This window comes from Iningainema tapete BLCC-T55, from assembly GCF_014698965.1.
In the GTDB taxonomy this organism is placed as follows: Bacteria; Cyanobacteriota; Cyanobacteriia; order Cyanobacteriales; family Nostocaceae; genus Iningainema; species Iningainema tapete.
The window spans coordinates 1-55,153 of sequence record NZ_JACXAE010000121.1; the positions used below are offsets into that span (position 1 = coordinate 1).

General features: G+C 41.4%; 41 protein-coding genes and 4 pseudogenes. 19 read left to right on the forward strand and 26 right to left on the reverse strand.

The features are described from left to right. Nucleotides 1–254: pseudogene (locus tag ICL16_RS40315) on the reverse strand (DUF5372 family protein); the annotation flags it as partial. A 17-nt stretch (nt 255–271) separates the two neighbouring features. On the opposite strand from ICL16_RS40315, the gene ICL16_RS40320 reads away from it, so the two are divergent. The 3 genes and pseudogenes from ICL16_RS40320 (at nt 272) to ICL16_RS40330 (ending at nt 2,646) form a co-directional block, all read left to right on the forward strand. Continuing rightward, nucleotides 272–1,498 (forward strand): reverse transcriptase domain-containing protein, encoded by a 1,227-nt coding sequence (locus tag ICL16_RS40320; RefSeq protein ID WP_190837442.1) that lies wholly within the window; start codon nt 272–274, stop codon nt 1,496–1,498. Between the two features lie 87 nt (nt 1,499–1,585). Then, nucleotides 1,586–2,248, forward strand: a pseudogene (locus ICL16_RS40325) (DUF2887 domain-containing protein); the annotation flags it as partial. 83 nt (nt 2,249–2,331) lie between these two features. After that, nucleotides 2,332–2,646 (forward strand): DUF2087 domain-containing protein, encoded by a 315-nt coding sequence (locus ICL16_RS40330; RefSeq protein WP_190837444.1) that lies wholly within the window; start codon nt 2,332–2,334, stop codon nt 2,644–2,646. 31 nt (nt 2,647–2,677) lie between these two features. On the opposite strand, the gene ICL16_RS40335 is transcribed toward ICL16_RS40330, so the two are convergent. Both ICL16_RS40335 and ICL16_RS40340 read right to left on the reverse strand, forming a co-directional pair. Continuing rightward, nucleotides 2,678–3,724 (reverse strand): glutathione S-transferase family protein, encoded by a 1,047-nt coding sequence (locus ICL16_RS40335; RefSeq protein WP_190837446.1) that lies wholly within the window; start codon nt 3,722–3,724, stop codon nt 2,678–2,680. Nucleotides 3,725–3,923: 199 nt separating this feature from the next. After that, complete coding sequence (locus ICL16_RS40340) at nt 3,924–5,879, reverse strand: caspase family protein (RefSeq protein ID WP_190837449.1); 1,956 nt, start codon at nt 5,877–5,879, stop codon at nt 3,924–3,926. Nucleotides 5,880–6,256: 377 nt separating this feature from the next. Here ICL16_RS40340 and ICL16_RS40345 point away from each other — a divergent pair, with 377 nt between their 5' ends. Next, on the forward strand, nt 6,257–7,237 hold the full coding sequence (locus ICL16_RS40345; protein WP_190837452.1) for an acetamidase/formamidase family protein: 981 nt from the start codon (nt 6,257–6,259) through the stop codon (nt 7,235–7,237). Here ICL16_RS40345 and ICL16_RS40350 read toward each other — a convergent pair. Together ICL16_RS40350 and ICL16_RS40355 are read right to left on the reverse strand one after the other, a co-directional pair. After that, nucleotides 7,174–8,169, reverse strand: coding sequence for a 2-dehydropantoate 2-reductase (locus tag ICL16_RS40350; protein ID WP_190837454.1), 996 nt, complete (start codon nt 8,167–8,169; stop codon nt 7,174–7,176). The two genes, ICL16_RS40345 and ICL16_RS40350, sit on opposite strands and share 64 nt — an antisense overlap. Nucleotides 8,170–8,172: 3 nt before the next feature. Next, nucleotides 8,173–9,675: an acyl--CoA ligase gene (locus ICL16_RS40355; RefSeq protein ID WP_190837456.1), complete on the reverse strand. Its 1,503-nt coding sequence runs from the start codon at nt 9,673–9,675 to the stop codon at nt 8,173–8,175. Nucleotides 9,676–9,843: 168 nt separating this feature from the next. Here ICL16_RS40355 and ICL16_RS40360 point away from each other — a divergent pair, with 168 nt between their 5' ends. Continuing rightward, nucleotides 9,844–10,983 (forward strand): BMP family ABC transporter substrate-binding protein, encoded by a 1,140-nt coding sequence (locus tag ICL16_RS40360; protein ID WP_190837458.1) that lies wholly within the window; start codon nt 9,844–9,846, stop codon nt 10,981–10,983. Nucleotides 10,984–11,470: 487 nt separating this feature from the next. On the opposite strand, the gene ICL16_RS40365 is transcribed toward ICL16_RS40360, so the two are convergent. After that, complete coding sequence (locus tag ICL16_RS40365; protein WP_190837460.1) at nt 11,471–12,259, reverse strand: DUF928 domain-containing protein; 789 nt, start codon at nt 12,257–12,259, stop codon at nt 11,471–11,473. Then, nucleotides 12,241–14,754, reverse strand: coding sequence for a CHASE2 domain-containing protein (locus ICL16_RS40370; RefSeq protein WP_190837462.1), 2,514 nt, complete (start codon nt 14,752–14,754; stop codon nt 12,241–12,243). Before ICL16_RS40370 ends, ICL16_RS40365 begins: the two co-directional genes overlap by 19 nt. 495 nt (nt 14,755–15,249) lie before the next feature. Here ICL16_RS40370 and ICL16_RS40375 point away from each other — a divergent pair, with 495 nt between their 5' ends. Together ICL16_RS40375 and ICL16_RS40380 are read left to right on the forward strand one after the other, a co-directional pair. Next, nucleotides 15,250–19,998 carry an nSTAND1 domain-containing NTPase gene (locus tag ICL16_RS40375; RefSeq protein ID WP_190837464.1) on the forward strand — a complete coding sequence of 1,583 codons (4,749 nt, stop codon included), beginning with the start codon at nt 15,250–15,252 and terminating at the stop codon, nt 19,996–19,998. 59 nt (nt 19,999–20,057) lie between these two features. After that, a complete protein-coding gene (locus ICL16_RS40380) occupies nt 20,058–20,351 on the forward strand; it encodes an RNA-binding protein (RefSeq protein WP_190837466.1) in 294 nt (97 codons plus the stop codon). A 58-nt stretch (nt 20,352–20,409) separates the two neighbouring features. On the opposite strand, the gene purT is transcribed toward ICL16_RS40380, so the two are convergent. Then, nucleotides 20,410–21,573: a formate-dependent phosphoribosylglycinamide formyltransferase gene (purT, locus tag ICL16_RS40385; protein WP_190837468.1), complete on the reverse strand. Its 1,164-nt coding sequence runs from the start codon at nt 21,571–21,573 to the stop codon at nt 20,410–20,412. Nucleotides 21,574–21,980: 407 nt separating this feature from the next. On the opposite strand from purT, the gene ICL16_RS40390 reads away from it, so the two are divergent. The 3 genes from ICL16_RS40390 to ICL16_RS40400 all read left to right on the forward strand — a co-directional run bounded on the left by ICL16_RS40390 (nt 21,981) and on the right by ICL16_RS40400 (nt 27,455). Continuing rightward, the gene (locus ICL16_RS40390; RefSeq protein ID WP_190837470.1) at nt 21,981–22,223 is read left to right on the forward strand and encodes a response regulator; all 243 of its coding nucleotides are present in this window, start codon (nt 21,981–21,983) and stop codon (nt 22,221–22,223) included. 129 nt (nt 22,224–22,352) lie between these two features. Next, the gene (locus ICL16_RS40395; RefSeq protein ID WP_190837472.1) at nt 22,353–26,975 is read left to right on the forward strand and encodes an nSTAND1 domain-containing NTPase; all 4,623 of its coding nucleotides are present in this window, start codon (nt 22,353–22,355) and stop codon (nt 26,973–26,975) included. 135 nt (nt 26,976–27,110) lie between these two features. Next, nucleotides 27,111–27,455 carry an RNA recognition motif domain-containing protein gene (locus tag ICL16_RS40400; RefSeq protein WP_190837475.1) on the forward strand — a complete coding sequence of 115 codons (345 nt, stop codon included), beginning with the start codon at nt 27,111–27,113 and terminating at the stop codon, nt 27,453–27,455. Here ICL16_RS40400 and ICL16_RS40405 read toward each other — a convergent pair. The 4 genes and pseudogenes from ICL16_RS40405 to ICL16_RS40420 all read right to left on the reverse strand — a co-directional run bounded on the left by ICL16_RS40405 (nt 27,442) and on the right by ICL16_RS40420 (nt 29,874). Further along, nucleotides 27,442–28,538: pseudogene (locus ICL16_RS40405) on the reverse strand (phosphoribosylglycinamide formyltransferase 2). The gene ICL16_RS40400 and the pseudogene ICL16_RS40405 sit on opposite strands and share 14 nt — an antisense overlap. A 74-nt stretch (nt 28,539–28,612) precedes the next feature. Beyond that, nucleotides 28,613–29,002 carry a type II toxin-antitoxin system VapC family toxin gene (locus ICL16_RS40410; RefSeq protein WP_190837477.1) on the reverse strand — a complete coding sequence of 130 codons (390 nt, stop codon included), beginning with the start codon at nt 29,000–29,002 and terminating at the stop codon, nt 28,613–28,615. Further along, on the reverse strand, nt 28,989–29,225 hold the full coding sequence (locus ICL16_RS40415; protein ID WP_190837480.1) for a type II toxin-antitoxin system Phd/YefM family antitoxin: 237 nt from the start codon (nt 29,223–29,225) through the stop codon (nt 28,989–28,991). Before ICL16_RS40415 ends, ICL16_RS40410 begins: the two co-directional genes overlap by 14 nt. Before the next feature lie 166 nt (nt 29,226–29,391). Next, nucleotides 29,392–29,874, reverse strand: a complete 483-nt coding sequence (locus ICL16_RS40420; protein WP_190837482.1) for a pentapeptide repeat-containing protein — start codon at nt 29,872–29,874, stop codon at nt 29,392–29,394. A 43-nt stretch (nt 29,875–29,917) separates the two neighbouring features. On the opposite strand from ICL16_RS40420, the gene ICL16_RS40425 reads away from it, so the two are divergent. After that, the gene (locus ICL16_RS40425) at nt 29,918–30,472 is read left to right on the forward strand and encodes a hypothetical protein (RefSeq protein ID WP_190837484.1); all 555 of its coding nucleotides are present in this window, start codon (nt 29,918–29,920) and stop codon (nt 30,470–30,472) included. A 173-nt stretch (nt 30,473–30,645) separates the two neighbouring features. Here the strand turns inward: ICL16_RS40425 and ICL16_RS40430 are convergent, their stop codons facing one another. The 5 genes from ICL16_RS40430 to ICL16_RS40450 all read right to left on the reverse strand — a co-directional run bounded on the left by ICL16_RS40430 (nt 30,646) and on the right by ICL16_RS40450 (nt 36,251). Next, complete coding sequence (locus ICL16_RS40430; RefSeq protein ID WP_190837486.1) at nt 30,646–30,882, reverse strand: antitoxin family protein; 237 nt, start codon at nt 30,880–30,882, stop codon at nt 30,646–30,648. 307 nt (nt 30,883–31,189) lie between these two features. Further along, nucleotides 31,190–32,716, reverse strand: coding sequence for a flavin monoamine oxidase family protein (locus ICL16_RS40435; protein WP_190837528.1), 1,527 nt, complete (start codon nt 32,714–32,716; stop codon nt 31,190–31,192). Nucleotides 32,717–32,866: 150 nt separating this feature from the next. After that, nucleotides 32,867–34,792: an ABC-F family ATP-binding cassette domain-containing protein gene (locus ICL16_RS40440; RefSeq protein ID WP_190837488.1), complete on the reverse strand. Its 1,926-nt coding sequence runs from the start codon at nt 34,790–34,792 to the stop codon at nt 32,867–32,869. 132 nt (nt 34,793–34,924) lie between these two features. Continuing rightward, a complete protein-coding gene (locus tag ICL16_RS40445; RefSeq protein ID WP_190837490.1) occupies nt 34,925–35,341 on the reverse strand; it encodes a DUF1824 family protein in 417 nt (138 codons plus the stop codon). Nucleotides 35,342–35,408: 67 nt separating this feature from the next. Next, on the reverse strand, nt 35,409–36,251 hold the full coding sequence (locus ICL16_RS40450; RefSeq protein WP_190837492.1) for an SPFH domain-containing protein: 843 nt from the start codon (nt 36,249–36,251) through the stop codon (nt 35,409–35,411). A gap of 244 nt (nt 36,252–36,495) precedes the next feature. Here ICL16_RS40450 and ICL16_RS40455 point away from each other — a divergent pair, with 244 nt between their 5' ends. Continuing rightward, complete coding sequence (locus tag ICL16_RS40455; protein ID WP_190837494.1) at nt 36,496–38,304, forward strand: ABC transporter transmembrane domain-containing protein; 1,809 nt, start codon at nt 36,496–36,498, stop codon at nt 38,302–38,304. Between the two features lie 65 nt (nt 38,305–38,369). Next, nucleotides 38,370–38,807: a beta-carboxysome assembly chaperone CcmS gene (gene ccmS / locus ICL16_RS40460; RefSeq protein WP_190837496.1), complete on the forward strand. Its 438-nt coding sequence runs from the start codon at nt 38,370–38,372 to the stop codon at nt 38,805–38,807. Here ccmS and ICL16_RS40465 read toward each other — a convergent pair. After that, on the reverse strand, nt 38,804–39,988 hold the full coding sequence (locus ICL16_RS40465) for a DUF3574 domain-containing protein (RefSeq protein ID WP_190837498.1): 1,185 nt from the start codon (nt 39,986–39,988) through the stop codon (nt 38,804–38,806). The genes ccmS and ICL16_RS40465 overlap by 4 nt on opposite strands. Nucleotides 39,989–40,269: 281 nt before the next feature. Between ICL16_RS40465 and ICL16_RS40470 the strand changes: the two genes are divergently transcribed. Further along, nucleotides 40,270–40,620, forward strand: coding sequence for a hypothetical protein (locus ICL16_RS40470; RefSeq protein ID WP_190837500.1), 351 nt, complete (start codon nt 40,270–40,272; stop codon nt 40,618–40,620). Nucleotides 40,621–40,800: 180 nt separating this feature from the next. Here the strand turns inward: ICL16_RS40470 and ICL16_RS40475 are convergent, their stop codons facing one another. After that, on the reverse strand, nt 40,801–42,180 hold the full coding sequence (locus ICL16_RS40475; protein ID WP_190837502.1) for a cytochrome P450: 1,380 nt from the start codon (nt 42,178–42,180) through the stop codon (nt 40,801–40,803). A 103-nt stretch (nt 42,181–42,283) separates the two neighbouring features. Here ICL16_RS40475 and ICL16_RS40480 point away from each other — a divergent pair, with 103 nt between their 5' ends. Then, nucleotides 42,284–42,916 (forward strand): AAA family ATPase, encoded by a 633-nt coding sequence (locus ICL16_RS40480; RefSeq protein WP_190837504.1) that lies wholly within the window; start codon nt 42,284–42,286, stop codon nt 42,914–42,916. Further along, nucleotides 42,913–43,659: a hypothetical protein gene (locus ICL16_RS40485; protein WP_190837506.1), complete on the forward strand. Its 747-nt coding sequence runs from the start codon at nt 42,913–42,915 to the stop codon at nt 43,657–43,659. Before ICL16_RS40480 ends, ICL16_RS40485 begins: the two co-directional genes overlap by 4 nt. Here the strand turns inward: ICL16_RS40485 and ICL16_RS40490 are convergent. The 4 genes from ICL16_RS40490 to ICL16_RS40505 all read right to left on the reverse strand — a co-directional run bounded on the left by ICL16_RS40490 (nt 43,648) and on the right by ICL16_RS40505 (nt 48,206). Next, the gene (locus ICL16_RS40490) at nt 43,648–44,538 is read right to left on the reverse strand and encodes an alpha/beta fold hydrolase (RefSeq protein ID WP_190837508.1); all 891 of its coding nucleotides are present in this window, start codon (nt 44,536–44,538) and stop codon (nt 43,648–43,650) included. The two genes, ICL16_RS40485 and ICL16_RS40490, sit on opposite strands and share 12 nt — an antisense overlap. Nucleotides 44,539–44,605: 67 nt before the next feature. Then, on the reverse strand, nt 44,606–45,997 hold the full coding sequence (locus ICL16_RS40495; RefSeq protein WP_190837510.1) for an ATP-grasp domain-containing protein: 1,392 nt from the start codon (nt 45,995–45,997) through the stop codon (nt 44,606–44,608). A gap of 134 nt (nt 45,998–46,131) precedes the next feature. Further along, the gene (locus tag ICL16_RS40500) at nt 46,132–46,971 is read right to left on the reverse strand and encodes an O-methyltransferase (RefSeq protein WP_190837512.1); all 840 of its coding nucleotides are present in this window, start codon (nt 46,969–46,971) and stop codon (nt 46,132–46,134) included. Beyond that, nucleotides 46,971–48,206, reverse strand: a complete 1,236-nt coding sequence (locus ICL16_RS40505; protein ID WP_190837514.1) for a sedoheptulose 7-phosphate cyclase — start codon at nt 48,204–48,206, stop codon at nt 46,971–46,973. The genes ICL16_RS40500 and ICL16_RS40505 overlap by 1 nt, the downstream gene beginning before the upstream one ends. 865 nt (nt 48,207–49,071) lie before the next feature. Here ICL16_RS40505 and ICL16_RS40510 point away from each other — a divergent pair. Continuing rightward, nucleotides 49,072–49,383 carry a carbon dioxide-concentrating mechanism protein CcmK gene (locus tag ICL16_RS40510; RefSeq protein WP_190837516.1) on the forward strand — a complete coding sequence of 104 codons (312 nt, stop codon included), beginning with the start codon at nt 49,072–49,074 and terminating at the stop codon, nt 49,381–49,383. Nucleotides 49,384–49,391: 8 nt separating this feature from the next. On the opposite strand, the gene ICL16_RS40515 is transcribed toward ICL16_RS40510, so the two are convergent. From ICL16_RS40515 to ICL16_RS40525, 3 genes are read right to left on the reverse strand one after another with little or no spacing between them, the layout of a single operon-like run. After that, complete coding sequence (locus tag ICL16_RS40515) at nt 49,392–50,375, reverse strand: glycosyltransferase family 2 protein (RefSeq protein ID WP_190837518.1); 984 nt, start codon at nt 50,373–50,375, stop codon at nt 49,392–49,394. 16 nt (nt 50,376–50,391) lie between these two features. Then, nucleotides 50,392–51,417 (reverse strand): polysaccharide deacetylase family protein, encoded by a 1,026-nt coding sequence (locus tag ICL16_RS40520; protein WP_190837520.1) that lies wholly within the window; start codon nt 51,415–51,417, stop codon nt 50,392–50,394. Further along, nucleotides 51,417–53,042 carry a glycosyltransferase gene (locus ICL16_RS40525; protein WP_190837522.1) on the reverse strand — a complete coding sequence of 542 codons (1,626 nt, stop codon included), beginning with the start codon at nt 53,040–53,042 and terminating at the stop codon, nt 51,417–51,419. Before ICL16_RS40525 ends, ICL16_RS40520 begins: the two co-directional genes overlap by 1 nt. 833 nt (nt 53,043–53,875) lie before the next feature. On the opposite strand from ICL16_RS40525, the gene ICL16_RS40530 reads away from it, so the two are divergent. Together ICL16_RS40530 and ICL16_RS40535 are read left to right on the forward strand one after the other, a co-directional pair. Beyond that, nucleotides 53,876–54,226: a carbon dioxide-concentrating mechanism protein CcmK gene (locus tag ICL16_RS40530; RefSeq protein ID WP_190837524.1), complete on the forward strand. Its 351-nt coding sequence runs from the start codon at nt 53,876–53,878 to the stop codon at nt 54,224–54,226. A gap of 493 nt (nt 54,227–54,719) precedes the next feature. Next, nucleotides 54,720–55,153 (forward strand): annotated as a pseudogene (locus tag ICL16_RS40535) (HetZ-related protein 2); the annotation flags it as partial.

Here is a 55,153-nt window from a genome sequence, read left to right on the forward strand (position 1 = left end):
ACTTTTTGCGAGCGTGCCGCCACCCATTCACTTAAGCGCAGCAATTTCTGGGGTAAAAACTTTCCGACTGTTTGGGCGGTACAAGCTGGTTGTGTCCATAAGTCAGTTTCCGATGCCGGAACAGACAAAAATCCTCCCAATGGACTTTCTACAGTTACTATCGTCTGTTGCCCAACTTTACGAATTTGCTTTATGACAACAGACTGACCGTACAACGGGTGGATGGGATTAATGATGGTGACACTATTTCCCAAAAGAGACTTGAAGTTATGTGCAGTCTTATTATATCGTCCCAACTATTGCAGACAGGGCGTGGCAAGCCATCGCCAAATACGCACTAGAACCAGCGCATGAAGCCACATTCCATGCTCAAAGTTACGGATTTAGAACGGGGCGCTCTGCTCATGATGCCCAAAAACAGATTTTTCAAAATCTTAACTCTCATTCTCACGGCATCAATAAAAGAATCCTCGAACTGGACATAGAAAAGTGTTTCGACAGGATAAATCACTCCACCATCATGTCTAACTTGATTGCCCCACTCGGGCTAAAACTGGGGATATTTAGATGCCTCAAAGCAGGAGTAAACCCGGAATTTCCAGAACAAGGTACATGTCAGGGTGGCGTGGTGAGTCCCCTACTAGCAAATATCGCTCTCAACGGCATAGAAGATATACACAAATATCACGTCAAAAGAGGACTTAAAATCACAGCTAAGACCCAATCAAAGGATATTGTCAACGCCTGTGTCCGATACGCCGATGATATGGTATTCTTCCTCAGACCAGAAGACGACGAACAAGAAATACTTGACCACATCAGCCAATTCCTAGCACAAAGAGGACTAAAGGTCAGTGAAAGAAAGACTTTGTTAACCGCTTCGACAGATGGATTTGACTTTCTCGGTTGGCGGTTCTACGTCCAACAAAACGGAAAACTTAAAAGTGTTCCCTCTGAGGAAAACTACAAAGCATTCCGTATGAAGGTAAAAAAAATCGTCAATAGCTCGAACTATGGCGCTAGGGTAAAAGCCCAAAAGCTTTCCCCAATAGTCAGAGGATGGCGAAACTACCATCGGTTCTGTAAGATGGACGGCTCTAAATGGAACCTGTACCACATACAATACAGAGCCTTTAAGGTGTTCAATAAGGAAACTAAACAAAACCTTGAATCTAGTCAGAAGTTGCTAGATATTGCGTTTCCATCGGTTCCTTACTCCGAAAATCGTCATACCAAAGTCAAAGGAAATAAATCCCCCTTTGATGGAGATTTGGTTTACTGGAGCCAACGCAACAGCAAACTCTATGACGGTGAAACATCTTCTGCACTAAAACGGCAAAACCATACATGTGCAGCTTGCGGTTTAAAGTTTCTGTCCGATGAAAGAGTCCACCTCCATCATCAGGATGAAAACCATGCTAACTGGCGCAAGGAAAATCTCATCGCAATTCACGAGAGTTGTCATGATTACCTACACATGAGCAAAGCGAAAAGCTAAGAATATCGGGAGCCGGATGTAATTAAAGTTACAAGTCCGGAACTAACAGAGAGGTGCGGGGCATAATAGCCCCCATCGACTCTACCCGAACAACTTTATGAACGGATCATTGCGGAATCTTCATTATATTTTTACCGCAATCGCGCTCGATTTAGTGACTGGCAAGTGGTGATCGTTTATCCGTCACGTAGTCTCGAACAAAGCGACATTTATCCCCATCGGGGATTTCTCAACAGCGAACAAGTGCATAGAGTGTATTTGGATGAATTGGGGAATATTCGCTCGTTACCTCTGTGGGTGGCACTAATGGTACTAACGACAGTTAAGGAAGAACAAGCTCCAGCGGAAGCTAAGTATTTGTTAACTAGAACTCAGCAAGAAGTATCTCCACCGATGAGTCAAGCCATAATTGAATTAGTGACGACGATTATGGTTTACAAATTTGAACATCTCAGCCGAAGGGAAGTAGAGTCTATGTTAGATATCACATTACAGCAAACAAGAGTTTACCGCGAAATCAAGGAAGAAGGACGCGAGGAAGGACACAAGGAAGGACGCGAGGAAGGACGTGAAGTGATGGCTAAAGCTATTTCTGGACTGCTAACTAAGCGCCTTGGAGAAATTCCAGAGCAAATGCGTCGGAAAATTTCTGGTTTATCATTATCTGTTCTGGAAGATTTGAGCGAAGCGTTGTTAGATTTTACGAGCGTGGCTGATTTACAAGCTTGGCTAGAAGCGCTGAAGAATTAGACTCAGCAGTGCGGCTACATCGATTTGAGCGCTCGCATAATATACCATCATCTAAAAAAGTGCAAGTACATTAGGTACAGAATATGGGAATCACATCTGAGCTATGGGAAGAAAAAGTACTCAAAAATTATCTTGATGGTTTACAGTTGACAAAGATTCCAGCTTCTCGCAAAAAACGCTTGGTCGTACTGAGGTGGTTGGTGAGAAAATTTGAGCTAGAAGTGACTTATACCGAACGCCAAATTAACGAAATTATTGCCCGTCATCACAGTGACTACGCGACGTTACGACGAGAGTTAATCGGTTATCAAATGATGGAGCGAGAAAATGGTATGTACTGGCGTAACCGGGCAGCACTTTGGAAGTGCGAAACTGAAATCACCAGCAGATCTTCTTAGTACGTAGTTGCGCTTTAGCGCTAAAGCGCAACTACGTATCTTTACGCATATTTCCGCGCTCATGAGGTTCTTTGAGATACATCATATCAGGACCAGAGGGAATAATCCCACCTGGATTGAGCGGAAACAAGTTACCATAGTAGTCTTGCTTCACGCTTTCTAAATCGCAGGTGTCAGCAACACCGGGCAGTTGATACAACTCTCGTAGGTAGCCTGATAAATTTTGATAGTCTTGAATTCGGCGACGATTGCATTTGAATAGCCCGTAGTAGGCAGTATCAAAGCGAAATAAAGTTGTGAACAGACGAACATCTGCTAGTGTCAGAGTATCTCCACAAAGGTATCTGCTGGAAGAAAGTGCGGCGTCAATCTCATCTAGAGTTGCAAATAGTTCTTCACTGACTTGATTGTAAGCGAATTGAGTTTGGGCAAAGCCGCAACGGTATACTCCGTTATTTACAGAGTGGTAAATTTTCTCATTCCACCAGTCAATTTTCTCTTTGAGTTCTTCAGGGTAAAGATTTACATTGGGATGCTGGGCAAACTCGTTGAATTCGTTCAACATCACGATAATTTCTGCACTCTCGTTATTAACGATGGTCTTTGTTTGATTGTCCCACAACACTGGAACTGTAGAACGTCCAGTATAACCTGGTTTTGCCAGTTGATACAGTTGGGCTAGGGAGCGACAACCTTCTTTTTCTTCGTTGAATACCCAACCTCCTTCTAAGGGAGAAGGAGATACAATAGATACCGATATTGCTTCTTCGAGTCCTTTGAGCGCTCTGACGACAAGAGTACGATGCGCCCAAGGGCAGCTAAGTCCAATTATGAGATTGTAGCGCCCTTTTACTGCTGGGTAGGGGTTGTTTTGTTCGTTGCTAATGGAGTTCCTAAATTGGCTGTTGGGACGAATGTACTCTCCTGACTTGTTGCGGGGGGCAAGTTTTGACATCATCATGTGCCAAAGAGTTGTCCAAACAAATTTTCCCAGCCAGATGATGAGCTTGGGAGGTAGTGATTTGCCCTTCTTATTCCAATTTGTTTGATTTTTGTTGACTGATGATGAGTGTAACATGATTTTTGTGGTAATCGCACTTTAAATCATTCTAACAATTCCCCGTTTTTCAAGAGTGATAATACTTGTAAAATACTTCGGCTTGCATATGCGTACCTATGATATGATCAAGACATCAATACGGAAGCAATAGTTATTAGCTATTAGTAGTCTTCACTCTTATTTTCACATTTCGTCTATGATTGCTATAGATAAAAAACTAACTCAACTTACAAAACGCCCCTAATTTCACAAAATTTTCTAATAGCGGCGAGAAAATAAAAGAAATTATCAAAATTACCAAGCCTGTAATAATCGGGTAAAAATTCCTATGTATTATGTCATGAATTAGAAAATTAATCGTACTGTTATTTTGGCAAAAAAATTGAGAATATTCTTGTTTGCGCCAACGTTTAGATAGCGTCTTAGCCGTTTTTGCTATCGCTTCTTCATACATAAAAAAGCCACGAAAGATGAATAAGAAAGCAAGCGTAAAAGAGAAATAAGCCCAAAGTGTTGCTGATTTTCCTGTAGAGGTTAACGGTAAGCTTCCGATCGCCCACTCAAATCCAAAAAGTTTCGCAAAGGATAGAAATACTCTTAAGTAGCGCGAAAGCTGCTCTGAAAACAAACTGCGAAAATCTTGAAATTGCTCATTAATAGAATCTTTATTAGAAATTAGGCTGAGATTATTCGTATATTTATTTTGAACTTGTTTGAGTAAAATTAAATCTTTTACTTCTGCATAAATTCCTACTACAAAAGTAACTCCCGTTCCAACAAAATTAATTAATGCATATGGTAAATACCATAAATAGGAGAGTTTATAAATTTTTAAGCATTGAGAATCAATACATTTATAATCATTAGCAAAGTTTAATGGTCCACGCCCAAGGATATACCAGACGACTAATATAGATAAAAAAGCACTAATTAAAAATATTAAAAATCGTGCCAAATTTCTAAAAAAACGGATGCTGTGAACTTGCGTTCTAGTAGAGAAGCCAAATATTTCTAGGGTTTCCGCTTCAAAGATATTTCCAATAACATCTGAGCCAAAAGTAATTCCCATTACGCCACGGATTGATTCAATTGGAAACCCATAAACGACGTAGCATTGATCGGGAAATGAAGTTGAATATAATTGATAATAACAACCAAAAACCGAGCCAACACTTACGATGATTAAGGTTAATATTAACACGGCTTTGCTCTTGCTCAAGTTTTGAGCATCAAAATGAACAGTTATATTTTCATTTTTTATTTGAGCATCCGCGTAGCTGTTATCTTTATTTAATATTTTTTCAGTCAGCGGGTTCACAGTTGGTAGTGCAATGACCAGCTCACCTCCTTCATCTAAGTAGAAAGATCCGAAGTCTGGAGTTTGCGATGACTTCGTTGCTTGAGCAACTTGTTGTTGCACAAATAAACCCAGTTCTCTAGCAGTTACAATACTGTTATCATCTGTGTCCGCTTCTCTAGTGCGCAAACCATTAATCAAATGACCTGTGAATAATGAATGCCCGTAAATTGGACCATTCCCATCTAGAGCAACTTGATCCCCAAGGGCAGAGGTAATGATTTTTCGGCTTCGACGTTTGTAAAGATCTTGCTCGTAACGCCATTTTCCTTCATGTCGGTAACGCTGTTTGGCATTTCCTAATGCACAACCGCTATGGCAAGCGTCAATAATCACGAGGATATGCTTTGCAGGTAGTTCAGCAATACATCCTAGCCATTCACTAAGTCGAATATAACTGCTCCAAGCTTTGTACTGTGCATCGACAGGAACAATGTAACCAATTTCTATTGTTTCAGAACACTCGTCGATTACTTTTTTCTGAGTACACCCATGACCTGCAAAGAACAACAGTAGACTGTCATCATTGTTCAAAACACTAGGCAGTTGGTCTTCAACTAAAGCATCAATCGCATCTTTCGTTGCATCCCGATCAAATAACGGTTGCACTAATGTTATAAAGTTAAATTCGTTTATCAAAACTTCTTGAATCTTGCGAGCATCATTAACTGCATTGCTTAAGCGATCAAAATGCTCATATTCATTGATTCCAATCACAACCACCACTAATCGTCCCTGTTTGACTGGACTAGGTACTGTGTCTATAGAAATCCGTTTAGGTTCTCGAGTAGATGCTTTGCTTGTTTGCTGAGTCATTGTTTCATCTTGGTAGAAGTTAGTTGTTCTTTGATTTGGTGAAATCTCACAACAACATCGCGATCGCTTCTGTCATCAAGCCTAAAAACACTCGATAAATCCTCTTGCATACACTTGACCAAAATCTTTTGATAAATTACGAATTAAGCATCGGCGCGTCTTTATTGCATAAATACTCGTAGTGGTCCTTAACTTTTAACTGTTGACTGTCAACTGTCATCAGCCACAACGAATTAATCTGCAATTTTATGGAGTACAGCTTATTTTAAGCTTCACAACCAGTGACTCATATTCCGCAACTCAAAGCGAACTATAAGTTCTTCAGCAAAAAATCAGCTTTGATAAGTGATAATACTTGTAAAATTACTACCATCGCGATGACTCACCATATTCTCAAAGCCTCTAAGCAAACGGTGCATTTAGGTGGTTTCTCCCACCTTTTAGAACCTGCTTTAATTGTTGATTCCGGTGACACAATAGATGTTGAAACTTACACTGGTTATTATCTTTACAAACAAGCGCCACCAGAGTTTACCCCGCCGGAATTTCTGGAAATTTGCGAAAATCTAGCTCCCGAAAGAAAAGTAGGTGCGGGACCACATTTATTAACAGGACCTATACATGTACGGAACGCGCAACCTGGGGATGTTTTAGAGGTAAAATTAGAAACTATCCACCCAAGCTTACCCGTAGGCTTTAACGCTATACGTGCAGGGTGGGGAGCGTTACCACATCAGTTTAATCAACCTGCTTTAAGGTTCATTCCCCTCGATTTAGAAAATAACTTCGCTGAATTTCCTACAGGTAGTGGGATTAAAATTCCTCTTAAACCATTTTTTGGCATCCTGGGAGTTGCGACGCCAGAACACGATCGCAATTCTGTTCCTCCTGGTTGTTATGGTGGTAATATTGACAACAAAGAACTGCTTGCAGGTTCGAGAGTTTTCTTGCCTGTTTTTGTCCCTGGAGCATTATTTTCGATTGGTGATGGACATTCGGCACAGGGAGATGGTGAAGTTAATGTCACGGCGATTGAAACTTCCATGAATGGTACTATTCAATTAAAATTGCACAAGGATTTGCACCTGAGATCACCAATTGCTGAGACTCCTAGCGATATTATCACAATGGGGTTTGGGCAAACTTTAGATGAAGCTTTAGAAATGGCGTTAAAAAACACGATAGATTTTTTAACCAGCTGCACAAATTTGTCGCCAGAAGATGCCTACGTATTGTGTAGTTTAGCTGTAAATTTTCGCATCACTCAAGTTGTCAATCTTCCTCAAAAAGGCGTTCATGGAGTTTTACCAAAGTCAATTTTACCCATCTCGTTTTCTAACAACTTCATACTGGCATAGATAGCATCAATGTGAGGAGTGGGAGTGTGAGTTAGTCTTCCTAATTCTGCTACAGCACCAACAATAGCATCTACTTCTGTCGGACGACAAGCTTCAATATCCTGTAGCATTGAAGTTTTGTGCGCTCCAACTTTCTGCGCACCTTCAATCCGCTGTTCTAAAGTGATGCCAAAATCTATACCTAGTTTATAGGCGATCGCACTTGCTTCTGTCATCATCTGCCTTGCTAATTCACGAGTCAGAGGGTATTGGCAAATCTGCTCTAGGGTGGCACGGGTGAGGGCGCTGATGGGATTAAATGCCAAGTTCCCCCATAACTTAACCCACATGTCAGTGCGGATTTGAGTGCGTATGGGTGCTTTTAATCCTGCCGATTTCAGAGTTTGTGCTAAAATCTGAATGCGTTCGGTTTTAGAAGCATCTATTTCACCTAAACTGAAGCGCTCGCCCTCAATGTGTCTAATTACACCTGGTTCAACTATCTCTGTTGCTGGGTAAACGACACAACCAATGACCCGCTCAGCACCAATATGAGCTTCAATTGTACCATCGGGATCTACTGACTCAATGCGAGTTCCCTCATACTCGCCGCCTGATGAGCGAAAGTACCACCAAGGAATGCCATTTTGGGCTGTCACCACCATTGTATCAGGTTGATAAAGACAGGGGAGGCTAGGAGCGATCGCCGCCACACTATTTGCTTTAAGTGCCAAAATCACTACATCCTGTGGTTCTACTTGACTTATATCATTTGTGGCAAATGCCGTCGCTATGTGAGTCGCTCCATCCGCCTCGATCAGTTTTAGCCCATTTTTTTGAATTGCTTCAAGATGAACACCACGAGCAATCAGCGTAACATCATTTCCAGACAGAGCCAACTTTGCGCCCAAATAACCACCAATAGCACCCGCGCCAACAATACAGATTTTCATCAATCACTCCCCAATTTTCAGCAATTTTGCCATAGAAAGTCTTTGCAGCTTCCCTGTCGCCCCACGAGGTAGCTCATCCAAGATGTGGATTTGGTGAGGGACTTTGAAATCTGCTAGCATGGTTGAGCAGTGAGCCAACAGTTCCTTTTCGCTGACTTGATCCTTAAGAACAACAGCAGCGTGAATATCTTCTCCCAAGGATTTATGTGGTACGGCAAAGGCAAGGGCTTCAGCAACTGCAGGATGGCGTAGGAGTACATCATCAACCTCTAGTGGAGAAATTTTTTCCCCTCCTCGGTTAACCAATTCCTTAATTCTGCCAGTGAGGCGGAGATAGCCGTCAGAATCTATTGTGCCTTGATCCCCTGTGCGGAACCAACCGTTAACAAAAGCAGTTGCATTAGCTTGGGGATTATTCTCATAGCCATCAATCACAGAGGGTCCTTTTACCACGACTTCGCCCAAGCTTTCTTGCGGTAGTAAATTGCCATCTTCGTCCATAATACCAACTTCTACACCAAAACCGTAGCCAACAGTACCTGGTTTACGTACTTTGGGCGGTAAGGGATTAGTCGCCATCAAGTGAGCAGCTTCAGTCATGCTGTAAGATTCCACTACTGGGGCATTGAAAGTCGCCTCCATCTGTGCGATAATTACTGGAGGCAGGGGAGCGCTGCTAGAGCGAATGAAGCGGAAAGGGTTTGCTTTCACAATGGCTTCATTGCGACTGGCTCGTGCTAGGATGGCTTGGTGCATGGTAGGGGCGGCTGAATACCAACTTATTTGGTATAAATCTACCAGTTTCCAGAAATTGAGAGCATTAAAACCATCGGGTGTGACGAGGGTTCCACCAGATGCCATTGTTGCCAGTAGACACCCCACTAGCCCATGTATGTGGAACAAAGGCATTAAACACAGTGTTGTGTCAACTGCTGACAGAGAGTAGGCTTGAACGATATTCTGAGCAGAAGCAATTAGGTTACGATGCCGAATCGGAACTCGCTTGGGACGACTGGTAGTACCGCTAGTATGGAGAATCATCGCCACATCATCCAAGTCGGGATCTTGATGGCTGGGGGTTTCTACTGGCAGTAATTTCCCGGTCACTAATTCAAAGTTGATTGTACCATTATCTCTTACCCTAGCATAGATTCTGAGCAGATCGGGTGAAGCTGCGGCAATTGCTGGTTCTGGTACATTAGGTAGGGTAATCAGCGCTTTGGCTTGAGTATCTTCGTAGTAGAAGGCAAATTCTTCAAGTTTGTATTTTGGATTCAGTGGGCAAGCAGTGCCACATAAGGTAGTAGCAAGAAAGGTAAGTACCATCGGTATCCCGTTAGACATGGCAATGGCGATGCGATCGCTCGGTTGCAAACCAAAACTGTTGAGTTGGGATACCAGTTCGACAACGTTTGCACGCAAGTGCTGATAGGTTAGCGTTGTTCCCTCAGGTGTAACTAAGGCTGGATGATTGTCTTCCCCTGCTAAAAGCTCAAATATGTTCATTGAAGGTCTATCTTTATTACTGATGCTAATAATCCCTAACCGAATTGTATTCAAAAGCTGTGGCAATTTAGCGGCGTTTTAGTTTATCTTAGAGAGCAAAAAGTTAATTGTCAAAGAGTATTTTTCATTACTCCTAGCTACTCATTAATTAATTTATACAAAATCAGTATGGAGCGACGTAAGTTTATAAAATATGGCACTTTAGCCGGAACTAGCTTTACATTTGCTGGTTGTAACGCGAAAAAATCTGATCCACAAAGTGTAGTATCACCCGGTGCATCACCCATAGTAGCAAATGAACCAATCAAGGTAGGATTTGTTTATGTCAGACCAGTGGGTGATTTTGGCTGGACTTATGCCCATGATTTAGGTCGTAGAGAAATGGAGGCTAACCTTCAAAATAAGGTGAAAACTACTTTTGTCGAAAATGTTAACGCAGGTGCTGATGCGGAAAGAGTAATTCGCCAGTTGGCATTGGATGGGAACAAGTTAATTTTTACAACTTCTTTTGACTACATGAACCCAACGATTAAAGTAGCAAAAGATTTTCCCAATGTGTTTTTTGAACATTGTACAGGATACAAACGTGTGCAGAATGTCGGCACTTATTTGGGACGCTTTGAAGAACCTCGCTACTTAACTGGGATGATTGCTGGTAAAATGACGAAAACAAACGTGATTGGTTTTATCGGGGCATTCCCAATTCCGGAAGTAATTCGTGGGATAGGTGCGTTTACACAAGGATTGCGGGCGACTAATCCGCAGGCAACTGTTAAGGTGATTTGGGTACAAAGTTGGTATAATCCACCTAAAGAAAGAGAAGCCGCCCAAGCTTTGGCAAATTTGGGTGCAGATGTCCTCACGCAGCATACTGATTCTGCTGCTGCTGTTCAATTGGCAGATGAAAAAGGTATTTATGCTTTTGGTTGTAATACTGATATGAGTAAGTATGGACCAAAGGCTCATTTAACGTCAGCAATTAATAAGTGGGGTAAGTTTTATACAGATAAAGTTTTGGCTGTGATTAATGGTAGTTGGAAGTCTGAGAATGTTTGGTATGGGATTGCTCGGGAAATGGTAGATATTTCTGCTTTGAATCAAGTGATTCCTGAAGATGTTCAGCAATTGGTGATGGCAAAGCGTGAGGAGTTTGTGAAGGGAACTGCTCATCCTTTTGATGGTCCTGTGCGGGATCAAAAGGGTGTGTTACGGGTTTCTCCAGGTAAGGTTTTGGATGATAAGGGACAGTTAGGGATGGATTGGTATGTTGAAGGAATTGAAGGTTCGATTCCAAAGGCAAGGACTTAGAAGTTGAACCGCAGATGTCAGAAAAAAGAGGTCTATCTTTTAAATTCTATGCGATCGCGATCAATTACCACTTTATAATCTCCATAAAAATTCTGTCCCAAAAGTCCGGGTTCTTTTTCTGATCCACCAATAAATACTGCTACATCATCAGCTTTGATTCCACCAGCTTCTATCGAATTAACATATATTTAGAAAATACAGCACTTTGCTTATAAATTGAGTACACCGTCATTCGCCCTCTCCACTCCACAAAATGAAGATAAATAGACATAGCAGTAGAGACGTTCCGGCGGAACGTCTCTACCAAAATTCTGAATAATGCACAATTAAATTCGGTCGATGTCTATAGCAATCCTATTTGATTTACAAATTCTAGGAGGCTCAGATCTCCGACTTCGTAAAAGTTGTCGGGGATCTTGTGTTTACGAATGATTTAGGATTGCTATATTTACTTGGTAATCTCAAAACAACCAAGCTTCTTGAAGCGTTATTTTTGTGAAATGTTACTTTCAGTCAGAGGCGCAGCTGCAAGTTCTACTAAACCCACAGACTTTAACAAATTAGTCCAATCTTGAACTAAAGTGCGATCGTCTGGATTACTGCGACGGAGTTCAACTAAATTAGTCACAGCATCATACCAAAGATTATGATCAGCAAAAACACTGTACTGCTTTGATTTTGCTACATTTAACTGTTGTTGTAGTTTAGGATTGAGCGCTAAACGTTGTAGCCATGCATCTACAAAGAAATACTCCGATTTATTTTGCGGTTCACCACAAAAAACTCGAAAAAACCAATGATAATTTGTGTTTTGCTTCAGAGCATATTGTGGCTGGGACGGTAAACTAACACCCATCACTCCTTGTCCCGTCAAAGTAATAGATGTACGGTAAATATCTTTACCTTCTTTATCCTGTAACACAAACTCCGCCGCACGTACATTTTTTGGTAACTCAGGAACATAAACCCAAAAAGTTGGGTACTCAGCAACTGTTGCGCCGAAAAAAGAGTCGTTGTTATATTTATCACCAGGAACTAAAGCTGTGAGTGACGTTTTTAATTCTGGACATCCTTCACGACGACTTGTCCCGCCCCGACGACGACCTCTAGGCTCACCTTCATCTGGAAATTTTTGGGCTAAATATTTTGGTGTATTTACATTGTCCTGGTGTGCTCTACGTGCTTCCACTCCTCTTGGGTAAGCAAGAATAACGAATAGCAAACAGATAACACCAGCAAATTTTATCTGCCTTTGAGCTAACTTGTTTTTGCCCATAATTTAGCGTCCATTTTCTTGCTATTAGTTACCACAGGTCGCGGTAGTACCTTGAGGACAACCGCACTAAACATTAATCCCAACGCCGATGGTACTAGTGGTATCCACCCTGCTTGAATAAATATACCAAAGCAGATACTAAAAAGCGCCAAAATCGCGATGAAAATAGATAATCCTAAATACAATGGCTGGTGTAAACGCCATGCAATAATTCCTCCCAAAATTGACCACACCCATACCCAAAGTACTTCCATCCACGTGGAATACCACCACACCAATGGACGACGATTTAGCACAGCACTAATAATTTGGCTAATCATGTGTGCTTGTACAAACACACCTGATATTTGCCTTTCGTTGTCTAATGCATTAAAGCTGTACGGGGTTTCCCAATTATCAGAACTGCTAGGAGCAGTGACACCAATGAGAACGATCCGATTCTTCAATGACTCCAATAACTCTGGTTTAATCTGAGCATTTAAAAATTCTCTCAGAGATATTTGAGTAGCAATTTTTTCCGCATTGGGTAGAGAACGGTAATTAAGTAGTATTTGATAACCCGATGCATCCACTCCTTGGTATCCACCAGAGTGAGATGTTAATTGCTCAAACACAACATCGCCAATTTGTAAGTTACCTTGTTGGTTAATTTTTGGTGTAATGCCTTGTGTTTCTAGGTAGCGTTTTGCTAGTTGATAACTAAAAGCATATTGTGCGACACAAGGAGACTGGAGTGGCGGCGTTAGATGTATAAGTTGGCGACGGGCAGCGCTATCAGCATCAGCAACAAAATCGCTAAAACCTAAGCGTTCTTCGGGAACTTCAGGCGGAGGGAGGATGCCATCTGGTGCGCCATCTCCGGGAGCCGAAACTTTACACACAGCAAATAGGCGCTCGTCTTGCCGCATACGAGTAGCTAAAGAAGGATATTTGGGATTAACAGCAAAATCATGATAAATATCTATACCAATGGCTTTTGGTTGATATTGATCGAGTTTTTGCAAAAGTTGTGCTAAAGCCTCGTCTGATAGTGAAGAGCGCATATTCATATTCTTTTGATGTTGATACTGAATATCTGCTTCATCAATTGTGACGATTAACAGACGAGGATCAAGCTTTTCATTTCTTGGGCGCAGGTGTACTAAATGATCGTAAGCTTGCAACTCCCAAGGTTGTAACATTCCTAAATAACGTAATGCCATCACAAAAGTTACTACAAGTACTGTTATGAAGAGAATTTGCCCACATTGCTTGCAGGTAATCAAGAAATTATTAATGAAATTTTGTTGTCTTCTTCTTGGAGGATGCTCTTCCCGGTTACGTTCCTTGGTGCTTCTAATTCCTACTCGACGAACTTCTAAGCGCTCTGAGTTGATACGCCCAACAGTGGTTCCTATTGCTTGCTCTTGTTGCCAAACCATTGGGACTTCGGCTGGGTTCTGGCAAATTACTGGTAACCACGTTGCGCAAGGATATTCCACTTCTAGCCCTTGCAATCTTTCTCGTCCAGAACGTACTGCCGTGTACAATGATTGCCCAGTCGAAAATTCTGTTAAAAAATACTTTAAAAATTCTTGAGCTACCACATCAGGTACAGGCTCTCGCATAACAATTACTTGAGGAATATGCAATTCCTGTAGCTGTTGGGCTAGTCCTAAACTATCACAAGAGTTGAAAATTGCTAGTTTTAACCCATTATTAATGGCGCGTTTAAGAGCATACTTTAATTGCTCCAAGGATATCTCGTCTGTTTGATTTAGTTGAAGACAAGCTTTTTCATCACTTGAACTATGACCAGCAAAAAACAGAATATCCCATCTTTTTCGCCAAAGTATATCATGGAATTTTTCTAATTTTGGCTCTACTAAAAATTCTATTTCTGCCTCGGTTGATAATTGCTCTAAAAAATTTCTATCTTTACTAATATCTATTCCTTGACTATTACCAAATACTGCTAGTATTCTAATTTTCTCTGTATAAATAACATTTAATTGTGTTTTGCGATACTCCGAGGCACTTAATGCTACTTCCGCTTTGGGATAATCCTCAAATAAATTCCATAGATGCCAAGGTAGTCGCCGCAATAAGTTATCGTTGGTTTCAATGAGTAGACGAATTTCTTCAGATGGTTTTAACTGTGTGCGTAATTGCTGGTCAATCTTCCGAAACTCTGGTATATTTAGCCATGCATTGATTCTTTGGGATAACTGCTGACACAAATCATTCAAATCAACTTCAGAAACATGGGTGACAAAAGCTTCTTCAATTTCAAAATCATCAATGTCAACTTCTTGGCGTAAAGTTAAACGCTGATAGTATGCTGAATAGAGCGAGCGCCACTTTCGGTATAGTTCCGCAATTTCTGGTGCTGGTGGTAAACTTGCTGTAAATTTCATGTGATACGGGTTGTCAGCTTTCCCGATCTGTGCTGTGACAACGGGAAAACCATCATATAGGTTTCCTTGACCTAAACTTAAAACTACTACCCTACCCATGCGCTTTCATAGAACACTTGTTTTTTATAAATGTTTCTGTATACAGGTTCAACTAATATTTTATTAATATATATGGTTTTTCCGAACACATTTTAACACCATTTATTACCAATCAATTTAAGAATCTTCTTCTATCTAAATAGGGTTGACAAATTAAGATTATTATGTATATGACATAATGTTTAGCCATGAACTTCAGTTCATGGCTTATAGCTGAAGTCCGTTAAAACGGACTCAGAAAGTTACGCAGTCAGTTGGTTGTATACAGTAGTATGATCGCTCTCGAAATTAATTTGTTGAGCGAGTGCATAAGTAGATTTCACTTTCACCTAATAAAAATAAGAAAGGAAATCAATAATCTTTCGTCTAACTTTACTTGAGGGCAAAGAAGAAAATTATGTGTACTACGACTGTGTGAGCGCTACCGCGAGGTTGTTCAAGGGCTAATGATCACAATGTTAAACTAAACTATCGGCACTTCAAGGCGTGTATCTAATGAGTAAATCTGTTGCAATCAACCTGGGATGTGGTGATTTGAACAATGGTTTTCCCAGAGTGACGGCTCAATTGTGGGTAGCAGGTTCTCCTTTGCCAGAGCAATTTATTGGTAGCTTACCTGCAGCACCGTATTTGGTAGAACTACAGAGAAATTGGCAATCAATTTATTATAACTTGTGCGATCGCCAGATGCTACGCTCTTGGGAAGATGAAGACGATGATCAACTGGAAATTGAAGAAGTTGGTTTAACCAACGTCTCGGTCTTCAGTTTTAATGATTTATCTCAACAATTACAACAAGGTATGAATCAGTGGCTCAATTGTGCAGAATTTTTTCAGATTGAGCGCCAACTGCGATCGCAACTCAAACCCACCGAAGAAATTAGAGTAATTATTGAAACCAACGAAGGATTGCTCAGACAATTACCCTGGCATCGTTGGAATTTTTGCCAAGATTATCCTAGAGCAGAAATAGCTCTTGCTCAACTAGAGTATAAAAACACCCGCACATTAGAAAAACCATCTAGCCATAAAGTTAGAATTTTAGCTATTTTGGGCAATAGCCAAGGCATTGACTTGGAAGCTGAAACTAAATTTCTCAATTCCTTACCTGATGCAGAAATAGTAGAGCTTGTCAACCCTATAAGGCAGGAATTAAACACACAACTTTGGGACGCTAGAGGCTGGGACATTCTTTTTTTTGCAGGGCATAGTCAAAGCGAAGGTACAACAGGCAGAATTTACATTAATGAGAACGAGACAAATAACAGTTTAACCATTGAACAATTAGAGGAAGCACTCAAAGCATCGGTAGAAAAAGGTTTAAGCATCGCAATTTTTAATTCCTGTGATGGGCTGGGATTGGCATCGGCTTTGGAGAAATTACACATTCCCACGATGATTGTCATGCGCGAACCAGTGCCAAATATTGTGGCACAGGAATTTTTTGTACATTTTATGCAAGCGTTTGCAGTTGAGCGACAATCATTTTATCTAGCAGTTCAACGTTCTCGCAGAAAGCTACAAGGTTTAGAAGATGATTTTCCCGGTGCTTCTTGGTTACCTGTAATTTGCCAAAACCCAGCAATAGAACCCCCCACTTGGCTGAAGTTGGGCGGGATTCCACCTTGTCCCTATCGCGGTTTATTTGCGTTTCGAGAAGAAGATGCACACCTATTCTTTGGTAGGGAACAGTTCCAAACGGAATTAGTGAAGGCGGTGAAAAGAAAGCCAATAGTTGCCGTAGTTGGTGCTAGTGGAAGTGGTAAATCTAGTGTAGTGTTTGCTGGATTAGTTCCGCAGTTACGCCAAGATCCAAATATTCAATGGCAAATAGTCTCATTTCGCCCTGGTTATAATCCCATTGACGCATTGGCAAGAGCGATCGCTCCCTTGGATGGGGGGAGTAGGGGAGTAGGGGAGCAGGGGAGTAGGGGAGTAGGGGAGCACCGCATCGCAGAACTAGAATTAGAAATAGCAATTAAGCAAGATAAAAAAGTATTATATAAAGTTATAGAAAAGCACGTACAGCAGTTTGGCACGCGCTTAGTATTAATAGTGGATCAATTTGAAGAACTTTACACACTTAGTGTCGAGTCAGAACGCCAACCATTCCTAGACGCCTTGCTAACTGCTTGTAACGCTCCCGCATTTACCCTAGTTACTACCTTAAGAGCCGACTTTTTCGGACATGCCCTTTCTTATCGCCCCTTCAGTGATGCGTTACAGGGAGCAGTACTCAACTTAGGACCAATGAGTACTGAGGAATTGCGCAATGCAATTGAAAAACCAGCAGCACAAATGCAGGTGGGGTTAGAAAAGGAGTTGACAAATACACTAATTAGTGCAGTAGAAGAACAGTCAGGCAGTTTACCGTTGTTAGAGTTTGCCTTGACTCAACTGTGGTCAAAACAGCAATATGGATTACTGACAAATCAAGCATACGCGGAAATTGGCGGAGTAGAGGAGGCATTGGCTAATCATGCAGAAGCGGTTTACACTCAACTCGATGAGGAGAATAGAGCCAGAACTCAGCGCGTGTTTATGCAGTTAGTGCGTTTAGGGGAAGAGACAGAACCTACTCGTAGGTTAGCAACTCGCGATGAGGTAAACTCAGAAAATTGGGATTTGGTGACGCGCTTAGCATCAAACCGTTTAGTAGTGACTAATCGTAACTCTTCTGGTGAAGAAACAGTGGAAATTGTTCATGAGGCGCTGATTAGAAGTTGGGGACGCCTAGAGCAATGGATACAAGTTGATGGTGAATTTCGCCGTTGGCAAGAGCAGTTGCGCACAGCAATGCGTCAATGGGAAAATAGCGATCGCGATGAAGGAGGGCTGTTGCGTGGAAAGCCTTTGGCAGATGCAGAATATTGGCAGCATCAACGCTTAGATGAACTAAGTGCTGGGGAAAGGAGTTTTATACAGCTGGGTTTGGAATTGCGCGATCGGGAACTTAAAAATCAACAGCGCAGACAAAAACTTACGATCTCAGGACTTGCCACTGGCTTGGTAATAGCTCTGAGTTTAGCAGGCGTAGCTTGGTGGCAATCGCACAAAGCGAACATTAACGAAATTGAAGCACTGACAAAATCTTCTGAAGCACTGTTTGCTTCTAATAATAGATTGGACGCGCTGTTAGATGCCATCAAAGCCGAGCAAAAACTAAAGACAGTGGGTGGAGTAGGTGCAGATATCAAGGCTAGAGTTGATTCACTGCTAAGGAAAGCAATTTACGGAGCAGTTGAACATAACCGCCTTTCGGGACATAACGGTGCTATTTGGGCAGTGGCATTTAGCCCAAACCCCCCAATCCCCCGACTTTCGGGGGGCTATGGGGGGATCATTGCGACCTCTAGTGACGATAAAACTGTGAAACTGTGGCAGCGAGACGGTAATTTGCTGGCTACTCTCAATGGTCATAGTCAGGCAGTTTACGGAGTTGCATTTAGCCCAACTCTCGGAAATTCGGGAAGCTATAAGGGGATCATAGCCACAGCAAGTGGTGATCAAACTGTGAAACTGTGGCAGCCCAATGGGCAGTTAGTACGCACTCTTAAAGGTCATAGCGACGTAGTTTATGGAGTAGCGTTTAGTCCTGATGGTAAGATTCTGGCTACTGCAAGTGGTGATCAAACAGTACGACTTTGGAAAGTTAGTGATGGCACATTGCTTACCACTCTCAATGGTCATAACTTTAGGGTAAACGCAGTAGCTTTTAGCCCTGATGGTAATACAATCGCCTCAGCAAGTGCGGACAAGACAATTAAACTGTGGAATTCGGATGGGCGGCTGCGTGGCACTCTTAATGGTCATAAAGATACAGTGAGCGCAGTAGCTTTTAGCCCTGATGGTAAGACAATTGCTTCGACAAGTTGGGACCTGACGGTGAACTTGTGGAGAGCCAGCGATGGACGGTTGCTACGTACTCTTAATGGGCATAGCGATCGCTTATATGGAGTTGCATTCAGTCCTGATAGTAAGATAATTGCCTCGACTAGTTGGGACAGAACAGTTAAACTTTGGCGGCTTGATGGAACATTGATCAACACTTTCATTGGACATGACGATTTTGTTTCGTCCGTAGCATTTAGCCCCGACGGTAAGACAATTGCCTCGGCAAGTGGTGACAAAACCGTTAAACTCTGGAAGCTTGATAATACTTTACTCACTACTCTTAATGATCATAGCGCTGGAGTTAACGCAGTTGCCTTTAGCCCACAAGGTAACATCATTGCCACGGGGACTGAGGACAATAAAATTCAACTGTGGAAACCCGATGGGCTATTGCTTAGGATCTTGAATAGTCATAGAGCGAGAGTTTGGGGGGTAGCATTCAGTCCTGACGGTCAAAAAATTGCTTCGGCAAGTAGCGACACAACAGTTAAACTGTGGAATGTGGATGGGCGGTTGCTACGCACTTTGAATGGACATAGCTATGGAGTTAACGCAGTAGCATTCAGCTCTGACGGTGAGAAGATTGCCACAGGAAGTGACGACAGAACAGTTAAAATCTGGAGAGTTAGCGATGGTGAGCCAGCGCTGTTCGCGCAGCGTCCCGCAGGGAAGACGGGTTTCCCGTCGCAGGCGACTGACGAACCCCGTTCGCGTAGCGTCTCCGTCAGGAGAAGGGGCAAATTAATCACCACTCTTAATGGTCATGGTAGTGAAATTTGGGGAGTAGCGTTCAGTCATGATGGTCAAATGATTGCCTCGGCAAGTAGCGACAAAACAGTGAAAATTTGGCAGCCGGATGGGCGGTTGCTACATACTCTCAACGGTCATAGCGATGGGGTGAAAGCAGTAGCATTCAGTCCCGATGGTGAAATGATTGCCACTGGAAGTAAAGATAAGACAGTGAAACTCTGGAAGAGCGATGGTACATTAATAACTACCCTCAATGGTCATAACGGTGCTGTTTGGGGAGTGGCATTCAGCCCCGACGGTAAAATGATTGCGACCTCTAGTAATGACAAAACAGTAAAACTCTGGAAGCGTAATGGTACATTACTTACCACTATCAATGGTCATAGCAAACCAGTTTGGGGAGTAGCCTTTAGTCCCGACGGTAAGACAATCGTCTCCGCAAGTGAAGATAAAACAGCGATTTTATGGAAGTTGGATCGTGTTTTAGATCAAAATCAACTACTAGCCTACAGTTGTAATTGGGTCAGCGATTATCTGAAAACGAATACACAGGTACAGAAGAGCGATCGCGATCTCTGTGCTGGAGTAAAAACTCAATAACGCAAGGACACTTTGACTTTACTATAAAAATAGTAACCTTAATTTTTTAGGAGGGGTGTGTGGCTATCTTAGTTAAAAATCTGCCTTCTCAAGTAACTCAGGCAAATTTAACCGAACTTTTTAACCAATACGGTAATGTCCTTAATGTTAGCATTTCTTCTACAATTGGTCATGCGACAGTAGAAATAGAGGGCGAAGCAAATGAGGAACGTGCTATTCAAGGACTAAATGGTGAGGAATGGTTAGGGCAAAAACTTGAACTTTTTCAGTCAGAACAAAATCAAGATCCAACAGGGACAAGAGATCCCAAAAGTGTACCACCCGGACCACCTTCACCTCCTCCAAAAACCTAATGGGGCGTATGACATTATTTAAAATCTCGGAAATAGATATTATCTAATCTCAAGTCTCTTAATTACCAATGATTTTAATTTGACTTGCTGCTCTGGTAGCCTTCTCCCTGGCTTCTGGAATATTACTTCCTTTTGCTAAAGCGACTCCCATTCGTCGATAAGGATGGGCATTAGGTTTACCAAACAACCTAATGTCTACATCTTTTTCTGACAATGCCTCTGCTATGCCTGTAAATGCAACCGAATCTAAATGTTCCTGAGCTAAAATTACAGCACTAGCTGAAGCACCCAACTGTTCTATATTAGGAATAGGCAAACCCAATATCGCTCTCAAATGTAATTCAAATTCATTGAGATTTTGCGAGATTAACGTCACCATTCCCGTATCATGAGGTCTAGGAGAAAGCTCCGAGAAAATCACTTCATCTTTAGTAATAAAAAACTCCACACCAAAAATTCCCGCTCCACTCAAAGCATCGGTGACTTTTTTCGCTATGATTTGTGCATCCGATATCATTTGTGCCGAAATTTCTGCTGGTTGCCAAGATTCTTGATAATCTCCTCTTTCTTGACGATGCCCAATCGGAGGACAGAAAATTGTTGGTGCATTCCACTGCTTAATAGTCAGCAAAGTAATTTCAATTTCAAAGTTAATAAACTCTTCAACAATCACCTTTTGACTATCACCTCTAGAATTGGCGATCGCATAACTCCAAGCTTTTTCAACCTCATCCTTATGAGTTACCACAGATTGTCCTTTCCCAGAAGAAGACATCACAGGTTTAACAACATTAGGAAACCCAATTTCATTACTAACACTAATCAACTCTTCTAAAGCGATCGCATAACCATATCTAGCCGTGCGTATCCCCAAATTTTTACTTACCAACTCCCTAATTCTATCCCGATTCATCGTGTAGTTAGTAGCCGCCGCCGTCGGAATAACTGTAATTCCCCTTTGCTCAAACTCCACCAATTTTTCTGTTCTAATTGCTTCAATCTCTGGTATAATAAAATCAGGCTGATGCTTATTAACAATCCCTTCCAAATCATCCGCACTGAGCATAGAAATAACCTCAGAGCAGTCAGCAACCTGCATTGCCGGAGCATGAGCATAGCGATCAACAGCAATCACGTAATTGCCCAAACGTTGAGCAGCAATCACAAACTCCTTACCCAGTTCTCCCGAACCCAATAACATTAACTTCTGTGGCAGCTTCATATAATTGTAGGGTGCGCGATTGCGCAAATTTTATCATCTTATTACAAATTACAGTGATGATGCGCCGTAACGCAGCAAATGCAAATGGCAAATAATGCCGTACTCCTGGTTAACACACCCTACTTTGATGCACCGTAACGCAGCAAATGCAAATGGCTGGGAATGGGTATTTCGGATGAGTGAGTGTGTTGCTAATTACTACTATTGATCGCGATTAGGGTTTTATTGGTTGAAATATCAGGGTTTTCCTGATTGAAATCTCACGCCAGTCAAGGTAGTATGCCCATACAGTTAAAAATACAAAAGTAACTTTTGTTACATTAAAAGTATTAAGAATTGTCAAGTATACTGAAAAGAAGGTGTCTAACCAATAAATCTATGCCTCGTCAAAAGAAGCACTCAAGGAGGTGTCGCGCTCGCGTCCCAATAATTTGGTACTGATCGATGTAGCTATGGGGACAATGAATGGTTTGGAAGCAACACGCCTTCAGAAGGCGCAGCCCAACCCAATATATGTAGCCATTTTCACACTGAACAATTATGGACTAGCACCGCTGCGCGAAAGTCAAAAGTCAAAAGTCAAAAGTATTATCTATCAAGGCTTTTGCGCCATTTTAAATGGTATTTTTATTTCCGCCGTGACGTACTAGTCTATTCTCCGCCAAAAGAACCAACACAAATTTGGCATGAATTCTGATGGGCTGGCATGGTTCAGAGTCAATACCCTAATCTTTTGCTTGTAGTCAAACCTATTGTTGCCAAATTAAGTGCATCTTTCAATGAGCAAATCAGTTGTCATTAACCTGGGAAGTGGTAATTTATACGAAGGATTTCCCATCATTACCGTTCAGTTGTGGGCAGCAGGTCATGCCCTTCCAGAGCAATTTATCGGCTGCTTACCGCCAGCACCAAATTTAGTTGAATTATATAGAAATTGGCAAACAAATTATCAGTATCTGTGCGAGCGCAAACTGCTACGTTCTCCAGAGGAAGAAGAAGACGATCAACTGGAAATCGATTCAAATGGTATAACCAACGTCTCTATTACTGATTACGAGCAATTGTGCCAAAAGTTACTAGAAAGCATGAATGCGTGGCTAAAATCTGAGGGAATTCTCGATATTAGCAGACTTTTACGCTCTGCACTAGACCAAAAAGCAGAAATTAGAGTGATTATTGAAACCAAAGATGAAGTGATGCGGCGATTACCCTGGCATCGCTGCAATTTCTTTGCAGATTATCCTAGAGCAGAAATAGCGCTATATAAACCTGATTATCAACGCGCCCCTCTCCCACAACCAAAAGACACCAGAAATGTCAGAATTTTGGCAGTTTTGGGAAATACGTTTGGCATTGATATAGAGGCAGAAACCAAGTTTCTCAAAAGTTTAGAGGATGCAGAAGTCGTTTTTCTTGTCAAGCCAAACCGTCAAGAATTCAACACACACCTTTGGGACGACTTGGGCTGGGACATTCTATTTTTTGCCGGTCATAGTCAAACTGAAGGTGAAAACGGCAGAATATATATCAATGAAAATCCAACAAACAACAGTTTAAAAATTGAACAGTTAGAGGAAGCGCTCCTTGCTGCGATTGACAAAGGTTTACACTTAGCAATTTTCAATTCCTGTGATGGGCTGGGATTGGCTACTGCATTGGAGAAATTGAATATTCCCACGGTAATTGTCATGCGCGAGCCGGTGCCAAATCTTGTGGCACAGGAATTTTTTCAGCATTTTATGCAGGCTTTCGCAGTTGAGCGACTACCTTTATATCTTTCCGTGCAGCTTTCCCGCAGGAAGTTACAAGGTTTGGAGGATGAGTTTCCTGGTGCTTCTTGGTTACCTGTGATTTGCCAGAATCCAGCAGTAGAACCACCCACTTGGCTCAAGTTAGGTGGAATTCCACCAAGTCCGTATCGCGGCTTATTTGCCTTCACAGAAGTTGATGCACATTTATTTTTTGGCAGGGAACAGTTCCAAACGGAATTGGTTCTGGCGGTGAAAAAAAAGCCCTTAGTAGCTGTGGTTGGTGCTTCGGGAAGTGGTAAGTCTAGCGTAGTGTTTGCCGGATTAGTTCCCCAGTTACGCCAAGATCCGAATATTAAATGGCATATTGTCTCATTTCGTCCCGGTTTCAATCCGATTGAAGCATTGGCAAGAGCGATCGCTCCCATACCTCTTTCCCAGCCTCCGGCTGAGAATGCCTTCCAGGATGCTCTGCATCCCAATCACAATACCCACCGCATAGCAGAGCTAGAACTAGAAATTGCACTCAAGCAAGATCAAAAAGTATTATACAGAATTATAGAAAAGCTTGTGCAGCAAAATTATGGCACTCGCTTAGTATTAATAGTCGATCAATTTGAAGAACTTTACACCCTTTGTGCAGAGTCAGAACGCCAACCGTTCCTAGATGCTTTGCTAACTGCTTGTAGCGCTCCAGCATTTACCCTAATTATTACCTTAAGAGCCGACTTTTTTGGACATGCCCTTTCTTACCGCTCCTTCAGCGATGCTTTGCAAGGAGCAGTTCTCAACTTAGGTCCCATGAGCAGTGAGGAATTGCGCAATGCAATTGAAAAGCCCGCAGCACAAATGCAGGTAGGGTTAGAAAAAGAGTTGACAAATACACTAATTAATGCAGTAGAAGAACAGTCAGGAAGTTTACCATTGTTAGAGTTTGCCTTGACTCAACTGTGGTCAAAACAGCAATCTGGATTACTCACACATCAGGCATATAAGGAAATTGGCACAGTTGAAGAAGCTTTGGCTAATCACGCAGAAGCAGTGTATGCCCAACTAGATGAGGCGAACAGAGCCAGGGCGCAGCGCGTGTTGATGCAGTTAGTGCGTTTAGGAGAAGAGACAGAACCTACCCGTAGGTTAGCAACTCGTGATGAGGTGAAAAAAGAAAACTGGGATTTGGTAACGCACTTGGCATCAACTCGTTTAGTAGTAACCAACTGCAACTCCAGGGGTGAGGAAACGGTGGAAATAGTGCATGAGGCGCTAATTAGAAGCTGGGGACGCCTAGAGCAATGGATACAAACTGACGGTGAGTTTCGCCGTTGGCAAGAGCAGTTGCGCACAGCAATGCGTACTTGGGAGAAGAGCAATCACGATGAAGGAGCGCTGTTGCGAGGAAAGCCTTTGGCAGATGCTGAATATTGGCAAACTAAACGCCAAGAGGAACTAAGTTCAGGGGAGAGAAGTTTCATTTTAGCTTCGCAGGCACAACGTGATCGCGAGATCAAGAAGCACTTGCTCCGGCGGCAACTTACCATATCAGGGTTGAGCGCAGGCTTGGTGTTAGCTCTAACACTTGCTGCTGTAGCTTGGTGGCAATCGCACAAAGCAAATATTAGGGAGATCCAAGCACTCAGTACATCTTCAGAAGCGCTCTTTGCCTCGAATAAAAGATTAGATGCGCTCATAGAAGCAATCAAAGCGAAGCAAAAAATAAAAACGTTAGGTGGGGTAGACACAGAGATCCAGACTCGGGTAGAATCCGTGCTAAGGCGGGCAATTTATGGGGCAGTTGAGTATAACCGCCTGTCTGGGCATAGCGATCAAGTTTATGCAGTTGCGTTTAGCCCAACCCCCCTTAATTCGGGGGGCTATGGGGGGATCATTGCTACAGCAAGTGGGGACAAGACGGTCAAACTCTGGAAAAGTGACGGCACATTACTTACCACCCTCAATGATCATAGCGATAAAGTTTACGCCGTTGCGTTTAGCCCAGATAGTCAAATGATTGCCACAGGGAGTGGAGATAATACCGTCAAACTTTGGAAGCGTGATGGCACATTACTAAGGACTCTCAATGGTCATAGCGATAGTGTTTATGGAGTAGCGTTCAGCCGCGATGGTAATATCATTGCCACAGGGAGTGGAGATAATACCGTCAAACTCTGGAAGCCTGATGGCACGTTGCTAGGAACTCTCAATGGTCATAGCGAAAAAGTAAGCGCAGTCGCGTTCAGCCCTGATGGTAATACAATCGCCTCGGCAAGTTGGGACAAAAAGGTCAAACTCTGGAAACTTGATGGCACATTGCTTACCACTATCAACCACAACGATAGAGTAAGCGCAGTAGCATTCAGCCCTGATGGTAATACAATCGCCTCAGCAAGTTTGGACAAAAAGGTTAAACTCTGGAAGCCTGATGGCACAGAACTTACCACCCTTAATGGTCATAGTGGCGAAGTTTACGCAGTTGCCTTTAGTCCTGACGGTCAGACAATTGCCTCAGCTGGTTGGGACAGGGCGATCAAACTTTGGCAGCGAGATGGTAGCGAACTTACCACTCTTATTAATAGTCATGACGCGACAATTTGGGGAGTTGCTTTCAGTTCCGACGGTAGGATGATTGCATCAGCAAGTAAAGACCAAACGGTAAAACTATGGAAGTGGAATCATACTTTGCTTACCACCCTCAATGGTCATAGCACAAGAGTGACTACAGTCACATTTAGCCCAGATGGTAAGACAATTGCCTCCGCAAGTTTGGACAAAAAGGTTAAACTCTGGAAGCCTGATGGTACACTGCTTACCACCATCAATGGTCATTCCGGAGTTTGGGGAGTGGCGTTCAGCCCTGACGGTCAGACGATAGCCTCCGCGAATCTGGACAAGACGGTGAAATTGTGGAAGCGCGATGGCACTTTACTGGCTACCCTCAATGGTCACAATGGTTATGTTAATGCAGTAGCTTTCAGCCACGATGGTCAAATGATTGCTTCAGCAAGTGATGACCACAAAGTAAAACTGTGGAACCGCAATGGCACTTTGCTTACTACTCTCGATGGTCATACTAGTGAAGTTTGGGGAGTTACCTTTAGTCCCGACGGTCAGATAATTGTCTCGACGAGCCGGGACAACACGGTGAAACTCTGGAAGCGCGATGGCACTTTGCTGAGGACTCTCAATAATCATAATGCCCCAGTTAGTGCAGTAGTTTTCACTCCTCAAGGTAATATCTTTGCTACGGCAAGTGAAGATAAAACGGTGAAACTTTGGCAGCGCGATGGCACTTTGTTGAGGACTCTCAATGGTCATAGTGCTTCAGTTTGGGGAGTGGCGTTCAGTCCCGACGGTAAGATGATCGCCTCAGCAAGTGGCGACAAGACGGTAAAACTGTGGAGAGCCAGCGATGGCACATTGCTGACTACCCTTAACGGTCATAATGATGCAGTTTGGGGAGTGGCGTTCAGTCCCGACGGTAAGACAATTGCTTCAGCTAGTGAAGATAGGACAGTGCTTGTATGGGATTTGGATCATGTTATAAGTATTGATCAATTACTGAGCTACGGTTGTGATTGGGTCAGCGATTATCTGAGAACAAACATACAGGTGCAAAAGAGCGATCGCAGTCTTTGTGCTGGAATTAAAGCTCAATAGCTGGAAAAGTGCATAAGTGAATTTTGCTTAAACCTATTTAGAAGATAGTTAAAAGTAATTCCTTGAGACTTACTTGCTACACTATTTTGATTTTTATCTGGATCAGATTTTACATTACTTTGTTTGGAGGAAAATATGACTATCTTCGTCACTAATCTAGCTTCTCAGGTAACTGAGGCAGATTTAATCAACCTGTTTGAGAAACATGGCAAAATCCGAAAGATAAGCATTGACGAGATCACGACAGTAGAAATGGAAGGAGAGAACGCTGAAGCTCAGGAGGATAGTGCTATTCAAGCGCTCAATGGTGTGGAATTGTTCGGTCAGATACTTCTACTCTCCCGGCCAACCGGACCAGGCCCAGAGAACCCGAAGCAGCCTGAAAAGCCAGAGAAACCGAAGCCTAAAAAGCTAGAGGAACCTTTACTCTTACCTGTATTACCGTCGGGAATAATCTTGAATTCAACTAATCCAATTTGATTTTACTTGCTGCTCTAGTAGCCTTCTCCCGTGCCTCTTGAATGTTACAACATTTCGCTAAAGCGACTCCCATTCGTCGATAAGGATGGGCATTAGGTTTACCAAACAACCTAATGTCTACATCTTTTTCTGACAATGCCTCTGCTATGCCTGTAAATGCAACCGAATCTAAATGTTCCTGAGCTAAAATTACAGCACTAGCAGAAGCACCCAACTGTTCTATATGTGGGATGGGCAAACCCAATATCGCTCTTAAATGTAATTCAAATTCATTGAGATTTTGCGAGATTAATGTCACCATTCCCGTATCATGAGGTCTAGGAGAAAGCTCAGAAAAAATTACTTCATCTTTCGTAATAAAAAACTCCACGCCAAAAATTCCCGCTCCCCCCAAACCATCAGTGACTTTTTTCGCTATTATTTGTGCCTCCGATATCATTTCTTGGGAAATTTCTGCTGGTTGCCAAGATTCTTGATAATCACCTCTTTCTTGACGATGCCCATAAACTCTTCAACAATCACCTTTTGACTATCACCTCTGGAATTAGCGCTCGCATAACTCCAAGCTTTCTCAACCTCATCCTTGTGAGTTACCACAGATTGTCCTTTCCCAGAAGAAGACATTACAGGTTTCACAACATTAGGAAACCCAATTTCATTACTAACACTAATCAACTCTTCTAAAGCGATCGCATAACCATATCTAGCAGTACGTATACCTAAATTTTTACTTGCCAACTCTCTAATTCTATCCCGATTCATCGTGTAATTAGTAGCAGCCGCCGTAGGAATAACTGTAATTCCCCTTTGCTCAAACTCCACAAGTTTTTCTGTTCTAATTGCTTCAATCTCTGGTATAATATAATTTGGCTGATGCTTGCTAACAATAGTTTCCAAATCATCCGCATTGAGCATGGAAATAACCTCACAGCAGTTAGCAACCTGCATTGCCGGAGCATTAGCATAGCGATCGACAGCAATCACATAATTACCCAAACGTTGAACAGCAATCACAAATTCCTTACCCAACTCTCCCGAACCCAATAACATTAACCTTTTTGGCAGCTTCATATAATTATTCATAACTCTCTTCATTTATTTCTTCTCTGCACCACGCCAGACGCCGACGGAAGGATTTTATTTCTTACCCCAATTTATTAAGCTGATTCCCATTTTGCATACTGATAGTTATTTAGAATATTTTCATCTTTGCTCAGTAATATGTTATTATTTAACTGAGAATTTGCCGTGATAATCCGATCAAAAGGATCGCGAGTCCAAGTAATCGTTAAAGCAATGCTAATAACATCATTAAAGTTTTTATTACATATCTTTAAACCAATTTCAGCGGACATATCGTCAATAATCAAATCCGGTTTATGTTCATCTTCAATACGTCTTATCTCATATAAATACTGTAACTCCAATCGAACCATTGGCGAAGTATAAACTTCATTGTCATTAATTAAACTTTTAGCGGTATCAGTTAGTTTAGCTGTCAAACCAGAATAGAGCCATACTACTACATGAGTATCAAGATAAATCAATATTAACCTCCTGCTCCCAACTGATATTAACTAAATCCTCGGGATTTCCTTGAATGACATTAGGTTTAAAAGTCAAATTTTTCAGTTTATCTTTTGTTTCTATAGGAACAATTTTTAACAACTTTCCATTTTTGTTAATTTCTAATGGAATACCCGTTTCTAGTACCTCATCAAGTAGCCGCTCAATATTATTACTCAATTCCGTTAGTGTAACCTTTTTCATTACGTTCCTTAAAGATTCACATTGTCTCATAAGTTTTAGATATCATAGCAAAAATATTCATTTATCCTGAAGATTGTTATGAAATAAAACAATAGACGTGTAGATGTAGTTTCAGAGAGCAGGCAAGCTTTTTAAAAATATGTAATTTTTAAGCAGCCTTCATACTCTAAAAAGAGAACTCAGCACCACGATCTAGTAAATATTGAACTTGAGTGTGTGTCAACCCAATTCCACCACCAAACTGACACTCATCCACCAAAGAATTCAACCATACAGTTTCATTAAGAGTAGCACCCCTTAAATCAGTATTTCTCAAATCAGCATAAGTAAAATTAGCAAATATCAAATCAGCATTTACTAAACTACTTCCTCTGATATTTGCCCCAGATAAATTGCCACGAATAAAGTTTACCCCATCTAAAACCAACCCTGATAAATCAGCCCCTACCAAATTGGGAAATTTTAGCTGACGAGGATTCTGAAAAAACCGTATTACACAGCTGATATTTGCATCATTTAACCGTAGCTTAGTTAAGAAATCGTAACGAGCTATGCCAAGTTCTTGAAGAATTAGTAAACGTTGTTGGGGACTTTGTGCTAAAAACTCAATGGCTTTGTTATGTTGGTTTTGCGTCGATGAGTCAAGCATAGAGTTTTATAGTAAAACACTATATTATAACACAAAAATAAGCATGAAACAGTTGATTTTACTAGATAAATTTAAAAAACGTGTGTTAGCAATAACAATAGGGTTAGGCATTCCTTTATTAGCTACCAGCTTCTTAGTTGATATTGTGAGGGCAAGAATTATCAATATTGATAATATTACTAGAGAATTAGAAGAGCAGAAAGAAGCACACATAGACAATCCTAATTTTATTTCTAAAGTTGTTGTGCAAAGAGGATTTGATTATGATAAGGGACTCGATGATAAATGTATATCATGGTCTACAAATCAGGTAGGCAGTGGTTGGAGCCAAGACTCAGAAGATCATGATTTTTTTATGGATTATTATATACCTCCAAATAAAAAAGCGATAATTTGTACAACACCAGTCTTAGCAACGGCACTCACTGCCAACTTTGATAAACCTTTTTTATATGAAGTTTCCCCAACTGATTACGGCTTCCGTGTTCGTGTCGTTATTGGTCTTTCAGAAGTAAGATATCTTTGTAATTTGCTGGGAAATGTTAATTGTGCAAATTCAATCTTGTCAAAGCAAGTAATTGTACGATATGAACCTTAGAAAATTTAATGCCCAACAAGCAAAGAGTTCTAGCTCTTTCTATACATTCACTGCTTTAACCAATTGTGCACCTGGAGTTCAGTAATTCGATTAAAATGTTTTTCATTGTTCTGAATTCTGTTTTAGAATTGCTGAGAGTATATCCGTGTCTAATAAAACTTGTGTAACAGCCATTATGCACTTTTTTCTCCGAAAAAGTCGCAGCGCTCAAGTGCAATTTTCTCTATTTCGTCTACTTGTTCAGCAGATAAATCTTGATATACCTGAGCAGCTAGTTCAAGCATCTCCTCTGGAGTTAGCAAAGAGCTTGTCTCCACAGTTAGTCTGACTTTTTCTCCATCAGATATTTCCGGGTTTTTTAAGGGGCGGAAAACTCCATTTTCATAGATAGCGTCCACAATTTGTTTCATAACTTAGGAATGTGAATTTAATAAAGTGCAAGACTATGAGTGGGGTGGGCGTCCCCGCCCGCCCAATTTCTGGGACGGGCAAGATGCCCATCCCACAAGAAATGTAATTTATTTAGTTTGTATAAGTTTTAACTGATAAAGTACCGCTGCTGCCAAAACATAAGTTCTTTTTACAATTATAAATAAAGCCCGCTGGTGGCGGGCAGAAGAAAAAGGGTTAAGCTGAATTGAAAATGGAAAGTTGATTGTTAAATTTTCTTGATGCTTGCCTCCAGGGATGTGAAAGTTAATGCAAATCTAGCTATTGTTAACGGACTCCAACTTGAACCGAAACAGCTATGGTGGTAATTGAGTTGGCTTGAGGCACAAGAGTAGGTATGGTGGATTGTGCAACTTGTTTGTGCTTAACGATATCGTAGACGGCTTCGATTGCTGACTCAATGGAACCTTGTAGCCATGCGGGAAAGCGAGAGCAGTGTTCGCCAGCGAAGAATAGGGTGTTTTGGGATCTTTGGGCGGCAAGGTAATTAGATTCGCTATCATCCCAGTGAATTGTGCATCCGCCAGCACTCCACTTGTAGTTACCCCAGGCGATGGAAGCTTTGTCAACAATCATGTTCGGTGCATTTAGTTCTGGGTGAATTTTGCTTACCGTGTTTTGAACGTAGTCAAAGCGCTCAGACTCCGACATCATTCCCATCCGTTCAGCATCATCACCGATGGTGTAGCTAGCTAACATGACACTACCATGCTCTGGATTGAACTTCACGCTGGGGTAATATGTTTGACGTACACCTTCACCGCTGAAAGAAGCACCACCTTTAATACCATCTTTTGACCAGAATGATTCACGAGTGTGAAATGCTACCTTAGTACCGGGACAGTAGACGGTGTTGTGAATCGAATCAAGTTTATCTTGATCAAAACCTTTTAATTCCAACTTGCGCAATATACTGAAGGGGATGGTGCATAATACATAGTCACTCTGACGAGTATGCAACTGTCCGTTTTCCTGAGTTGTGATTTCAACGTGGTCTTTTTGTACGGCAATGCCGACTACTTCACAGTTGCACTTGATGGAACCCTTAATTGAAGCAGCCAAACGCTGAATTAATTGATCCATCCCACCTTTAAGTTGCAACAAGTCATGGCTAGTTTCGGTCATGATGTCGCCCAGGAAAATATCCAATCCTTGAGAACACTTGGCGCGGAAACTGGGATTTTGAGTTAAGAAGCAGCTCAAGTCAATCGTTTCGCCATCTTCACTGAAGTAGGGGTCTAAATCTAAGCGCTCTAACTCATCCATTAAGTGAGAGTGCAAGTCACGTTCAAAATCAGAACGTAGATTACCAGGGGCGATCGTATTGATGATTGTTTTTAGCCAAGCGGCAAACAAGCGGGTTTTTTGGGAGTAACGTGTGTCACTAAATATACCACCTTCTGTCTGTTGTAATACACGGGGTGCATCTTTCATTTTCAGCACTTCACCGTTGATGTTCATGAGCGCGTTGCTTTCCTCAAACACTGTCATAAACTTGCACAGTTTGTGAGAAAGTCCCATTTCATGTACGTAATGCAATGTTAGTTTATGTTCGCTGGGGATACGCATTGCTCCGAGTTCAGCGTAGGGTGCATCTGGCGAATTACCAAAGCGGTGTGTTAATACTCGTCCGCCAATGCGTGGGCTACCTTCGATGATTTCAACTTCATGCCCCAAGCGCTCTAGTTCATACGCTGCTACTAAACCTGCGATTCCAGCACCGAGAATTGTGATCCGCTTACCAGATTGTAGATTTGCTAGTTGGCATTGTTCAAGTAAAATTTTGGTGTCCATTGTTTCAGCTTCCCTTTGTAGTTTATGTTGAGCAGTGGTTTCAACCGCTTCTGTCACTACTTACCGGGGGCTTAAAAATTTTTATGCACTCAATAGACATAGCAGTGAAGAATATTGTAGAGACGCGCTGTTTGAAGCGTCTGTTCGCCCCTACTGATCGATTTCGGCTAATTCCATCCAGCGTTCGGTTGCTGTATCGATCGCTTGTTTGAGAGTTTCAACTTGTTCGTAAAGTTTTTGTACTTGGGAGTAATTGCCGGGGGGAACAGTTGTCAGAGCTTTCTCTGTTTCTACTTTCTCTGCTTCTAGTTGAGCAATTTTCCCTTCGAGTTGTGCAAACTCCCGCTTTTCCCAATTTGATAATCCGCGCCGCTTTTTGTTTTGTGTATCTGGAGACTTTGCTGGCAACGTCTCTACATTTTTTGGCTTTTCCTTGGGGCTGGCAGTTTGTTGCTTGTCTTCTTCTTCGGCTTTTTTGTAGTCGAGATAAACTGAGTAATTACCAGGATATTGGCGGATATTACCCTGTGCTTCAAAGGCAAAGATTGTTTCTGTTGTGCGGTCAAGGAAGTAGCGATCGTGAGAAACTACAATTACACATCCGGAAAAATCCTCTAAATATTCTTCTAGTACCGCCAAGGTTTGCACGTCTAAATCATTTGTCGGTTCATCTAAGATCAAAACATTCGGCGCACTCATCAACACGCGCAAGAGAAACAAGCGTCGTTTTTCGCCACCAGAAAGTTTATGAATCGGGGCATACTGCTGATTACCTGGAAACAAAAACCGCTCCAACATTTGTGAAGCCGTAATTGTTGTTCCGTCAGCAATTTTGACATTTTCCCCTTCTTCTTTAATGTAGTCAATCACGCGCTGATTTTCGTTCAACGCTGTGAGTAATTCCTCTGAATGTTGGTTGAAATAACCAATGTGAATTGTCGCACCAATTTCTACACTACCAGCATCTGGTTGAACACGCTCAGTGATGATATCTAATAAGGTGGATTTACCTGCTCCATTACCACCAATAATACCAATACGGTCTTCTGGACTAAATTCGTAAGTAAAATCTTTAATTAAGGTGCGTCCGTTGTAGGACTTTGATATATGATTAAGTTCTATAACTTTTTTGCCAATGCGACGACCGGGTGTGGCAATATCAACTTTACCCTGAGCTTGTTTAAACTCAGTTTGCTGCATTTCCCCAATGCGATCAATTCTGGCTTTTTGCTTTGTACTTCTAGCTTTTGGTCCTTTTTTGAGCCATTCTAACTCGCGCCGTAGTACACCTTGGTGTTTTCGTTGAGTGCTAACAGCAGATTCTTCAGCGAGAGCTTTCTTTTCTAAGTAATAAGAATAGTTACCTGTGTAAGTGTAAATGTCGCCGCGATCAATTTCAATGATACGATTGGTAACGCGGTCTAAGAAGTAGCGATCGTGAGTAATGAGTAAGAGTGCGCCACGATAGCGATTCAAATAACTTTGCAACCACTCCACAGAAATTGCATCCAGATGGTTTGTCGGCTCATCCATCAACAACAAATCTGGTTCTAAAAGCAAAGCTGTAGCCAAAGCTATGCGCTTACGATAACCACCAGACAAAGTGCCAACTAGAGCATTATAATCTGTAATTCCTAACTTGGAAAGAATTATTTTAGCATTAGTTTCTAATTCCCACGCACCAGTTGTATCCATCTGCCCCGTGATAGAAGACAAACGCGCCATCAACTGTTTATCTTCTGGTTTATGAACTAATTGAGCAGAAAGTTCTTCATACTCACGTACCAAAGTCATTTGTTCGCCACTATCAGCAAAGACTTGCTCCAAAACAGTACGATTTTCATCTACATCTGGCTGCTGTGGTAAGTATATAACTTTTGCACCTGAATTGACTAAAATTTGACCGCTATCAGTAGGCTCTAGCCCAGCGATCATTTTTAATAATGTTGATTTACCGGAACCGTTAGTACCAATTAAACCAACTTTATCAGTAGCATCTAGGCTAAAGCTAGCATCTTTTAAAATTTCTTTGATCCCAAAATCTTTTTTAACAGATTGTAGTGTAATTAAACTCATAATAATTTAGTTATTGAGCAAATGTCAGATTCTTGTAAAGACAGCTAATAGCTAATTGCTAATGGTAAACAAGCTATTAGCTATTAGCTATTAGCTACCTACATGAGTGCGCATTTTTGTCAACGCAACAGCTTAGACAAATAAATCTAAGGGTAAATGCCCATATAATTCGTTAATTCCACTTTGAGAGTAAGATTGGCAAGAAACTAGTACACCACGATGGTGTCCGAAATAGGAATCGATATAACACACGCCGTTTTTGCCGTTTAATTTGATATAAACAGGACCATCAATGTTTGGTAAATTGTTGGGAGGTTCATAGCCAAATGCTTGCGAATAGGTTTTCATCGCTAACATTCCTTCTTCTGCTGTATCTGCACAAATACCTAATATTTGGTAATCAGAAAGGCTGCATAGGAAAAGTAAAGCTTCTCTAATTGAAACTTTTTCTGATGGTTTAATCGGCGGAGCAACGTCTACACAGTTGAACTTAGTCAAAACTTTTTTTGCTTCTTGAACAGTTATATTACTCTGATTTTTTCTCGACATAAATTTATTTATTATTCCTTTATGTTTACTGTGTTTCTAATTTGGATATACCCATTAACAATTCTGCTTAATCTTGCATCTTACCTAAATTGAAAAGAAATGGAACACTACTATTAGATTCATTACCCATGACAAGAACTTTTGGCATCTGAGCGCCACCACTCTTCCAAGCTTCAATTGCTTCTTTTTGTAGAACTAACTGTCCCCCTTGAGCTTTCAAAGTGTCAGCTAATAGTCTTTGAGCTTCCGCCTTACCTCTGGCACGATTAATATCTGCCTGTGCTTCTTGTTCAGCTTCTTGCGCCACATAAACAGCTCTTTGCGCTCTTTGTTCAGCAATTTGTTTTTCTTCCACTGCTCTAGCAAACTCTGGGGAAAAAGTTAAGTCTACCACACTGGTATCTAGTACTATTATTCCATATTTATCTAGGCGTTGACCTAATGCTGTATCAAAGTCTTCTTTCAATTCATTTCTCTTAGTTATAGCTTCCTCAACTGTTCTTCTCGCCGCTGCTATTTTAAATGATTCCTGCGTTTGAGGTGCAATGATTTTAGCAACGATATTTTCTAAAGTTCCTTGTTTTCTTCTTACTTCAACAACCTTTGTAGGATCAAGACGAAAGTTAATAGCAAACCTAGCCGATAGGGTTTGTAAATCCTTAGTAGAACTTTCTGCTGGAACCTCAAATTTCTGTACAGTTAAATCATATACATCAATTACGGAAATAAAAGGTGGTTTAAGGTGTAACCCCTCTATTAAAGCTCCATCTTTGGCTTTTCCCAAGATACTAAGTACTCCTGCTTGTCCTGGATTAATAATAATAAAGGAGTTTATACTAAGGATAACAAGTATTGTTACTAAAATACAGAAGAGTACATTTTGCCATGTCCCTAATTGCTGATTTTTCACCTTTATGTCTCCTGTTAAGAGTTGAAAAAGTTAAGTTCGCTCAACTTAAGTAATCGCGGTAACGAGTAGTAATATATTTTACATTAAGTTAATGTAATTGCTGTGTAGCTAGTGTTTATAAAGTATAAATTTTTCTGTCTCAGCTTTTGTTAGGTTTCTCAAAAAATCTTTTTTCAAACTCCGTACCTAGCCTAAAACACTTTATTGTGTGATAAAATTCGGTATCTAGCAACTGTAAAACACTGTGGCTACAGTACTAAAATCAGGTCGGGTATCTAGAGGGCGTAAGCCTTCTGTTCATCCCCTTCAGCGTCTACTAGACTACGGACATCAGTATCGTCAGCAAATAAGGCTAGCGACTGCTTGCACTATCCTCAACAAACTTTTCGACTTGGCACCACCAGGGTTAATTGGTATTGCAGTAGATGTAGTCGTAAAGCAGCAAGATTCTATCATTGCACAACTGGGAGTAAAAGATGTCTTTAGTCAATTTTTAATTCTTTCGGTTCTCACTGTCATCATTTGGATTCTCGAATCGGTGTTTGAATATGCCTATGGTAGACTATGGCGCAATTTGGCACAAAACATTCAGCACGATTTACGTCTAGATGCTTACAAACATTTGCAAGAATTGGAATTAGCGTATTTTGAAGAACGCAGTACGGGCGGTTTGATGTCTATCCTGAGTGACGACATCAACCAATTGGAACGTTTTTTAGATGTGGGAGCTAATGATATTCTCCAAGTTGCTACAACTGTAGTCATTATTGGCGGTGCTTTCTTTCTTTTGGCTCCTAGTGTGGCTTGGATGGCAATGTCGCCCATACCCTTTATACTTTGGGGTTCGTTTGCTTATCAAGATTTGCTTGCCCCACGCTATGCTGATGTCAGAGAAAAGGTAGGTTTACTCAACTCTCGTCTGGCAAATAATTTAAGCGGCATTACTACGATCAAAAGTTTTACATCAGAAGATTACGAGGTTTCACGTTTAGCACAAGAAAGTGAAGCCTATCGTCGTAGTAATGCTAAGGCAATTAAACTTTCTGCTGCATTCGTACCCCTAATTCGGATGTTGATTTTGATAGGTTTTACAGCATTACTATTGTATGGTGGTATGGCAGCAGTTAATGGCACAATGTCTGTAGGTACTTACAGTGTGTTGGTGTTTTTAATCCAGCGGCTACTTTGGCCTTTAACTAGATTAGGCGAAACCTTCGACCAGTATCAACGGGCAATGGCTTCCACTAATCGGGTAATGGATTTGTTGGATACTCCTATTACCATTCCTACGGGGGATGTTTCTTTGCCAGTAGATGAAGTAAAGGGAGAATTGGATTTAAAAAACATCACTTTTGCTTATACAGATAGGCAACCAGCAATCAGAAATTTAACTTTACATATTCCGGCAGGTAAAACAATTGCCATTGTAGGTTCCACAGGCTCTGGGAAAAGCACTTTGGTGAAACTGTTATTACGATTTTACGAAGTGCAATCAGGAACTATTGCTCTTGATGGCATTAATATCGAGAAGTTAAATTTACGAGATTTACGCCGCTGTATTGGTTTGGTAAGTCAGGATGTATTTTTGTTTCATGGTAGTGTAGCAGAGAATATCGCTTACGGCAATCCTCAGGCAGGGGATAAAGAAATTATCAGGGCAGCTAAAATTGCTGAGGCAGACGATTTTATTATGCGACTGCCCCAAGGTTATGAGACAATTGTGGGTGAACGAGGACAAAAGTTATCTGGTGGGCAAAGACAACGGATTGCGATCGCTCGCGCTGTTTTGAAAAATCCTCCCATCCTCATTCTCGACGAAGCTACATCAGCTGTAGATAATGAGACAGAAGCCGCAATTCAAAAATCCCTCGAACGTATCACAGTAAATAGAACCACAATTGCGATCGCTCACCGCCTTTCTACCATCCGCAATGCTAGTTGTATTTATGTCATGGAATACGGAAAACTAGTCGAGTCAGGAACCCATGAAGAGTTGCTCAATCAAAACGGAATTTATGCCAGTTTGTGGCGTGTACAATCTGGTTTAAAATAAAATTCACGTCCATCCGTAGAGACGTTCCGCCGGAACGTCTCTACAATCCAAAATCTAAAATTACTATGATGTTTGGTAATACCCAACCTGAAACACCAGATAACCAGTGGCGGCGTCAGTTAGATCGATTTGTGCAAGCTCATCAGCAAGAATTAGCCGCGCTGTCATGGGGTTTGTGGCAAGAAAATGGTTCGGGCATGGGTGTTATTGGTATTGATTTACAACCAAAACCACATTTTGTGTATTGTCCCCAAGAGGCGATCAACAAGTTAAATAGTAGAGTCGAAAATAGACTTCAGGAAATTATCGGGCTTGTCAAGCATTATAAACCTGAAGTTGAAGTTCTGATGATCGGGATTGGTAAGGACCAAATAAAGTTAATTCATTTTGAATCTCAACCAGCACCACCTACTTGCTTTACCCAAGTTGGTAAGGATGTGGATACGTTATTAGAACAACTGGAACAAAGCCTGAGTGAGCAGTTGGAAACTTTAAGTAGTTAAATTATGTGGATATCACTGAGGGTATTTGTTCCGCCAATACCAGAGATGGTATTAACTGGTAAAACATCAAAGAATACACCGACATTTTCATCAATAACTTGCAGAACACCTGCTCCCAAGAATTGCTGCTGGTAGGTTGTCAGCACGTCGTTGATGGCGTCCTCGTTTGCCTGGGTGTCTTCCAAAATTAGGGTGACGACATTCGATCTCTCCCTGGTAATGTTATTAATCGCGTCTCGCGTCTGCCCAATAGTATCGAAAGCGGTTAGTCCAATGAAGCGAGGAGCAATCACATCATCAATAAATCCCAGGAACTTTTCATCAGAGACTTCCCCTCCAATAATGTTGCGTCCGAAGTACAAATCTGCTTGGATGAATTCTGGGATGAGATCATTATCAATCAAATCTATCGCTGGACCAAAACTAACTTGGACACCTTCGTTGATCGTTTGCGCGGCAAATGCTCCCCCAAACAGTCCCTGGTAGGTTCTCAGCACGTTATTGATGGCGTTCTCGTTTATCTGGGTGTCTTCCAGAATTAGGGTAACGACATTGATCTGTTCCCTATTAATGTTATTGAACTCGTCTCGCCCCTGTCCTGTAGCATTGAAAGCGGTGAGTCCGCTGAACTGAGGAGTAACGACACCATCGAGAAACGCCTGGAACTGTACTTCAGAGACTTCCCCACCTCCAGGTATGTTACGTCCGAAGTACAAATCTGCCTGAATTAGTTGTGGGATGGGATCGTTGTCAATCAAATCTGTCACTGTATTAGGAGAAGTCGCTTTGAAGTTATCTTTGTTGACAACTCGTAGACTACCCGATTGCTGGAACTGTTCCTGGTAGGATGCCAGCACTTCGTTGACAGCAATTTCATTTTGCACAGTGTCTTCTAGAACCAGAGTAACGACATTGGATTGTTCCCCGATGATGTTATTTGTCTCGTCTTGGAAGCGCCCAATAGTATTGAAAGTGAATGAGCCTCGGAACCGAGGAGTAACGACATTATCGATAAACGCTTGGAACTGTTCTTCTGATACCTCTCCACCCACAGGTATGTTGCGTCCGAAGTACAAATCTTGCTGAATTACAGCAGGAGTCACAATCGGCGGGACGGTGATTGCGATCGCACTGTTGAGTTCGGGATTGACCGTGTAATTATCTGTAAGTGTCTGTGACATTATTATTCTCCTTGATTTTTACTCATTTACTTATGGGTAAAACCCCTCACGATTCTATAGGGAGTAAATTCATAAGTTTTATTAAGATTTAAAGAAGTAAAAGAGTTTTCTTCATTAATTCTTTAAAGGCGAAAGAAACATCAAGTGCAAGATAAAAAAGTAGATGTGCGCATCCAAGATCCCCGACTTCTTAAAGAAGTCGGGGATCTGATTTCTCACGCTTGTAGTTAAAATTAGAAAATACTGACCCATTGACAAGCGAACCATGACAACCATCAAGATTGTTTCAGAAGCAGGCGCTCTCGCAAACAACTTATCGGGCAATTTGCGGACTGCAACAGGCAATTGGTGCAACACCAGGTCAAGCTCTCGATATGCGAGAAAGTGAATTAGCAACACAAGGGCTTGCAGAAAATGGTGAAACAGTTATAACTATACAGCGGTTTCGTCCCGATAATTTTTTTAACGCCAACCAGCAATCAAAGCTACGGAAACTAATGGATCAGTTTCTCCACGCTAACGCTGTTGGCGACAAACTTACTCCAGCACAAAATGAGGAATTACAGCAATTAGTTGATGCTGAGTTGCAAGCTACGATAAAACGGGCAGAAGCTATTGTGAAGAGAAGCTAAAACAAAATTGAACTCTACAAGTCTCGGACGAGTAACAATGTGCATAAACTGTAATTTTTCATAGCAATTTACTACAATTTTGATAAATGTTACACAGTTAATTTTAGCAAATTGCCAGGTAGCGGCGGAGCCTCAAGGAATGCATTCCCAGCCTGAGGCTGGGAACGAGGCGAGAAGGTATCAAACTAAGGCGGGAGTGTTGGCACGCTTTGTTAAAGGTTTAGCTACCATTCGCAAACTTCCTGGTGCTGCTAATGTAAGTCCACGACGAACAGGACGCACGGGACGTTTATTGACGAGGGATACTTGATATTGGGAAAGAATTGTTGCTAACACCAGTTTCATTTCATATTGGGCAAACGCCAATCCAATACAGCGACGATGCCCACCACCAAAGGGTAAGTATTCGTAGGGTGAAAATTGCCGTTCTAAAAAGCGTTCTGGTTTGAATTGCTTTGGCTGTGGGTAAACTTCTTCGCGATGGTGCGCTAAGTAGATGTTGGGAGCAATTACTGTTCCCACTGGCAGTTTGTAGCCCATAATTTCTATTGGGGATTTTACTTCCCGTAAAAAAGCACTCATGACAATTGGGTAGATTCGCAATGTTTCTTGGCAAACTGCTGTGAGGTAGGGTAATTTGGCAACAACACTTGGATCGGGATTTTCCCCAAGGCTGTTGAGTTCGGTTTGTAATTTTTCACGCACCTCTGGTAAGTAATCAACCCAGTAAAAAGCCCATGTTAGTGCTGAGGCGGTGGTTTCGTGTCCTGCTGTGAGCAATGTCATCAACTCATCACGTAATTCTTGGTCGGTCATTGGTTGACCGTCTACATCACGGGCTGATATCATTAAACTGAGAATATCCTGCCTATTTTGGTTAGATTCTGCCCGTCGTTCTCGAATTAGAGCATAAATCAGTTCATCTATTTGTTGCAGGTTCCGCACTATCCGTCCCCAAGGACTCCATGCACCTAAATCTTTTTGTAAGAAGCTGAAAATGATCGCGGCGGACATTAAGGGAGAACCCATTAAGTCTAGTACTGAAGTTAGTAGTTGGCGGAGTTGTTGAAAGCGCTCGTCTTCATCTAACCCAAAAACTACTCGTAAGATAACGCGCAGGGTGATTTGTTGCATTGACGCACGGATATTGAAGGGTTTGCCTGTTTTCCACTCTCCGCTTACTGCGGTGGCGGTTTCACAGATTGTCTCGCCGTAAGCTCTCATCCTGTCTCCATGAAAGGGAGGAGTTAAGAGTTGACGTTGACGCTGATGCCGATCGCCATCCAAAATAATGAGGGAGCGATCGCCAAGCAAAATTCGTAACGCTCGATTCCCACCCCCAGATGCTAACTGAGCCGAATCAGCATTAAAAATCTGTTGTAGTGCTTGGGGATGACTGAAGTGGATGAGAGGAGTATGGTTGCTGCTCCAGACAGTGAAGTTGTCACCATAAGCTTTGGCAAAATCTTCCACGTATTCTAGGGGTTGAAAGATAAACTTCAATCGCCTTAGAAGTATAGGTATTTGTGGACCATCAGGTAAACTGTTAGTTGCGGTCATAAAAACTTATAGATTTAATCGGATAGATTCCATTGTGGCAAATGTAATTCATGTGCCATAAAGCGGTATATTCGTAATTAGGGCAGGATCACTTATCAAAGCAGTGCCAAGAATCATCGCTATTCTCAACGGCAAGGGAGGAGTGGGTAAAACAACTACTGCAGTCAATCTAGCTGCAACCTTTGCTTCAGAAAAAAAGGTTCTACTTGTAGATGCTGATATTCAAGGTTCTGCAAGTTGGTGGTATGGGCGTAGTCAAAACGGTATGGGTTTTGATTTATCCCAAGAGACAAATCCCAAACTTTTAACTCATTTACGAAAGATAACAGGTTACGATCTAGTAGTGGTGGATACGCCTCCGGCACTGCAATCTGAAGCACTAACGGCGGTAGTGGCGAATGCCGACTATTTGGTATTGCCCACACCATGTGCACCAATGGATTTGGCTGTTTTGATTGAGACAGTAAGAAAAGCAGTTATCCCTGTGGGAACTCCTCATCGGGTGCTGTTTACTAAAGTGGATACACGTAGTTTAGCGGAAGTACTGGAAGCTCAAAACACATTGCTGCAACTAGGAATACCCGCATGTAAAACCTTTATCCGTGTCTACAAAGCACATGAAAGAGCAGCGCTGGAAGGAGTAGCGATCGCTCAATGGCGAGGAAACAATGCACGAGAGGCTGAATTAGACTATCGCCGTGTAGCTGATGAAATAAAGCAAGATTGGAGGGAATGATGGCTACTAAGAAACGTATTTCTAATTTATTACAAGAAGAAGCACAAAAAGGTACATCCTCAGAAGGTGAAATTACCATTGACACAAATGCCACGCCCGTGCCTTCTTCTGTTGAGTCTGATTCTCCTTCAGACGAAGAAACGGCACTTTTAACGAATGTAGACGAGGAGAAAATACCAGCAGTCGAACATACAACCACAAAGCGTATCAATCCTACCAAAGCCGATTTAGAAGCAACAGTAGAAGAATTAAGAGAAACATTAACGCGCTCGCAGCAAAATGAAGCTGACTTACTTCAACAAATTGAAGAGTTACAATCAAATTTAGCCAAGCAAAAAGCATTAGCAGAAAAAGCATCCAAAGAACTAGTCGAAGCCAAAAAAGTTGCTCTACAGCTTGCAGAATCTAATACCCAACTTACAGAAGAAATTAACGCTTTAAATAAACCACAAAATATTCAACCCACAAAAAGTCATCAACAAACCCAAAATATTCAACCCACAAAAAGTCCTCAACAAACCCAAAATATTCAACCTACAAAAAGTCATCAACAAACCCAAAATATTCAACCCACAAAAAGTCATCAACAAACCCAAAATATTCAACCCACAAAAAGTCCTCAACCAACAAAAAATTATCAACCAACAAGTTACAAAAAATCCTATCGTCCAGTAGAACCCCTACCAGAAAAGTCAATCGACGAGTCTGGTGAAAACTCTTCTCCAATGTGGTTACTTGATTAAAAATTGTAGAATGTGCTGGGCGGTGATTTGTGGCTGTTCTAAATGAGGAACATGCCCACAATCTTTAATCCAAATTAACTGACTATTTGGAATCGCCCGCTTAAACCTGGGAGCATCTTTAGTACCTAAAATCCGATCAGAATCGCCCCATAAAATTAGCGTGGGCTGCTGAATTTCTGCCAGTTTCTTAAATTTAAAAGCAGTGTAACCACCACTTTTAGTAAAAGCAATTAAACCTTTACTCCAACTAGAAGCTTCCAGGTGTAATGCTGCACATAATTGAGCATCAATTGTCGCTAACTGCTTATTTTTATAAGCAGCTCGAGAAATTTGCTGACGCACTTTAGGATTACGTAAAAATTCAGTAGCTAAATAATCTAAAGGTGGAAATATAAATTTGCCAAAAGGTGAACTTCCTGTTAAACCGGCACTGTCAATTAACACCAGCTTTTGCACCACTTCCGGGTAAGTGAGAGTGAAATCAATTGCTGCTGCACCACCCATTGAAGCGCCAACGAGAATTACTGGTTGGTTAATTAGAGTTTTCCAAAAACCGTAAAGATGGGTTTTAATATCTGTCGTGTTTAATTTTATCCCCGCAGGCCTTTCTGTAAACCCAAAACCTAATAAATCTACTGCCCAGGTTTCATTGTGAGTTGCTAAAAGTGGCTGGAGGCGACGGTATTCTAACACAGAACTGTCAAAGCCGTGTATTAATAGAAAAGGTGTACTACCACTACCCTGATGTACGTAGGTGGTGGCAATTGGTTGTGTACTCAGGGGAGTGGTGATGGCTATTTGCTCTATGCTTTGCGCAAGAGCAATTGAGGCGGCTTCTGTTAGTTGCCCTACTGTGGTAGGTAAAAATTTAGGATACATACCTGTATTTTACTTTGGAACCGCCAAGACGCCAAGAACGCCAAGGAAAATAAACCGCAAAAAGGATTTAGTCTCCGCCTAGTTCGACTAGTTTGCCGATGTTGAAGTCTATTCTGATCCAGCCAGTGAGTTTTTGTAGGTTTTGGAGTAGGAGTAGTGGAATTTGCCAGTGGTGTACGGTGAGGAAGGGAAGGGGATCTTGAAGGCTGTAGATGGAGTCTTTTCCTCGCAGTAGGTTATTGAGCCAGGTGCTTAGTTGGGAGAAGGAGCGAATTCCGGTTAGTCGCCATATTTCGTGGTAAAGCCAGTAGGTGGGTTTGCTGTTGGGTAGTGGTTGTAGGGTAGTGGGTTGAGGGGTTTGGCTCAGATATGCGTCTGCTACTCCGGGATGATTGTAGAACATGGTGATGGCGGAATGTGTGCGGGGGTTACATTCGATCGCGTATACTGTTCCATCTTCTGCTTCAATGAAGTCGAAGGATAATTGTCCGGTTATTTCTGATCCTTGGACGAAGCGTTGTACCCATTGGAGGATTTTGGTGTTGGCGACGTTTTCGTAGTTTACTTGGACTGCTGAGGATTCGCAGCAGCAGTGTAATCTTAATTCACTGTTACGAACCGTGCTGTGGGTGCAGTATTCTTTTCCCGGGATGAATTCTTGCATTATCCAAGGTTTTTCCGGGCTGATGGGTAAGCTTTTGACGAAGGCTGCGGTTTCTTCTGGTGTGGCGCAAGGAAGTTTAGTTAAGTTCAGGCGTCTTACTGGATCGTATGGTATACTTTTAAGTATGTATTTACGTGTTTCTTGGGAAAAGTCGAAGTTTAATATTTGTTCTGGATCTGTGATTTTAAAGGATTTGGGAGTGGATAAACCCAGGCTTTTTGCCTTCTCGCTAAAGGCATATTTATCATCTAACATGCGCGTAACATCTGCGTCAAAGTGAAATACTTCGCAGTGTTGGGAGAGCGCTGGTTTTGCTAAAGAGTCGTAATAGCTGGCTACTGGGCTGCAAACGGGAACATAAACATCGATGTTTTCTTTTTGCACGATATCCAGTAGGGCTTGGATGTAAGCTTCTAAGTCTTTTTGTGGATCGGGAACTGTGTAGAAACGGTTGACGGCTTTGGAAAATTGATGTCCTGATAACCAGTATTTGTGAGTTTCAATTAATATTACTCTGTGACCTGCTGCATGAAATGAGCGGGCTAGCTGTAGTGCTTTGGTCATTTTGCCGCCGCTGATAAGTATGTTTTTTGGTGCGACGGAGGTTACTTTGGCTCTAAATGGTTGGCTGATGACAGACCAGAGTAGGGTGATGATCACTAGAGTAAGGTTTATTGGTAGTGCTAAGAGTAGTAGTGTGAGTGTCCCGATGTTTTTTACTAGGGCTGTGATTTTTTGGGTGGAAGTTGGGGTGGTGTTTGTTGTTGGAGATGGAGGCGATATTGTTTGTGCCATTTTTGAATGAACTGCGAAGACGCGAAGAAGATTAAGAAACCACAGATGCACACTGATGAACACAGATGTATTATCCGTGTTTATCTGTGTTTATCTGTGGTTAATTTTTTTTACAGTGGATGATTCTGGGAGATTTATTGTGCTGGTAAGCGTCGGATGATGGTTAATCCGTCCCTGAGTGGGAGTAACACTTGCTCAACACGAGGATCGGCGGCTACTATTTGGTTGAATTGAGCGATCGCCTCTCCGTTGGCTGTGCGCTGTTTATTTAGGTAGACTTCTCCCTGTAGGAGGGTGTTATCTACGCAGATATATGCGTCTGTGGAGAGGAGGTTTTTGTCTAGTAGGGTGTTGAAGTAGGCGACGTACTCTTTTTTGTCGGCGTCGATGAATACGAAGTCAAATTTCTCGTTTTCTTCAACCAGTTTGTCGAGTATTTCGAGGGCTTTACCTACCTCTACGCGAATTTTCTGCCCGTGAGGAGATTTATCGAAGGCTTGTTGTGCAAATTCGGCAGTGTATGGATCTACTTCACAGGCAACAATTTGCCCATGAGGTGGTAGTGCTTCTGCCATTGCTAATGCTGAGTAGCCTGTGAACATCCCTATTTCCAATACTTTGGTAGCTTTGGTCATGTGGATGAACATTTTCAGAACTTGTCCTTCTACGTGTCCTGAGAGCATTTCTTGCTCTAGGGGACGCACGGTTGTTCCTTCGGTGTATCTTCTCTCCCAAGCTTCTTTTGCTGTCTTGTGGGCAAGCTCTGCTAGTTCATTCGATTCTTTTGTGGTATATTCCCCGATGTATGAATCTAGACCTGCTGCTAATTCCCAGACAGAGTTGAGTTCATCTACTAGTTTTGTTTTGGGAATGACTTGCTTTTTGACTAGAAGAATGATACTCTCCAATTGCTCTGTCAGAATCCCTAAAGGTGTTACTGGTCTAGCTTTGGGTATTTTGACTAGTTCCGTCATTACTTTTCACTTCCCACTAGTTCTGGTTGATGACTGCTAGGATACATATCTACACCATCCCCATTACGAGGATAGCCAGCACAAAGGTTTTTATGTTCATCCAGTGCTTCTGCAAGTTCAAGCTTTGTCAAATCGTTAACGAAGAAGCAGCTACCTATTGGTTTGGGCATTGCGGCTCGTTGTAACCCATCACGAGTTAGTGTGATCGATTCGGTAGCTTCCCATAGCAACTCTTCATCTAGTAGAGGATGGTCTAATGCTAAACCAATTCTGCTCATCATTCCTAAGATGCGATCGCGATCTTGGTTTGTGATATAGCCTCGTCGTGCGGCGATTGTGGCTGACAGTGCCATGTCAATGTTGACTGCATGACCATGATACATGGGTATGCGGGGTACTAGTTCCAGTGTAGGACTCCATGTATGACCGTAGGCAATTACCCTGTCTAGATTTATTTCATGCAGGTTGGGAGTTTCTAATTCCAGCATGGTTTTGATTGCCTCATAGTTGACGCGATGCCCAATTTCTTTAATTGCCGAGTTGCCATTCACATAGCCAAAGTGGGTGGAAAGCAATTCTTCCCCATGCTCATACAACAGTTCAAATACTTCCGCGTTGGCAACCACTGCAATTTTCACCAATTCCGCCATCCCGTTGCGAATTTGATCGAGCGGTAAGGTGCGTAAAAACGAGAAGTCAAGGAGTACTTTCTTGGGCGGATGATAAGCACCTAAGCGATTTTTTGATTTACGGTGGTTGACTGCAACTTTGATTGCTACACTCGCATCAATCAAATTAATTAAGGTTGTCGGAATCCGAATGCAATTGGTTTTGCGCCGATAAGTCGCACAAGCAAACCCTACTACATCTGTCAACAAACCACCGCCTACAAGCAAAACTGGTTCTTTCCGAACTAGTTTGTAGTCCTCAAATACGTCAATTATCTTCTGGAATGTCTCAATGCTTTTGTTTGTTTCAGTGATGTTGATGGGAAACAAGGTTAAGTCAATTTCGTAGTATTTAAAATACTCGCGAATTTGCTCACCGTAAAGCTGATGCACGTTAGCATCTACCACAGCTAGGCATCTTTTGAAATCTTTATAGCTTTCTGCTATCTCTGTGTTTCTTATATTAAAAGACTCTTCAGCATACACAAGACTAAATTCGATCTTTTCGTACCCTTCCACATGAAATGCAGTTTCAGTGGCATGAAAGGAAGCTTGCACAGTGCTCATTATTTTTTCCCGTTTTTACAGAAAGCTAGTGAAAATTTGTGAAACAAATGCCTTTGCTAAAAGCACAAACAACTCTCAAGGTTAGCCTAGTTTGCCAATCTAGCTAACTTATTCAAGTTGATATGTATGGTAAAAAAGAGTTTTTGTGAACACACTTTTTAGCATGGCGATCGCTACTTTCAGGATTTACTGAATGTATGCTTACTTAAGACGTTTGAAGATTAACTTTCATTCGATTCTTGATCTGAGAATAACACAAAAGACAGAAACTACAATCACCCTAGAGATACATCCAGGGACTTGAAACTCACTTCTTAACTTGCTGCTCATAGTTCATAATGAATTTTGACAACTAAGCTGTGAGTTTTTCGGTTACTTAACTTTTGCCCTAATTAAATTCTTTGCTTCTACGCTTCGTCCATCTTGTTGTATTATTTGCTAGCTTATAGCTAACTTTCCTTCTTTTCTTTAACCAGAGATTAAGATTGTGTAATGTTTTTGTCATCTTTGAGCATAGCTGAGTTAGTAATAAAAAAATTATTAAGTTTAAAAAAATTTATAATTATGTGGTATACATTTTTTATGTAAATTTACTTCCTCCTGAAGAAATAATTATTAAAATCGGTAACCTAAACAAGTAAAATAAAAAATGAACTCGTGATATCAGCACTCAGAATCAATAACTTAGGGAATTTAAACCCGCCACTCCAGAGGTACTACCAAATTTAAAATTTCATGTGGCGTTTCAATATGTACAAAATTATACTTGCTTACTCTAAGTCTACTCTTAATTTAATTCTGAATTCTGAGAACTAAGTTCTTGTTTGTGAAAACTAAGCTTTTGTGGATAAAAGGAAATTAAGTTATGCCTTTGGCAGTTGGAGTAATTGAAACTTTAGGCTTTCCCGCTGTACTAGCTTCGGCAGATGCGATGGTCAAAGCTGGTGCAGTCACCCTGGTATATTATGGTATAGCGGAAAGTGGGAGGCTACTAGTTGCAGTGCGTGGACATACGGCTGAGGTAAAAATAGCTGTTGCAGCTGGTATTGAAGCAGGTTCGCAGGTACATGGTGGTAAGGTAATTACACACTATATAGTTAATAATCCACCAGAGAATGTAGAAAACGTTTTGCCCATCCAGTTCAATAAAAAGTCAGAACCCTTCCGAATAACTTGAAGTCCAAATTAAAATTTAATTAGAGTAGATATATCTTTTGGTGGATGACTAGAAAACATTTGAGTAATATTTTTAATTTTAGTCTGTAGTCTTTCCATCAATTGATAGAAGCGCCGAACAGGTCTAAGCATCCGATATAGTATGGGATGACGTACTGGCCATAACTCTTTTTGTAAAACTTGCCACACAGTAGTATTTTCCATCCCTTGTTTGAGCAAATACTCCTGTAACCATTTCAAGTAATTAGCGTAGCTGGGATTCATCTCTCCGACTAAATACTTTCCAGCTTTGATTGCTACATAACAATTAGAGTCTAAATGTTGTCGGTAAAGATCCCACGTCTCTCTTTGCACAAACACTGGTACTTTGAGACAAACTTTGGCGAAAAAAATCTGATCTTCGTACATACCCCGAAATTCTTCTTCAAAACCACCGACAGCATCTACTACTTCGCGTCGGATCAATACACCACAAGTACCGGGTGTTTCTGCTACTCTTTGTAAGAATAGGGTAAGTAAATTTGGTGGTTGAACTAAACTGTTGGGCTGAACACCTAATCCACGCAGGCGATCAAGTTTTTTGTCCTCATGATTTCCCGTCCAACCATACCACATTAAAGTCGGTCCATAAACCATCCCAGCGGTAGGTTGTGCATTTAAAATTGCTAGCTGTTTTTCTAATTTGGGTGGCAACCACACATCATCAGCATCTAAAAAAGCAATGTACTCGCCTCGGGCATTTTTTATACCTAAGTTACGAGAAGCACTCATGCCGCGATTTTGGTGATTTTCATGTTCTAGATAGCGTACTTTCTCTGGATATTTTGCCGCATATCTTTGAGAAATTTCCGTACTTTTGTCTGTCGAACCATCATCTACTAATAAAAGTTCCCAATTATCGTATGTTTGAGCAATTATACTCTCGATCGCCTCCACCATGTACTTTTCTCCATTCAAGAAAATCATGATGGCTGAAATTAGTGGCTTTGTCATTTTATCCTCCTCAAAATCAAGATATTTTCCACTTCGATAACTGTTTGGCAAACTCTTCTCCATCCCAGTCTTCTACTTGAATGCGTGGGAGTTCAAAGCAATTGCTTTTGCGTACACTCCGAGGCTCGGTAGTACAAGCACTAGTAAAGCCGGCTTGTTGCACTAAAGCTGCTGTTTGGTTTGAGTAGTTTCCGTGGGGATAAGCAAAACTCTCTACTGGCTGTGCGACAATTTCTTCCAAAGGAGTTTTGCAATCCCGAATTTCCTGCCATTGCTTATCAATTGGTAAGAAAGATAAAAATGGATGAGACACAGAATGAGCACCAATTTCAATTAGTTCTGATTTTGCTACAATAGAAACCTCCTCTTTATTCATGAGTCGATGGCGAGCACTCAATTGCGGTACACAATCAGCCCAAGTCAGTAGTTCATCCATGACTTGTTGGCGCATTTCCCTTGACTCTTGTTTGAGTAGCTGATATAGCTCAATTAAAAGAGCGTGACGTTTGGTGGGGGGTTCTGCCACTGACGCCTTCCAAGCGCAATCTTGTTTTCTTTGTTCTTCGCTATAGTGAGCGGCTAAACCTAATTCCCAGTGATGAACCTTACCACCAATTTCCAAACTAAGAATAGAAGGTAAACTAACGGGAGTCAACAATAACCGCTCTAGTTCATCCCACCACAACTCACGTTTTTGTTCCATGTACCCACTGGTGAGAAACATGGTAGCGCTGATTTCGTAACGCTCTAGTATTGGTTTGGCGTTATACAAGTTATCTGTATACCCATCATCAAAGGTAATTGCTACTTTCCCGTAAGGAACCTTACCTTGTCTGACAGTTTGATTGAATTGCTTCAAGGGAATAACGTTGCCCCAAGAACGTAACACGAACATTTGTTCGGCAAAGTGTTTGGGGCTAACACAAATACTCCAAGGGTCAGATTCGGCTTTAATCACTCTGTGGTACATCAAAATTAGACCACCTGGTGCCAAGCGTCCCCTGATGTTTCTCGCAAAGCGCCGCAATCCTATTCCTTTCATTATACGTCCTTTGGTTTTTCTGCTCTAATGGAAATGATTACCTGATAGCATGGGTCTTTACTGTCTAATTCTTCTTTACGCAGTTCTTTTGCTGATAAACCGTAGAGAAACGAAGCAGCAGTTAACACGTTGCCATCAGTTTCAATCTGTAAATTTTCTGCGGGAAAGAATTCCTCAAATAGCTTTGTTACTGATAGAGCCGTAAAACCCCAAAGCCAATAATTACCCCAAGTTACATCACCAATGTGACTAATTCCGGGAACTGTGACTAGAGCAACTCCACCTGGCTTTAAAATGCGATGAACAGTTTTAATTGCTGATCGCACATCATATATTAGCTGTAGTGTCTGAGTGAGAATAAAGCAATCAAATGTATCTGTTGGTATATTTTCACCATATGCCAAGTCTGATATAATCGTTGCCTTAGGATTATCACTCGTCACATGAAGTATATCAACTTTGGTCAGGCGATCGCCGCCAAAAGTGCGTGTGTACTCATCGTCACCAATTTCCAACACATGCCCCTGGATATCCTTCTGATACTGAGTGAGGAAATTTTCAATGTAGTAGCGATCGACCGGTAAACCTCTGTCAAAACCAAACGCCCGACTCATTGGTGTTACCCGACGCAGGCTACCTAAATCCACTACTCCAACTGGGGGAATATACTGTTCACCACGTAACTTTTTCCCTAACCAACGCTTTGTTGCCGCAGGTAATAACTGTTTTGCTAATTGTTTCACTTGTGTTTTCAATTGATTAACGAACAATGGTACTTGATAGTATTGGTAGCGGTATGGCAATAATGCCTTTTGCAGAGCCTGATTAATCTTGGGATCTTTAACTCCTTGTTGTGATACATAATTTGCGAACCAGTTCAAGAAAAACAATCTTGCCGAATGATATTTTCCTGCCCTTTCCACATTAGAACTACACGAATCTGGGTGTAGTCTGTACTTATCCCAACATTCATTCGCTACATATACACTAAAATGAAGATACACCTTAACCAAGAAAGCTTGATCTTCGTACATGCCTCGAAACGCTTCTTCAAATCCACCTACTTTTTCTATCGCTTCACGTTTAGTGAGGAAACCAGAAGGGCATGGTGCAGAAGCTTCTCCTAGTGGGTAGCACAAAGTTAACAACTCTCTTGGTTTATACAACTTGTTAGGTTGTATACCAAGATCTGGCATAAAATCCCGTTTGAGATCCTCATATTTTCCTGTCCAACTATGCCAGTATAAATCTTGCCCATAAACCAACGCCGCTTCTGGGTGTGACTCTAAAATTGCCACTTGCTGTTCGAGTTTTTGCGGTAACCATACATCATCTGCGTCTAACAAAGCAATATATTTACCTTTGCTTTTACTGATCCCCAAGTTGCGTGTGGCACTCATACCACGATTCTGGTGTCCTTCATGCTCTAAATAGCGCACCTTTTCCGGAAATTTTTCTGCGTACTGTAGGGCAATTTTTGTACTACTATCCGTCGAGCCGTCATCTACTAGCAAAAGTTCCCAGTGATCGTAAGTTTGAGCAAATATACTTTCTATTGCTTCTACAAGGAACTTTTCGCCATTTAAGAAAATAATTATACTTGATACCAACGGTTTGTTGTTCATAGTTTTTCTACTGGTAAAACTTCCTTTCGTTCTACTTTGTCGCAACTATGTATTTAATAATACATAGTGACATTTTTTGATCGCCTTCCTTTCTTTAACTTTGCTTTTACTTAGTATTTTGCACTTTCAATAACTTGTATAAAATAAAAACTCTACATATTCAATAAATATCTCCACTCAAAGTAAAAATATACCTGTTTTGTGCAGAATAAATCCGATTAACTGCTTCTCATACAGGAACAGCATTACAATGATTTAAATCATTGAGAACTAAAATACTGCTGCATCAAACAGCAAGCTAATGACACCCTAACCAAAAATATACTTAATTAATATAGCTTTCATGTTACCAAAAAGATACCAGAAAATAAACTCAGCAAAATTCTTTCATCAAAATATTACTTTAGATAGATATGTAATTTAAGTATTGCTTTACAGCCTAAATATTAAGTAAAATTATGGATGAAAGTTAAATTTTAGTTAAGTGTAACAAAAGGCAGTACGAGGGCAGAAAAGCCAGCGCCGGGAGGAGGCAGCAGTTGAAGAGGGTTTGCCGACAGGAGGCATCTGGCGTGGCACAAGGAAATGCCTTTGTCAGTAATTGTTAAATTTTTTCACATCAGATGCTGAATAAACACCAAAGCTTGTAGTGCGATCGCAAAGAGGTATACGCTGGTGAAGAGGTGGGACTAATACTCATCAGGCATCATGATGAGCAGATGGAATTGGTTTAGTCTGAGGCAACCATTAATTTTATCCGGCGTTGCATTCTCAAACCATTGCCCTATCCTCACAAATGTGATAACTTATTTATTAATTTAGGGAGATAACCAATGCCACTACAGGCAGTTGGCTCAATTGAGACGAAGGGTTTTCCTGCAGTCTTAGCAGCAGCAGATGCGATGGTAAAAGCGGGAAGAGTCACCCTCGTTGGCTACATTAGAGTTGGTAGCGCTCGTTTTACAGTTAACATACGGGGTGATGTTCAAGAAGTAAAAACTGCTGTAACAGCGGGGATAGAAGCAATAGAACAGGTTCACGGTGGGACGTTAGAATCTTGGGTAATTATTCCACGTCCACATGAAAACGTTGAAGCTGTGTTGCCAATTGGTTATACAGAACAAGTTGAACAATATCGGCAAGCTGTAGAAAATCCCATAGTTCGCAGAGCAAATGGTCGATAATTAAACAAATTTATATGATCTTTAAAAGGGCGAACAGCCGTTCGTCCTAAATTAAATTTTTGATGAATTATTCAGGTAAAAGTATAAAAAATCTTAAAAGATAATACAGTACTGAAACAGATCAGCATCTAGTGACATCATTACTAGTAGGAGGAAACTTAGCTAGTTTTGGTGAGGTAAGTCAATTTTTCCTAAGCTCTCAACTTTGAGGGTAGATTTTGTGTATATTCTAGGCGAATAACTTGGATAAGTTAAGGCGGTACATTTAGTTTAGAAAAGTTTAAAAAACCAAGAAAGACACAAAAGCAGCGAAAAATCAGCAATTTGTCAAAATTTAAGCGAGGAAACAGCCACGAAAAAGTAGAAATTCCTGCATAACTTCTGTAAATCAAAACGTAAATACAAGTGGAAGCATGTTCGATGTCGATATAGGCATCATTACATCAGGGGCAACTGCCAAAAAACAAGTTGAGTGGGAAGTAAGGAGGTTGTGATGCAGATATTAAAACAGGATATAGAGGAACGCAATCTCACCATGACACCAGAGGCAGAAAAACTGGCACAATATTGGCGATCGCAATTAATGGTAGATTGCCCAGAGCTAGGTGAAGCTAACAGAGAAAGTATTGTTCTCTGGTTACTAGGTAGCGATTCGGACAGGTTTGAGCAACTCGAACCAAAGGAACTAGACATTGCAATTCATGCAATGGAGTACCGTTGGCGGATATTAAATCAACGTTACTTGGGCAAAAGTAAAGAACGTGCCTACCGTAATCTCATCACCCGGTTAGGAAGTTTGGTAACCTTAAGAAATAAGATCCAAACTTGGGTAGCACTAAGTCGGGATCGTCAACGCAGTGTGATGGATGTACTGGTTGAAGTCATCCAAGAATTACTGCAAAGTGATAACTATATGCAACAGCAAAT

Coding starts and splice junctions, on each gene's coding strand:
- ICL16_RS40330 (WP_190837444.1), top strand. CDS start 2,332: ATGGGAATCACATCTGAGCTATGGGAAGAAAAAGTACTCAAAAATTAT.
- ICL16_RS40335 (WP_190837446.1), bottom strand. CDS start 3,724: ATGTTACACTCATCATCAGTCAACAAAAATCAAACAAATTGGAATAAG.
- ICL16_RS40340 (WP_190837449.1), bottom strand. CDS start 5,879: ATGACTCAGCAAACAAGCAAAGCATCTACTCGAGAACCTAAACGGATT.
- ICL16_RS40345 (WP_190837452.1), top strand. CDS start 6,257: ATGACTCACCATATTCTCAAAGCCTCTAAGCAAACGGTGCATTTAGGT.
- ICL16_RS40350 (WP_190837454.1), bottom strand. CDS start 8,169: ATGAAAATCTGTATTGTTGGCGCGGGTGCTATTGGTGGTTATTTGGGC.
- ICL16_RS40355 (WP_190837456.1), bottom strand. CDS start 9,675: ATGAACATATTTGAGCTTTTAGCAGGGGAAGACAATCATCCAGCCTTA.
- ICL16_RS40360 (WP_190837458.1), top strand. CDS start 9,844: ATGGAGCGACGTAAGTTTATAAAATATGGCACTTTAGCCGGAACTAGC.
- ICL16_RS40365 (WP_190837460.1), bottom strand. CDS start 12,259: ATGGGCAAAAACAAGTTAGCTCAAAGGCAGATAAAATTTGCTGGTGTT.
- ICL16_RS40370 (WP_190837462.1), bottom strand. CDS start 14,754: ATGGGTAGGGTAGTAGTTTTAAGTTTAGGTCAAGGAAACCTATATGAT.
- ICL16_RS40375 (WP_190837464.1), top strand. CDS start 15,250: ATGAGTAAATCTGTTGCAATCAACCTGGGATGTGGTGATTTGAACAAT.
- purT (WP_190837468.1), bottom strand. CDS start 21,573: ATGAAGCTGCCACAGAAGTTAATGTTATTGGGTTCGGGAGAACTGGGT.
- ICL16_RS40395 (WP_190837472.1), top strand. CDS start 22,353: ATGAGCAAATCAGTTGTCATTAACCTGGGAAGTGGTAATTTATACGAA.
- ICL16_RS40400 (WP_190837475.1), top strand. CDS start 27,111: ATGACTATCTTCGTCACTAATCTAGCTTCTCAGGTAACTGAGGCAGAT.
- ICL16_RS40415 (WP_190837480.1), bottom strand. CDS start 29,225: ATGAAAAAGGTTACACTAACGGAATTGAGTAATAATATTGAGCGGCTA.
- ICL16_RS40420 (WP_190837482.1), bottom strand. CDS start 29,874: ATGCTTGACTCATCGACGCAAAACCAACATAACAAAGCCATTGAGTTT.
- ICL16_RS40425 (WP_190837484.1), top strand. CDS start 29,918: ATGAAACAGTTGATTTTACTAGATAAATTTAAAAAACGTGTGTTAGCA.
- ICL16_RS40430 (WP_190837486.1), bottom strand. CDS start 30,882: ATGAAACAAATTGTGGACGCTATCTATGAAAATGGAGTTTTCCGCCCC.
- ICL16_RS40435 (WP_190837528.1), bottom strand. CDS start 32,716: ATGGACACCAAAATTTTACTTGAACAATGCCAACTAGCAAATCTACAA.
- ICL16_RS40440 (WP_190837488.1), bottom strand. CDS start 34,792: ATGAGTTTAATTACACTACAATCTGTTAAAAAAGATTTTGGGATCAAA.
- ICL16_RS40445 (WP_190837490.1), bottom strand. CDS start 35,341: ATGTCGAGAAAAAATCAGAGTAATATAACTGTTCAAGAAGCAAAAAAA.
- ccmS (WP_190837496.1), top strand. CDS start 38,370: ATGATGTTTGGTAATACCCAACCTGAAACACCAGATAACCAGTGGCGG.
- ICL16_RS40465 (WP_190837498.1), bottom strand. CDS start 39,988: ATGTCACAGACACTTACAGATAATTACACGGTCAATCCCGAACTCAAC.
- ICL16_RS40475 (WP_190837502.1), bottom strand. CDS start 42,180: ATGACCGCAACTAACAGTTTACCTGATGGTCCACAAATACCTATACTT.
- ICL16_RS40485 (WP_190837506.1), top strand. CDS start 42,913: ATGATGGCTACTAAGAAACGTATTTCTAATTTATTACAAGAAGAAGCA.
- ICL16_RS40490 (WP_190837508.1), bottom strand. CDS start 44,538: ATGTATCCTAAATTTTTACCTACCACAGTAGGGCAACTAACAGAAGCC.
- ICL16_RS40495 (WP_190837510.1), bottom strand. CDS start 45,997: ATGGCACAAACAATATCGCCTCCATCTCCAACAACAAACACCACCCCA.
- ICL16_RS40500 (WP_190837512.1), bottom strand. CDS start 46,971: ATGACGGAACTAGTCAAAATACCCAAAGCTAGACCAGTAACACCTTTA.
- ICL16_RS40505 (WP_190837514.1), bottom strand. CDS start 48,206: ATGAGCACTGTGCAAGCTTCCTTTCATGCCACTGAAACTGCATTTCAT.
- ICL16_RS40510 (WP_190837516.1), top strand. CDS start 49,072: ATGCCTTTGGCAGTTGGAGTAATTGAAACTTTAGGCTTTCCCGCTGTA.
- ICL16_RS40515 (WP_190837518.1), bottom strand. CDS start 50,375: ATGACAAAGCCACTAATTTCAGCCATCATGATTTTCTTGAATGGAGAA.
- ICL16_RS40520 (WP_190837520.1), bottom strand. CDS start 51,417: ATGAAAGGAATAGGATTGCGGCGCTTTGCGAGAAACATCAGGGGACGC.
- ICL16_RS40525 (WP_190837522.1), bottom strand. CDS start 53,042: ATGAACAACAAACCGTTGGTATCAAGTATAATTATTTTCTTAAATGGC.
- ICL16_RS40530 (WP_190837524.1), top strand. CDS start 53,876: ATGCCACTACAGGCAGTTGGCTCAATTGAGACGAAGGGTTTTCCTGCA.